This window comes from Lentzea sp. JNUCC 0626, from assembly GCF_043632865.1.
Classification (GTDB): Bacteria; Actinomycetota; Actinomycetes; order Mycobacteriales; family Pseudonocardiaceae; genus Lentzea.
Window position 1 is genome coordinate 6,531,518 of record NZ_CP171635.1, and the last position, 57,671, is coordinate 6,589,188.

A 57,671-nucleotide genomic window follows, 5' to 3' on the forward strand; every position below is an offset into this window, starting at 1 on the left:
AACTCGCGAACGAGAACTGGCTCGGGAGCCCGCAGAAAACGCTCGCGCTCGCCGACATCATGACGAAATCGATCGTCACGGACTCCGAAATCGGATCGATCGCGCAATTGGCCGATCTCGCGGGCAAGCTCACCGCGTTGAAACCGGACGCGATCACCTACGTGACGCTGCCGACCGAGACGTACCTGCCCGACCCGAACCGGGTCCAGCCGAAGCAGCCGGAGGCGGACGCCCTCTGGCAGGCAGCGTGAGCTAGCAGGCCGCGCCTTGCCAGTCCGGAACCAACCCCGCTGACCACGGCTGAGAAGACCCCCAGCGCTCCTCAGCCGTGGTCGCTCTGCCCCAGTCGCTCACTGCCATTCCCACGGTCTCCCGCCGGTTGCACGGACGTCCGGTCGAGGTTGTCAGACCACCTCGTTATGGTGGGTCTTCGACTGCCTGTCCGGTGCGTGCGCCGCAGCTCAGACGTGCGGTCGGAGTTTTCCGGTCCGGACGAGGAGGAGGCCGCTTGGGACCCCGTGGCGTCTTCGCGGAGCGGTTCGCGCTGCTCTACGCGGAGGCAGGCGACCCTCCGCTGAAACGAGTCACGGAGTCGGTCGCGCGTGCCCGCCGGACGGACGAACGGGGCAGGCCGCTGCGGGTGCCCGCGCAACGGGTGAGCGACTGGCGGCGCGGGCGCAACGTGCCCGCGCGGTTCAGCGGCCTGAACGCCGTCCTCGAGGTCCTGATCGGCGAGGCCCGCAAGCGCAGGCCGCAGCCGGCGATCGACGGCCTGTACGAACTCGACGCGTGGCGCGTGCTCTGGGAAGAGGCGCTGGCCAGCCCCGTCACCGACCCCGGGCCGCCGCCGCAGGAGGACGACGCGGTCTGCCCGTACATGGGCCTGAGCGCGTTCGGACCGGAGGACGCGAATTGGTTCTTCGGCCGCGAACGGGCGACGAACGCGCTTCTGGAAAAACTGAACGACAACGGCATCACAATGCTCGTCGGCGCGTCTGGCGCGGGTAAGTCGAGTTTGCTGAAAGCGGGCGTGCTGCCCGGGCTGGGCAAAGAGGCGATCGTCATTTCGCCGGGCACCGACCCGTTGAAGGAGTTCACGCTCCAGGTACCCGAACTGACGCTGGAGAACGCCGACACCTTCGCGCAGGAGGTGCAGCACGCGGTCGGCGACCGGGTGGTGATCGTCGACCAGTTCGAGGAGGCGTTCACCCTCGGCGGCGACGAGGACCGGCTGCGGATCTTCGTCCAGGCCCTGCACGCGGCCGCGGGCAAGACGGCGGTCGTGCTCGGCGTCCGGGCCGACTTCTACGCCCGCTGCCTCGACTTCCCCGAGCTCTCCGAGGCCCTGCAGACCAGGCAGATGGTGCTCGGCGCGATGTCCGCGGCCGAACTGCGCGAGGCCGTGACGAACCCGGCCAAGGCCGCGGGCCTGCACCTGGAGGCCGGTCTGGTCGAGGTGATGCTGCGCGACCTCGGCACGCACAACAGGCGTGGCAAGGACGCCTACGACGCGGGCGCGCTCCCCCTGCTCAGCCACGCGCTGCTGGCCACCTGGCAACGGCGGCAAGCGGGCAGGCTCACCACCGCGGGCTACCGGGCGGCGGGCGGCATCCAGGGCGCCGTCGCCGCCACCGCCGAGCGGGCCTGGTCCGACCTCGACGAACCGGCCCGCGCCGCCGCCCGCGCACTGCTCCTGCGCCTGGTCAGGGTGGGTGACGACACGCAGGACACCCGCCGCCGCGGCAGTCGGCACAGCCTGTTGGAAGCCAGCGCGAACCTGCCCGCCACGGAACGCGCGCTCGAGGTCCTCACGCACGCCCGGCTGATCACCGCGGACGCCGGCTCGGTGGAGATCACGCACGAGGCGTTGCTCCAGGCGTGGCCGCGGCTGCGCAGCTGGATCGACGAGGACCGGGCGGGGAACCTGACCAGGCAACGGCTGGAGGAGGACGCGGCGGCGTGGTCCGAGCACGGCCACGACTCGTCGTTGCTCTACCGCGGCGCACGGCTGGAGGGCGTGCGTCAGCAGCAGAACGTCACCACGATCGCCAAGGAGTTCGTGCGAACGTCCGAACGCCAGCACCGCAAGAGCGTGTGGGTGCGCCGCAGCGCCGTGTCGCTCGTGGTGGTGTTCGCGCTGATCGCCGCCACCGCCGCGGTGATCGCCGTCCGGCAACGCAACGACGCGGTGTTCCGGCAGGTCGTGGCCGAGGCCGACCGGCTCGCCGACACCGATCCGTCGGTCGCGGCCCAACTCCTGCTCGCCGCCCACCGGATGCGGCCGGGCGACCTGGACGTGGGCTCGAAGCTGCTCGCGAACCAGCAACTCCCACTGGCCGTGCCGCTGCACGGCCACACCGGCGCCGTCTACCTGACCACGTTCACCAGGGACGGCACGGTCCTCGCGACCGCGAGCTACGACCGCACCGCACGGCTGTGGGACGTGCGCGACCGCTCGCACCCGAAGCCGCTCGCCGTGATCCCCGGCCACGCCGGGTGGCTCAGCTCGGCCGTGTTCTCGCCGGACGACCGGCTGCTCGCCACCACCGGCGAGGACCGCACGATCAAGCTGTGGGACGTCGCGGACAAGGCGAACCCCCGGCTCCTCCAGACCGTCGACACCGGCAACGGCATCACCTACCTGCTGGAGTTCAGCCCGGACGGCCGCACGCTGGCCGCGGCGAACGACGACAAGACCGCGCGGCTGTGGGACGTCAGCGACCCGGCCGCGCTGAAGCCGCTCGGCGAGCCGTTGCCCGGCGCCACCGCGGCGGTGCGGACCCTGGCGTTCAGCCCGGACGGCCGAACGCTCGCGACCTCGGGCGACGACCGCACGATCCGGCTGTACGACGTGGCTTCCCGTTCGCTCGTCGGCACACCGATGACAGGCCACAGCGACGGACTGCACTCGGTCGCGTTCAGCCCGGACGGCACGCTGCTCGCCTCGGGCAGCGACGACTCGACGGTGCGGCTCTGGGACCCGGCCACGCAGGAACCGATCGGGGACGCGCTGGTCGGCCACACCGGTGGCGTGTGGTCGGTGAAGTTCAGCCCCAACGGCCAGGTGCTCGCGTCCGGGTCCGCGGACGGCACCGCGCGGCTGTGGAACCTGAGCGATCCCTCGGCACCCAGCGCCATCGGCAGGCCGCTGACGGCGCCGAGCGGCGGGGTGTTCGCGGTCGGCTTCACGCCGGACGGACGGGCGCTCGCCACCGGTTCCGGCGAGAACGCGGTGCGGCTGTGGTCGTTGCCGCAGAACGTGGTCCTGGTCCGCGCCACGAACCTGGTGCAGCCGGTGTTCAGCGCGGACGGCGGGCTGCTGGTGGCCGGCGATGGCATCCGGACCGCCCGGTTGTGGAGCACGAAGGACGCGATCACCTCGCTGGGCACGGCCGTGGTCGGGCCGGACCGCGGCACCATCCGCCCGAAGCTGCGGCCGGACGGCAAGGTGCTCGCGACCGCCAACGGCCTGACGGACCAGTCGGTGCGGTTGTGGGACACGCGCGACCCCGCTCGCCTCGTCCCGCTCGGCTCACCGCTCGTGCTCAACACCCGGTTCAGCTCGACGATCGGGTTCTCCCCCGACGGCCGGATCATGGTGACGGGCAACGACGACAAGTCGGTGCGGCTGTGGGACGTGGGCGATCCGGCGCACCCTAAGCCCCTCGGCGCACCGCTGACCGGCCACCGCGAGTACGTCAACGACGTGGCGTTCAGCCCTGACGGCAAGACGCTGGCGACGGCGAGCAGCGACCGCACGTTCCGCCTGTGGGACATCAGCGATCCCGCGCAGGCCGCGCCGATCGGAGAACCGGTCACCGGCAACGTGGAACCGGTGCAGCGCATCGTGTTCACGCCGGACGGCAAGACGGTGATCACCGGCGGCACCGACAAGACGATCCGGATCTTCGACGTGCGGGACCGGGCCCGGCCTCGGGCGTTGAGCGTACTCAGAGGGCACGGGCAGCAGGTCAGCTCGTTGTCGATCACGTCGGACGGGAGGACGCTCGCCAGTGCCAGTGCGGACAAGACGTTCCGGCTCTGGGACATCAGCGATCCGGCCAGGGCCAAAGCCTTGGGACAGCAGATGTCGCTGGCGTCCGGGGCCGAGCCGTCCGTCCACTTCCGACCGAACAGCCGGATGCTGCTGACCAACGGCGGGGACGGGGTGCTGCGGTTCTGGGACATCGACGCCGAGCACGAGGCGGCGCGGATCTGCGCGACGACCCGGGGTGCGTTGACCGAGGAGCTCTGGCAGTCGCGGCTGCCGCAGGTGGAGTTCCAGGACCCCTGCTGACCAACTGGTCTCACGCGCCGCACTGCATCGGTTACTGTCCGCTGCATGCGTCTTCTTGCTCGGGTCGGCAGCTTGCGCGCGGTCGTGGCGGTGACCGTGGGGTTCATCGCCCTCAACATGATTCTGGTGGTTCTCGGCAACGTCACGGACTACGGCACCAACGAGGCGTTCGTGAAACACGTGCTCGCCATGGACACCACGTTCGGCGAGAGCCTCAAGTGGCGGGCGATCACCAGCAGCGCCGTGGTCACGATCGTCTACGTCGCGATCATCCTGTGGGAGGCGATCGCCGCGGTGCTGCTCACCGCCGGCACGATCGCCTACGTCCGCGACAAGGAGGACAGCGCGCGGAAGTTCGCGTCCGCCGGGCTGATGATGATCGTGGCGTTGTTCCTCGGCGGGTTCATCACGATCGGCGGTGAGTGGTTCGCCATGTGGCAGTCGAAGGACTGGAACGGGATCACGGCCGCCCTGCGGATAGTGACCATCGCCGGGTTCGCGCTGGTGCTGGTGCACCTCAGGCCGAAGGCGGCCACTCCGTAGTCGGTTCCCCGCAGAAGGCGGCGCCCACACCCGCGTCGGCGCCCAGTTCGGTCCACCAGTCGCGTTGCTCGGCGTCCTCGATCGCGTCGACGACCACCAGGCCTCCCGCCTCGTGGACGAAACCGATCAGGTCGCTGAGCACGTGCGAGACCAGGTCGTCCGGCTTCCGGCAGCGGCCCTTCACGCGCACGGCTCGCACGCCCAGGGAGCGGACCAGTTCGATCTCGGCGGTGGAGCCCTTGAAGTCCCGGGCGCCGATGTGGATTCCCATGTCGGACAACAGGTCCAGGTTGTCGGCGGCCTCGCTGTCCTCGGAGGCGAGGACGTGCACCGGGAAGCCGAGGAGCAGGCGGCCTGCCTGCAGGCCCGTGTCGGCGAGGACCCTGCGGACGTCGCGGACCAGGTCCGGGCTGTTGGCCATGCTCTCGGTGAGGCAGACGGCGAGCATCTCGTCGTAGGCGCAGGCGGTTTCGGCCGCGGTGCGGAGCATCCACTCGCCGAGCGGGAGCATCAGGCCGGTGTGTTCGGCCATCGAGACGCACTTCTCGTGCGGGATCAGGCCCGCGTCGCGGTGGCGCCAGTTGAGCTCGGCCTCCACGCAGATGCGGGCGGTGCCGTCGAGGCGCATGACCGGGTTGAAGACGACCTCGATCTCGCCGCTCTCCCAGGCGCCGGGCATGACGGCCGCGAGGGCGAACTCCTCCTGCTCGCGCTTGTCCTGGGTGGCGTCGTGCAGGCCCCACTGGCGGCGGCCGCTGCGCTTGGCGCGGCGCAGGGTCATGTCGGACGCGCGCAGGACCTCGGCCGGGTGGTCGCCGGGGTGCAGGCGGGGCAGGACGCCGATGGTGGCGGAGACGGCCACGCCCTGGTCGCCGAAGTAGACCGGTTCGGCCAGTTCGTGTTCGATCGTCCGGATCGTCGTGTCCACGTCCGGGGTTTCCGGGCCGTTCTCGACCAGGACGGCGAACTCGTCGCCTTCGAGGCGGGCGACCATGGCCTTCTCGCTGGCGAAGACCGAGCTCAGACGTTCGGCGACGAGCTTGAGGACCTTGTCGCCGATCTCGCGGCCGAGACCGTCGGTGATCACCGCGAACGCGTCCAGGTCGAGGTGGTAGAGCGTCACGCCGTGCTCGATGTCGCTGTGCAGCAACGATTCCAGCCGCGTGGTGAGGTACTGGCGGTTCGGCAGGCCGGTCAGGGCGTCGTGCAGCGACTGGTACTGCAGGCGGCCGCCGAGCAACGTGAGCTGGCTGTCGTCGTCGATCATCACGACGTAGTGCAGCGGGTTGTCCTCAGCGTCCTTCTGCATGGTGGCCGCGAGCAGCACGCGGAAGTGCTCACCGTCGCGGTCGATGAGGCGCGGCCGTTCCTCGACCCGGCGCATCCGCCCGTAGCGCAGTCCGGCCAGGGCGTCGTTGATCAACGGCAGGTCGGCCGGGGCGATCAGGTCCGTCAGCGTCATGCCGTCGGCGTCCTCGCGGCGCAGGATCGTGCACAACGCCTCGTTGGCGCGCACGAGTTCGCCGTCGAGGCTCACCATCGCGATGCCCGTGGACGAGTGGGCGAAGATGTCCTCGAAGCGTTCCTCGCTGGCCTGGAGGTCGAGCTGGACGGCGCGGTTCGCCCGCAGCAACGCCTGGCTGACGCTTTCCTGCTGCTCCAGCACGAACGCCTGGATGGCCGCCGTGTACGCGGCGGAGATGGCGCCGATCACCCGCGCGGCCGACGACGCGTCCGCGCCCTCCTGCACGACGAACTCGGCGAGGATCTCGTTGGAGACGCTGAGGCTTTCGGCGCCGACGCAGTGGATCTCGACCAGCCGCCTGCCCACCAGCGACGCCACGCCGGGTTCCTCGGTGAGCGCCTCGGCGACGACGTTGAGCAGTTCGTGCAGTTCCTCGGTCAGCTTTGCGGCCGACAACGGGATGTACGCGGTGCGGCTGACCTTGTGCGCCCAGTCGCGCGCCAGCTCGTCACGGCCCCGCGGGCGTGACGGTCTCGCGTCGTCCTGGCTCGGCAAATCGATCCACCTGACCTGCTCGGCGAGCAACGGTCCGGAAGCCTACAGCCAGCAACCCGCACCGTCCCCTTGCACGGCCCCGTTCCCCCCAACGGGGGTATAGCCGCCTCATAGCGTTACCGCTTCCTTGCGCACGATCGAACTAATTTTCTCATGACCACGCCAAACCCTCACCTCTCCATCGAGGGACAGGCGGTCAGCGGAGGGTTGGCGACGGTGAACGGGCCTCAGGACCCGATGATGTGCCGCAGCTGGGCCAGCAGGTCCGAGCGCGAGGTGGAGCCGAGCCGCTGCCGCATCCGGGCCATGTGGTGCTCGACGGTCTTGGCCGAGATGAACAGCCGGTCGCCGACCTGCTTGTAGGTCATGCCCTCGACCACGAGCTGGGCGACCTCGCGTTCGCGGTCGCTCAACTTGCCGGCGTCCTCCACGATCGGAACGACGTCGGCCTCGGCGGCCCGGCGCGCGGACACCGGCCGTCCCTGCAACAACCGCGCGCAGTCGAGCAGCCGGACCATCGCCTGCCGGTCGGCCGTGCGGATCGCGGCCTGACCGGCCAGCCTCGACGCGTCCCACCACAGCCCCACGGCGTGCAGGCCGCGCGCTGCCTCCTCGACCCGATCGGCGTCGACCTCACCGGCGACGACGTCCAGCCAGCACTCGGCGGCGGCGGACAGGGTCGCGCAGTACCGGCTGCGGTCGCGCACGGCGCTCAACGCGGCGGCGTGCTCCTCGGCGGCAGCGGTGTTCTCGTCGATGATCGCCGCGTGCAGCAGGCTCCAGTGCAGCTGCGTCGCCCACAACGGCGGATTTCCCAGCGACCGCAGCAAAGCCGCGGCCTGTGCGAGGTGCGGCCTCAGCCGTTCCTGGTCGCGCAACCGGGCCGCAGCTGCGGCGAACTCCCCCAGTGGCAACAGGCTGAACAGGTCGACGGGGTGCCGCAGCACGGCCTCGCAGGCCTGTTCCCAGGTGCGCCGCAACGTGGCGAGGTCGCTGTTGCGGCGCGCCACGCCGACCTCCAGCGCCACCGCGAAGATCCAGTCCCGCGGCTCGAACGCCCCGCGCACCGACATCAGCGTCTCGCGCGCCACGGCCAGGTTCCCGCGCAGCATGTGCAGCCAGGCCTGCAACAACCGGTGCCGCACCGACATCAGCACGCCGCCGGTGCCGGTCTCGACGGCCCTGTCCAGCACGGACTCGGCCACGTTCGGCTCACCGCAGTGCACCGCGACCAACGCGGCCAGCGCGGCGGGGCTGTCCGGCAGCAGCACCGCTCCCCCGGCCGGTTCGAGCATCGACGAAGCACGCACCAAAGTGGACAGTGCGGTGGTCTCCGCACCGACGACGGACTGGCGAACGCCCTGCACCATCAACGAAGCCGAGCCGCCCAGCATCGTCGGCGGCTGCGGCGGGTTCTCCTCGAACAGGTGCCCGGTGCCGATCAACCCGATGCCGGCGAACGCCGACGCGTACGGCGTCGCGGCCCACCGGAACAGCTCGGTGCTGCGCGCCAGCTGACCGCGGTGGGCCAGCGCGACCGCCGCCACCTCGGCCGCGGTCCGCCGGTGCGGTGAGTCCGGGACGCTGATGACCTGGTCGGCGAGCCTCAACGCACCGTCGAGGTCCCCGGCCATCGCGGACGCCGTCGCCCACGAGGCCGCGGTCTCGGCGGACGGCGTGCCACCCCCGGTCGAGGCCTTGAACAACCGTGCGGCCAGCGCGGGATCGGACGACAACGCCTCCCGAGCGGCAGCGACGAAAACGGGCCCGCCGATCCCGGTGTCCAGCAACGGCCGCACCAGATCGAGCACCGGCCCGCCGCGTTCCAGCTGCAACCGGGCCAGCTTCTGGCGCACCGCGATCCGCCGCTCGGCCCTGGTCAACGCCCCGACCGCGCGGTTCGCGAGCGGCAGCAGCGTTCCGTCCTCGGCCAGCAACCCGGTCGCGCGGGCGGCCTCGATGATGTCGCTGACCTCGTCGAAGTCCTTGTCCAGCAACGCCGACAGCAGATCCAGCCGCTGGGCCGCACCGGCTTCGGCGGCCAGCAGGAACTTCTGCAGGTCCGGGTCCAGCCAGTCGAGGTCGGCCCGGAACGCACCGAGCACCTCGGCGGAAATCTCGGACACGGCCCCAAGGCGTTCCACGAACAGAGGAACGCCACCGGTCTGTGCGAACACGAAGTCCGCCACGGGCTTTGGCGCGTTCAGCACCTCACGGACCTGATCGCGCGTCAACGGCGCCAACGGCACGACGACAGCGCCACGGGCCAACTCGGCCAGCACTGCCTGACGTGGCCAAGGGCGGTAAGCAAGCACCAACAGCGGTTCGGCAGCCAGCGCGCGCAGAGCGGCATCATCCAGCAGGTGCGCGTCGTCAACGACGCGCACGGCAGGGTTGGTGATCTCCGAAAGCAGCGCTGTCTTGCCGTAACCACCAGGCGCCGCAACGACAACGCGCAGGCTCGTGCCCGCTTCCGCGTCGTTGATCCGGTCGAGCACGCCTCGCACGGAGGCGTCCAGCACCAACCTGGCTCGCGTGGTCACGCTCAACGGCCGTCCTCATCATCATCTCGGGATCGGGAGCTGGAGCTCGAACGGCGCCCGACGGGCTTCAGCACGCTCGTCACGCGCTTCACCCTCCTCGGCGGCAGCTCCAGCGGGGACACGTCCACCGGCGGGCGGGGCGGTGGAGCGGAGAACTCGTCGTCGTCGGGGCTCGGCACCTCGCCGACGGGGAAACGCAGCGAAGCTTCACGGGTGTGGACCAGGACCGACGTCTCGAGCGGTTCGGGTTCGACCTCGGGGCCCAGCAGGACGAGCCGCGCCGCGACGGCGAGACCCTTGGCGGCGGAGTGCTCGGGCGCGGCCTCGGCCAGCACGCGGCAGTCGACGGTGGACGACAGCACGTCGCCGATCACCGGCATCCGGCAACCGCCGCCGATCAGCAGCACGGCGTCGGGCTGCACCGCCCCGACCGCGCGGACGAACGTGCCGACCAGGTGCTCGACGGCGGGACGGAGTTCGTCGACGAACTCTTCGCGCCCGATCTCCACCCCGCTGACCACCACGGACTGCCCGGACGCCCGCTTCGCCGCCTCGCACTCGGCGGCCGACACGGGAACGTCCTTGCCCGCCCGACTGCGAACGAGGCCGAGCAGCAGGTCGTCGAAGTCGGCACCGGTGTGGTGGTCGACCCCGTCGACGTGGTTGACCAGCTCGAACGTCCGGTTCTGCGCACGCTTGACCACGGAGGCGGAGAACGCGTGGCTGCCCAGCGAGAACACCGCGAGCGACGCGTTCGGCGTCACGCGGGCCCTCACGGCGTGGTTCTCCGCGGCCGCCAACGGCTCGGACACGAGCGTCACGTCGTGCAGTCCGACGGCCCGAAGTGCGGCGTAGAGCTGGCCCCGGCGATAGGGGCCCCACCCGGCCGGGTGGCTCACCGCCAGGTGACGGGGCTGTTCACCCTCCCGGGCGACGACCTCGCCGACCACCCACATGATCAGCAACGCGGTGAGCTCCTCGGCCGGGCACAGCTCAGGGCCCAGCGAGAACGGCACCGCGTCGCCCACCCGGCGGGCGAAGCCGGAGGCACTCCAGCCGGGCACGCCGCGGTCGCCCACCGAGAACGTTCCCGCGTCCGTGAGCTGCAACAACGACGGAACCACCAGGACGATCTCGGCATCCCTGGCGCCGTCGAGGCGGCACACGGCAGCCGTCGTGCGGGTGGTCCCGACATCGACTCCGAGTACGTACGCCAAAGCTCTTCCTCACCTGTTCGCAGCAGCGACCAGTACCTACACGGGTGAACGAGACACGCTCAAGCGCGGCCCCTAATCCCCTAGGGGGTCAACGAGCGTCACCCGTCTGGGGAACGGGGATTGACTGGGAGTGATCCCCGATGCAGCCGCAAACCTGATTCCCATAACTTTCTGGCCGCACACCCCAATTGATACGACGTGCCTCAACAGGAGCTCCTTCGATGACCCAGCCCAGCAACCTCCACGACTTCGTGCTCAACCTCCTGAGCGACCCGTCCCTCAAGGCCGCGTTCGCGAACGACGCCCAGGGCACCCTGGAGCAGGCTGGCCTGGCTGACATCACCGCACTCGACGTGCAGGAAGTCATCCCGCTGGTGCTGGACCTCGTCCCCGCCGTCGACGGTCTGCCCACCGTCGAGAGCCTGGACCTGAACCTGCCGGCCGACGACCTGCTCGCCGAAGGCCCGCTCGGCGCCATCAGCCAGCTGCAGGCGGTCGCGTCGCAGCTGACCTCGTCGGGCGTGAGCCTCAGCGACCTGCACACCTCGTCGGCCGGCGTGCTCGCCGTGGACGCGGACGGCATGAACCTGCTCTTCGCCAACAACACCCTCGGCGAGCTCACCTCGGCCGGCCTGGGTCTGGGCGGCGACTTCTCCGCCGTCACCGACGTGACCTCGGTCCTCGACCAGACCGCGTCCCCGCTGACCGGCACCGTCCTCGACGTGGCCGACACCGCGACCGCGACCGCGGACGCGCCCCTCGACGGCGTGACCTCGACGGTTCCCGGCCTCGACGGCGTCCTCGGCCAGCTCGGCGGCGTGACGGGCCTCGCCCACGACGCGCTGGGCGTGCTGGGTGGCGCTGACGCCAACCTCGGCGCCGTCAACGTCTCGGGCCTCGGCGACCTCGCCACCGGCGACCTCGGCGTGCAGACGCACGACACCATCGCGCAGGTCACCGGCACCGCGACGGGCGTCGTCGACACCGCCACCGGCCTCACCGGCCACGCGACCGGCCTGGTCGGCGACACCGCCGGCGTCGGCAACGTGCTCGGCACCGTCACCGACGTGGTGCACAACGTCCCGGTCGTCGGCGACCTGGACCTGGGCCTGCTCGGCTGAGCCACCCTCCCCCACGCGGACCGGCCCTGTCTCTTCCAGACAGGGCCGGTTCGTCGTCTCAGCCGTTTCGGCGCCTGACAAAAGTCTGAAAACGGTTCACGTCTTGCTCGGTGAGCAACGTCACCGTCCTCCCGAACTGCCCCATCCGCCCGAACAAAACCGGTATTGCGTTCGAGGCTTTCACCCAAGGGGGTGAACACGGCACTATGAGTCAGGTGATGGCACCGCCCTGGCTCGACGTGCTCGACGAGACGATCGGGGCCTGCGTCACGCACCGGAGGCCCGATCTGGAGGCCCGGCTGCGCGAAAAGCGGGCACAGCAACTCGACCCCAAGTTGCGCGTTCTCGTCGTCGGCGAGTCCAAGCAAGGCAAGAGCCAGCTCGTCAACGCGTTGCTCAACGCCCCCGTCTGCGCGGTGGGCGACGACATCACGACGACTGTGCCGACCTTCGTCCAGCACGCCGACACCCCGTCGGCGGCGCTGGTCCGCAACGCGTCCGCAGGTGGCTCGATCTTCCACACCCCGACCGAGCGCATCGCCGTGCCGATCGACCAGGTGACGAAACAGGCGGCCGCGCAGCACGTCCTGCGGGCCGAGATCGGCATCCCGCGCGCGTTGCTCGACAGCGGCCTGGTCCTGATCGACACCCCCGGCGTCGGCGACACCCGGTCCGCGCACACCGCCAGCACGTTCGCGACGCTCATGCAGGCGGACGCCGTGCTGATGGTCTCCGACGCGACCGGCGAGCTGACGGCCGCGGAGATGACGCTGCTCAAGAAGGTCATGGAGGCCTGCCCGAACGTCACGGTGGTCGTCACCAAGATCGACCTCGTGCCGTCGTGGCGTGCCGTCGTGGAACGCAACCGGGCGCTGCTCGCGAGGGCCGGTGTCCGCGCGAAGCTCATCCCGGTGTCCTCGGCGCTGCGGCTGCGGGCGGCGAAGACCGGCGACCAGCGCCTCAACACCGAGTCCGGGTTCCCCGAGCTGGTGACGTGCGTGCAGAGCGACATCGTGGCGAGCGCCGACCTGCTGGCCCGGCGTGCCGTGGCCATGGTCGCGTCGTCCGCGCTCACGCAGCTGGTCACGCCGTTGCGCGAGGAACTCACGGCGCACGACTCGTCCCACACCGTCGCCACGATCTCGACGTTGCAGGAAGCCCAGCGACGCGTCGACGAGCTGCGCCGGCGTTCGGCGCGCTGGCAGAACGTGCTGAACGACGAGATGGCCGACCTGATCTCCGACGTCGAGTACGACCTGCGCGACCGGACCCGCAAGATCCTGCGCGAGGTCGACAAGACCTACGACGAGGCCGATCCCGCGATCGGCTGGGACAAGTTCGAGCAGTGGCTCGAGGACAACCTCAACGAGGCCGCCACCACGAACTTCTCCTGGTTGATGGAACGCGCGGAGTGGGTCGCGGCCAAGGTGGCGCGGAACTTCCCCGTCTACCGCGAGGACCTGATCCCCGGATCGGTGCTGCCGGACGACCTGCTGGAGCCGGCGAGCAAGCTGGAGAAGCCGAAGATCGAGCCGTTCTCGGTGCCGCAGAAGCTCTTCACGGGTCTGCGCGGCTCGTACGGCGGCGTGCTGATGTTCGGTCTGGTGACCTCGCTGGCCGGTATGCCGCTGATCAACGTGATCTCGCTGGGCGCCGGCGCGCTGTTCGGTGGGAAGTCCATTCTGGACGAATCCGACCAGCGGCTGAAGCGTCGCCAGGCCGCCGCGAAGGCCGCCGCGCAACGCCACGTGGACGACTTCTTCATGAAGTTCTCCAAGGACGTCCGCGACTCCGGCCGCCACATCCAGCGGTCGCTGCGCAACCACTTCAGCACCCTCGCCGAGGAGCTGCAGGAGACGTTGCTCGAGTCGGCCCGCAGCGCCAAGCGCGCGGTGCAGGACGACCAGACCGAACGCGAGCGCCGGCTGCGCGAGGGGCGCAAGGAGCTGGACCGGCTCGTGACGCTGTACAAGAGGGTTCAGGCACTCGGGGGTCCCGCTATGGAGCTCACCGCGTGACATTGGACCGCGTCGTCTGGTCGATGCTTCAGGAGGCGCTCGGCGTCTACCGCGACAGCCCGCGCGCCACGGCCTGGCTGCGTTCGCACGTCGAGCGCTACACCGAGCCCGTGCGGATCGCGGTGGCCGGGCGGTCGCGGATCGGCAAGTCCACCGTCGTCAACGCGTTGATCGGCGACGAGTTCACGCCGCAGAGCGCGTTCGTCTGGTACCGCGGCGGCACCGAACCGCGAGCGCACGTGTTCTCCGGTCCCGGCCGGCCGCACGAGGTCGCGATCGGCCGGCGCGGCAGCCGCAACCACGTGGAGACCGGCCAGTTCGACAGGTCCGACCGGGTCGTCGTCGACTGGCCCGCGCGGACGTTGCGGGACGTCGTGCTGATCGACACGCCCGCCGAGGCGACCCCGGAGCAGGTGCTCGGCGACGCGGACGCGTTGCTGTACCTGATGCGGCACGTGCAGGACGAGGACCTGAAGTTCCTCCAGTCCGCCAACGACCACCCGATCGCCCGGACCGCCGCCGTGCACACCGTCGCGGTGCTCGCGCGGGCCGACGAGATCGGCGCCGGACGGATCGACGCGCTGTCTTCGGCCAAGCAGATCGCCCGCCGCTACCGGCGTGACCCGGCCGTGCAACCGTTGTGCCAGAACGTGGTCTCGGTCGCCGGGCTGCTCGCGGTGGCGGCGAAGACGTTGCGAGAGGACGAGTTCGCGGCGTTGCGGACGTTGTCGTCGCTGGGCCGTGAGGAGCTCGAGGACCACCTGCTGTCGGCCGACCGGTTCGTCGGCGAGCAGTTCCCGGTGGTCATGGAACCCGCGGTGCGGCAGGCGTTGCTGGAGCGGTTCGGGATCTTCGGCGTCCGGCTGATCACCGCGCTGATCCGGCAGGGCTTCGACACGCAGGTGAAGCTGACCGGCCAGTTGGTGCAGCGCAGCGGACTCGGCGAGCTGCGGGACTCGATCGCGGTCCACTTCTCCGAACGGCGCGAGATCCTGAAGGCGCGGTCGGCGTTGCTGGCGCTCGACGTGCTGTTCCGGATGGAGCCCCGGCAGAACTCCCGCAAGCTGATGGCCGACCTCGAACGGGTCGTGGCCTCGGCACACGACTTCCGCGAACTCCGGCTGGTGGCGGCGTTGCAGTCGGGCCGGACGAAGCTGCCCGGCGAGTTGCAGACCGAGGCGTTGCGGCTGGTCGGGGCCGAGGGCGTCGCGCCGTCCGCCCGGCTCGGGTTCGAGTACGAGGCCGACGCCGGTGAGCTGCGCGAGGCGTTGCTGGACGCCCTGCTGCGCTGGCAGGCCCAGGCGTTGGACGTGCACGCGTCCTTCGAGCACCGGAAAGCCGCCCAGATCGTGGTTCGCACGTGTGAGGGCCTGCTGCCGCAGTTCTCCTGAGGCACGATGGCTCCCATGGAACTCGTGCGGTGGGAGAACTCGCACTTCGGCTACATGCTGCGATGGGCCTCCGATCCGCGGATGACCGTCTACGTCGGCAACGGGATGCCCTGGAGTGGCGAGTACGTGTCGTTGCGGCACGCGCAGGCGTTGGAGCACTGGGAGGAACACGGGTTCGGGCTGCACGTCGTCGTCGTGGACGACGAGGTGGTCGGGCTCGCGCAGATGCTCGACGGGGATCTCGGGGAGATCGAGATCGGGTACTGGATCGACCCCGCGTGGTGGGGGCGCGGGATCGCGTCCTCGGTCGCGGTGGAGCTGCGGGACAAGGCGCTGGCGATCGCCGACCGGGTGATCGCGGGGACCGATGAGCGGAACCTCGCCTCGCAGCGGGTGCTGGAGAAGGCCGGGTTGCGGTACTTCACCAGCAAGATCATCGATGGAAGGCTTCAGCACTGCTTCGCGTTGGAGCGGGGTATGAGCGACAAGGGTGTGCTTCGGTACAGCGCGTTCTCCTCCGACCCGGCCGGCGGGAATCCCGCCGGGGTGGTGCTGGACGCGTCCGAGCTGAGCGAGGCCGAGATGCTCGGCATCGCGGCGCGCGTCGGGTACTCGGAGACGGCGTTCGTGTTTCCGCGCGGGCCTCGGGAATTCGACGTCCGGTACTTCAGCCCGGTGGCCGAGGTGCCGTTCTGCGGGCACGCGACGATCGCGACCTCCGTGGCGTTGGCCGAACGTCTTGGGGATGGGCCGTTCACGTTCCACACCGCGGCTGGGGAGATCAGTGTTGCTACTTCTGATGGGACTGCGACGCTGACCAGCGTGCCGACCCGTTCTGAGCCGGCTGATCCCGCGTTGGTGGCTGGGGCGTTGGAGGCGTTGGGGTACAAGGAGATCGGCTCGTTGCCGGTACACGTCGCCTTTGGTGGGGCGCGGCATCTGGTGGTGCCGTTGCAGGACCGCGATCAGTTGCGTTCGTTGTCCTACGACTTCGACGCGTTGCGCGATCTGATGTTGGCGCACGACCTGACGACTGTGCATCTGTTCTGGCGTGCGCCTGACGGTGTGGTGCACGCGCGCGACCCGTTCCCCGTGGGTGGGGTGGTCGAGGATGCCGCGACCGGGGCTGCCGCTGCGGCGTTCGGCGGATACCTGCGGGATCTTGAAGGGCCGCAGAAGTTCGTGATCTCGCAGGGCGAGGACATGGGGCGGCCGTCGCGGCTCGAGGTCGACGCGACACGGAAGGATCGCCGGGTGTCGGTGACGGGCGCGGCCGTCGTGATCCCCTAGGTTTCCCCCTGGCTCTTCGGCTTCTTCAGGGTTCTTCGGGTCTCTATCGGTTTTCCTTGGGCTCGACGCCGCTGCCCCGCAGCGCAGGGTACGTGACAGCAGCGTCGAACCGAGGGGTGCGCACCCTCCCGCACCGGACCCGTTGAGCGCTGCCGCAAGCGCCGGGCCGGAAGATCGATCGAAGCCACTATGCCCCGATCGAAGGGTGGTGGCGCATTCAGAAGGGGGATAGAAGGTCTTTATGCCCGAGCTGGAGCTCCGCCACCTCCGCGCGGTACGGACCATCGCCGAGGAAGGCAGCGTCACCAAGGCCGCCACGCGCCTCGGCCTCACCCAACCGGCGCTGTCCGCGCAACTGCGGACGGTGGAGCGGCTGGTCGGAGGCCAGCTGTTCGACCGGACCCGCAGCGGGTGCGTGCCCACCGATCTGGGGCGGCGCGTGCTGGGGACCGCGCGGCTCGTGCTGGACGAGATGGCCCAGCTGATGGCCAACACGCGGTCTTCTGACCGGCGCGGGCCGTTGGTGGTCGGGTCGGTGCCGATCCTGTACTTCGCTTCGCTCGTGTCGGGGTTGCAGGCGTTGAACTCCGACGTGCGGGCCGAGGTTCGGCCTTCCTCCGCCGAGATCGTGGACATGCTGGAGGGTGGGCAGGTCCACGTCGCGTTGTTCGAGTTCTTCGACGGGATGCACGCTCGGGATCTGGCCGGGATCGAGCTGCGGAAGCTGGTGACCGAGCCGGCGTTCGTGGCGTTGCCGGAGACGGATCCGTTGGCTGTGTTCGACGAGGTGGATCTGGCTTCGTTGGCTGATCGGGACTGGGTTACGCCGCCGCCTCAGCACATCGGTTCGCGAACGCAGATGTTCCAGGTCTGTGCTGATGCCGGGTTCGTGCCTCGGTTGACGCATCACACCGGGGAGGCCGGGATGGCTCGGGGGCTGGTGGCTGGGGGGTGTGTTTCGTTTGCTGCCGCGCCTTCCCGGAGTGGGGAGGGGATTGTGATCCGGCGGTTGCGGGGGATGCCGTTGATGACGGACATCTTTGTGGCTATGCGGCGGGATTCGCCGGTGGCTGGGCGGGCGCATGAGGTTTTTGCTTGTGCGGCTGAGGCTTATCGGTCGGTGTTGGACCGGAATCCGGAGTACCGGAAGTGGTGGGACGCGCATCCGGAGGCGCATCCGGAGTTCAACTGAGCTGTTGGGGTCCGGTTGCGTGCGATCTGTTGCGTTCCAGCGGGGTGGGTTGCGTTCTGTTGGTTGGGCTGCGGTTGCGAGGGTGCTTGCGCGGGTCGTGACGTAGAGCGGGTTGCGATTGGGGCTTGACTTCGGGGCCCTTGCGAGGCGCTGGTCGGACCGGAAAGGCCGGGCTGAAAAGCGCCCGGCCGAGCCACAAGTGGTAGCACCTCGCACCCAAAGTCAAGCCCCAATCGCCATGAACGGGGTGCTACCGGTTCCCAACCTGGTAGCAGCCCGTTCGGGCTCGCTTCGCTTCGCCACGCCAGGACTCGTAGGTGGTTGGCGTGCGTTGGTGACCGCCGGTTGCGTGCGCGCGCCAGGCCAAGACGGTGGTTGGCGTGCGTTGGCGAGTGCGGTTGGGTGCGCGCGCGTGCGTCAGCCGACCTTGATCGGGGTGGTCGGGCGGCCCAGGAGCTTTTCGAGGTCCGGGCGCACCTCGGCGAAGGTGCCGATGCGGATGTTCTTGAAGAAGTCCACGAGGAAGGCCGGGACGCCTGCGGAAATCAAGTCGTCGTCGGTCACGTCCTGGAACTTGTCGCCTGCCAGTTCGGGGAACGACCAGCTCGTCGAGCCGGTGAGCTCGTAGGTCTGGTTCTCGTGGCCCGGGGTGGTGAGGGCTACGGCGGCGGCCTCGGCGAAGTCTTCCCTCGCGGCGCTGGCCACTCGGCCGTCCTTGGTGGAGATGGCGACGGTGTCCTGGGCCAGGGCGCCGAGGTAGTTCTCGTGGTACATGCCGTTGCGCAGGAACGTGTAAGGAATGCCGGTGGCCTTGATGGCCTCTTCGGTGGCCTTGTGGACCTCGGCGGCCAGGGACGGGGACGTGGTGGCGTCGGTGAGGCTTGTGTAGAAGATGTGGCCCACGTTGTGTTCGACGGCCTTGGCGATGGCGTTCTTGTGCTGCTGGATGCGGGTGGCGGTGTCGTGGTCGTCTGCCGAGACGAGCAGGAGCTTGTCGGCGCCGCGGAAGTTCAGGGTCTCGGGGACGTTGAAGTCGCCCTGGCGGACCTCGACGTTGTCGAGGGTGAAGTTGGACGGGGTGCGGACCGAGACGATCACCGGCTCGGTGGTGCGGTTGAGGGTGTGGCGGACTGCTGCGTTGCCGAGTTGGCCGGTGGCTCCGGTGATGAGGATCGTCATGTCCCCAGGTTGCGGAAAGTGCTAACTTTTGGAAAGTACCCACTTTGGAGTTGGGTACTTACGCGGAGGTGAGCATGCAGGTCATCATGTGTCCTGAGCGGGCCATCATGGAGCACGTCACAAGCCGATGGGGTGTGCTGGTGCTCCAGGCGCTGTCGGACGGCGAGGCTTGGCGGTTCAGCGCGCTCAAGCGGGAACTGGCGTTGGCCAGCGAGAAGATGTTGACGCAGACGTTGCGGACGTTGGAGCGGGACGGGTTCGTGCACCGGGAGGTGCTGCCGGTCATTCCGCCGCACGTCGAGTACACACTCACGCCGCTGGGCAAGGGGGCCGCTTCGCACCTCGTGGCGCTGGCCGAGTGGATCGCCGCGCACCAGGTCGAGGTCGCTGACGCGCAGCTGACCTATGACGAGTCCTGAGGCTGACCGGAGACTCACGGGTCAGAGATCGGGTCAGTCACCCGATTGCGCAGTGAAAGTTCTCACTTGAACCCTGGTTTCGCGGGATAGAGATCGGATGGGTCACGATTAGGGGGCGCGATCTGGGCCCTGGGACTGGCATTATGGACCAATGGCCCAACCGTTCACCGACGAAAGCCATCCGGCTGAGCCCTATCCGGGTACTCGTCCAGACCACTGTTTCGTCCACGTCGACGAAACCGGCTGGCCAGTGCGCCCGGACCTCACGATGGAGTCGGGGTGGCGTGTTGAGCCGGAGAACATCGATCTAGACCAATGGCTGGCTGACCATGGTGAGCCGCCGTTGGCCGGCCGAATGCCGGTGCTGGGGTATGGAAGTAATGCGAACCCGAGCAAGCTGACTTGGCTTCGTGAAGAGCTCGGACTTGAGGGCCCCGCTGTCGTGCTTCGCGCACGGTGCGAGGGCCTTTCTGCTGTCTGGGCCGCGGGACTGCGGATGCGCGACGGGCAGCGTCCGGCGACGTTGGCCGGTGCGCCCGGCGTGGTGGAGGAGCACTCCATCTGGTTCGCGACGCCCGAGCAGCTGCGGGTGCTCGACCGGTGCGAGGGGCGCGGGCTGCGGTATCGGCTCGTGCGTGTTCACACCGGCCGTGTGGTGCTCTACAACGGTGGCGTCATCGACAGCGTTCTGGCGTACACGGCGGGTTCCAAGAAGCGGATGCCGGTGCTCTTCAACGGCCGTATGGTCCGGTGCGCGGACGTGTCGCAACGTGGTGCGCGCGTGCTGGGCGAGAGGCCTGTCATGAACGACGGACTGGACGTGACCGAGATCCACGGGGACCCGTCGGCGGACGACTGGCCCGAGCTGCTCTTCGTGTACGGGACGCTGAAGCCCGGCGCAAGCGCTTGGCACCTGATGGAGCCGCACGTCGTCGAGACCGAGGAGACCCATCTGCCCGGCACGTTGTTCGACACCGGCCTGGGCTACCCGGCGCTGCGGCCCGGTTCGGGGCTCGGGGTGCCGGGGCACGTGCTGCGGCTGAAGTCGCCTGAGGACTCGCTGCCGATGCTCGACGAGTACGAGGGCGACGACTACCGCCGCGTGCGCGTCGTGCTGCCGGACGGGCGCATCGCCTGGACGTACATCTGGACCGCCGAGGTGCAGGGCATGTCGGAACTTCCGGACGGATGGGACGTCCACCAGATCCGGTGAATTTCCGGCACGTTGTGTGGACTAGTTGATATTTGGGCACATCCTTCGGTGGTAGGAGGTGCACCCATGAATCGACGGTTGATCGGCTGCGGACTCGGACTGCTGGTGCTCGCTTCCGTGACGGCCTGCGGCGAGAGAACCTCGGGCAGCGGCTCGGCACAGACGTTGCCGACCTCGACGCCACCGTCGTCGACCGCGTCGTCCACGACCACCGCACCCGCGGGCAACTCGGCGGTTCCCGCCGTGAAGCGATGCGACTCCACGGTCCTGAAGGGCGAAGTCGCGCCCACGGACGCCGGTGCCGGCAACCGGTACGGCAAGTTCGTCGTCACGAACTCCAGCACGATGCCGTGCACGCTCAGCGGCTACAGCGGTTTCCAGCTGGAGAACGCCTCCGGCGCGGTGCCGACGAAGCTGGAGCGCAAGGCCGACCCCGGGCCCGTCCAGATGACGCTCGCACCGGGCGGCAAGGCGTCGGCGAACCTCCATTGGGGCGTCGTGCCGTCGGGCGACGAACCCGTCGAGGGGCCGTGCCAGCCGGAGGCCTCGAAGGCCGCGGCGATTCCACCTGACGAGACGGCACCGCTCACCGTGCCGTGGACGCTTGGCCCCGTGTGTTCCGGTGGCCGGATCGAGATCAGCGCCTTCTACGCTTCGTAGATGGACGCACCTGGATGGCTCGCCGTGCTGCCGCACGGCGAGCGCATCGCCCTGTCGTTGCGCTCGGCCGGTGTGCCCACGACCGTCACCGAGAACATCGAGGCGGTGGTGAAAGCCGCCGACCGGCCCGTTGTCCTCATTGGACACTTCACCGGCGCCCCCGCCGCGGTTCGGTTCGCGCAGACGCACTCCGGGCTCGCCGCGCTCGTGTTGATCTCCCCCGTGCTCGGCATGTGGGACGGCGCGTCCGCCGATCTCGCGGACCTCATGGACGAGGTCAGCTTCGGTCCCTCGCTGGGCGACCTGCCGACGTTGTGGCTGCACGGGTCGGACGACGAGATCGTGCCGATCTCCGACACCCGCGCGGGCACCGATCGCGTCCGCGGACCGGCGTTCGAGGAGCACGTCGTCGACGGTCTGCTGAGCGACGGCGAGGCAGTCACCCAGGTGCTGGAGTTCGCCCGAAAGGTCATCTGACACCATTTCGGGTGCCATGGACCAAGACGACCTCGTGCTGCTGATCACCGTGGTGGTCGAGGCGGCGGACGAGCACCAGGCGCGCGCCGCGTGCGACGCGCTTCTCACCCGTGCGGGTGCCCAGATCGTGGACGCCCGCGACTGCTCCGACGAGGAACCGAACTGCTGGGCCGTCGTCATCACGCGGCCGAGCACCGAGAAGGCCACCCACAACGTCGCCGCGGCCCTCGCGCGGGCCGTTCGCACCTTCGTGCGCGGACTGGGTGACGACTTCCCGACGCCGCGGGTGGCGTGCGAGCCCCCGACGGCCTGGACCGTGCTGGACGAACCGGCCTTGATCAGCAAGCTCGTGCCGGGCGCGGAACGCGTCATGGTCGAGGTGTGGGCCGGAGATGACCCGTTCGGTGCAGGCACTCCGCGTGACAACTCGCCCAGCAGGCGGTCTTGATTCACCCGGCCGGTCGGCAGTTCTCCACGACAGGCTGTAGCAGGCATTGTGAGAGTCATGACACGCGTGAGCAAGGGGCCAGCAGCGCGCTCAACTGATCATTAAATCAAGGCCCGTTCGAGTGGATTCAGGCATCCACCCGGTTAGCCGATCTTCGCTCTCAACTGTGAAAATCTGGGCACAATCTCTACTAAGGGTGGTCGTCAGACCATCTTGTTCCGGAGGGTTCGGGAGCCGACATGGCCAGCATCGAAGAGGTCCGTGCCGCAATTGCCCAGGCGATCGACAAGGCGGCTCAAAGCCAGTCGGCCCTCCAACAGGCGGCTGAGCTCGCCGAGGACGCGCAGCAACTGCTGACAAGTGTCACGCAGGGCTCCGTGCAGGCGGACGTCGAGACGACGAACGCCCAGTTCGCCCAGGTCGTGTCCGGCGTGAGCGAACTGCAGAACTACCTCGGCGCCGGCATCTCCGGGGCCGAGGGCATCAACAGCAGGCTTTGATGGCGTCCATCGGCGAGGTTCGTGCCGCGCTCGAGCAGGCGGGCGAGATCCTGCGGGAGTCGTACCGCAACGTGCGCACCGCGCAGGAGGACCTCGACGAGGCGGTCACCATCCTCGCCGAGTCGAGTGAGAACCACCACGAATCACTGCTTCCACCCGAGTTCGTGCGCGCGAAGGAAAGATTTCCTGATCAGCTGGAGCTGATGGCGGGAACCCTGGAGCGCATCCAACGACTCACCGTGGAGCTGTGATGAGCAGGCGGGACGACCGGCGGGCGAAGATCGAGAACGCCTTCGCGGAGTTCCAGCGCGCCGTTTCGGCCGCGCTGGGCTCCGTGGCGCGCGAACACCGGGCGCTCGCCACCGAACACGCCAAGGACATGTTCGAGTTCACCGTACGTGGAATGGGCGTCGACAAGGCGTTGCAGGACGTCGCCCTGCGCGACGTCACCGCGTTCCTGACGGTGGACGAGAAGCGCGTGAAGAACCCGCGCCAGGCGCCGTTGTCGATGGCGCAGTTCCAGGAGCGGCTCGACCAGATCCGCTACGACTGGCAGCAGTCGTTCCACGAGTGGAGCTCCTCCGGCCCCGCCCTGTTGACCGAGTTGGTGAACTCGGTCGCGGCCGGGCCCGCGTCGCAGCCGCACGAGTCGTGGCTCGGCCACCCCGGCACGCACGACGGCAGCGAGGGCGTGCCGGAGCTGTGGCGGATCGGCACCGGCGTGGTGACGTCGGCACCCGAACCCGTCCCGTTCCCCGTGGCCGTGCCGCTGCTGGACCAGGCGCACCTGCACATCTCGTCCACTTCGGACAGTCGCCAGCAGGCGGACACCCTGGTGGAGTCGCTGCTGCTGCGCGTGCTCTCGCACTTCCAGCCCGGTCTCGTGCACGTGCACGTGTGGGACGTCGGCCAGCTGACCGGGTCGTTGCCGGGCCTCTACCCGCTGACCCGCGCGAACCTGCTGACGGTGCACGACCCGGCGCGGCTGCACGAGCTGCTGGACGAGCTGTCCGAGCACATCCGCCAGGTGCACACCAAGGTTCTCGTCGACGGCCACCTGACCGTTCGTGCGGTCAGCGGTGAGGGCCGGCGGACCGAGCCGTGGCGGATCGCCGTGCTGTTCGGCAACCGCAGGGCGTTGAAGGAAGACCAGCAACAGCAGCTGCAACGCGTGGCGCGCAACGGTTTGGCGTGCGGCGTGCAGCTGTTCATCGTCGACATCCCGATCACGATCAACTCGCCGGTCGAGACGGTGTCGTTGCGCGGCGACGGTTCCGCGACCTGCACGATGACCGGCAAGGCCGTGACGGTGACGCTGGATCCCGCGCTGCCGCGGACGTTGGTGCCGCGGGCCTGTGCGGCCATCGCGGAGAAGCGCGAGGAACGCCGGTCGCGCATGGGCTCGTTCGGCGATCTGCTGCCGGACCGGCCGTGGACGGAGAACTCGGCGGCCGGAGTCGTTGCACCCGTTGGTTTCGACGACGGCGAGCAGGTCTGCGTGCAGCTCGGCGACACGTCGCCGCACGCGTTGATCGGCGGGCCTTCCGGTTCTGGTAAGACGAACTTCCTCTACGCGATGCTCGGTTCGTTGTGTGCGCGCTATTCGCCCGATGAACTCGAGCTGTACCTGTTGGACTTCAAGGAAGGCGTGTCGTTCGCGCAGTTCGCGCCGGGCCGCAAGGACCCGTCGTGGCTGCCGCACGCACGCCTGGTCGGCGTGAACGTCAACACCGACCGCGAGTTCGGCGTGGCGCTGCTGAGGTTCCTGTCCGACGAGATGCGCCGCCGGGCGGACGCGGCCAAGCAGCACGAGGTCACCAAGCTGCAGGACCTGCGCTCCGAGGACCCGTCCGGCCGCTGGCCGCGGATCATCGCGGTGATCGACGAGTTCCAGTACCTGTTCGGCGAACGCGACCAGGTCACCGCCGCCGCCACGCAGCTGCTGGAGGACGTGGCGCGCCGCGGCCGTTCGCAGGGCATCCACCTCGTGTTGTCGTCGCAGGACGTCTCGGGCATCGAGGGCTTCTGGGGCAAGTCGGCGATCTTCGAGCAGTTCACGGTCCGCATCGCGCTGCCCAAGGCCCGCCGGGTGCTGGCGGAGCCGCAGAACGACGCCGCCGTCGAACTCCCCCGCTGGCACGCGGTGATCAACCACGAGTCGGGCGTCAAGCCCGGCAACGAGATCTGCCGCGTCCCGGACTCGACGTCCAAGGGCACCATGGACTTCCTGCAGAACGAGCTGTGGCGGCGCGAACCCGGCCAGGCGCCGGGCCTGTTCGACGGCAGCAAGATCCCGCTGCTCGACGCGACGCCGGACTTCCTCGATCTGCGGCCCGGCGACGCATCGCCTACCGTGCTTCTCGGACAGGTGATCGACGTCGCGGGCAGCGCGGCACGGGTGCGGTTCGCCCGCACGCCGGGCCGCAACATCGCGGTGATCGGCTCCGTGGTCCAGGACGCGGCCGCGGTGCTCGGCGGAGCGGCCGCGTCACTGGGCAGGCAGCACCACCCGCACGAGGCGGTGTTCACGCTGGCCTGCCTGGTCGAGGAAGCGATGCCCTCGGCGTTGCATCTGATGAAACGCCTGAACAACGACGGGCATGATGCGGAAGTGATTCAGATCGACCGCATCAAGGACGTGCTCACCGAGACCGCGGCCCGGCTGCAGGCGATCAACACGGGTCAGGCCGACGCGCCGTTGAAGCCGCACTACCTGGTGCTGTACGGCGTCGACGCCGCGCAGACGTTGCTGGAGCAGAAGGATCCGACGACGCGAACGTCCGGTGTGGACAGTCTGCGCACGGTGCTGAAGCACGGCCCGGAGAACCGCACGCACGTGCTGGGCTGGTGGCGCGGCGTGACGAGGCTGAAGGCGAGCCTCCCGCCCGGCGTGTACGACGACATCGGCGCCTGGGTGGCGTTCGACGTCCAGGGCAAGGAACTGCTGTCGCTCGGACCGGAGCAGGTGATGTCGTGGTCGCCGAGGCCACGCCGCGGCCTGTTCTTCGACAGGTTCGAGCACTCGCGACCGCAAGTGATCATCCCGTTCGACACAGGAGAAGCGTGATGAACCCGATGATGACCTCGATGTTCGAGTCGGTCCCATCGCAACGTCAGAGCGAGGAGGTGATCGAGGTGCCGACGATCTCCGCCGTTGAGCGCTACAAGGAGATCATCGCCATCGCCACCGACGCGGCGGCCCGCCAGCGCAAGCTGGACGAGGTGAGGTGCACCGAACTCGCCGAGCGGATCGCGGCGACCCAGCACGAGATCGCCGAGGTGCGCGATCGCGAGCGGGTCGTGCGGATGGGCGCCGCGCTGCACTGGGAGGCGGCCGTCGAGCAGCTCTGGAACGAACGCTGGCTCCAAATGGTCACGCCCCCGCAGCCGGACGAGTCGGTCCCACCCCGCCCGCAGGGCGAGTACAACCGCGCGATGGACCTCGCCTACCAGGAACTCGAGGAGTCGCTGCAGAAGCGAACCCTGCTGCGCCGCAAGCAGAAGGACTGAGTGCGCCGCTTACGCACCCCCGCCGACGTGCAGGACGCCAGCACGGACCCGTTGGTCCGCTGGGCAGCCCAGGCACTGTCGGCCGGCGGTGCCGCCTGGGAACACAACGGCGCGGTGGCCGTACACGCCCCATGCCTGACGCGACGCCGCCGCCTGGTCTTGTCGGGCCCGGCAGAGGGCGTCGCCTCTCTGTTAGCCGCACACGGCCGTGGCGTCGACCTGCGCCCGCTGATGGAACGCCAGCTGGCCTCCGTCGTGGAGCCGCTGATGCCAACCCCGTGGATCGAGGACAAGCCGTTCGGCTGGATGGACCGCACCGGCACCCTGGACCTGCCCTCCGACGCCTCCTGGCTCACCTCCCTGGACGCGGTCGAACCCCTCCTGCGCACCGCGAACCCGGACTCGTGGGCGTGGCCAGGCGAAAAGGGCGTGACCCGCTGGGCAGGCGTCCACGTCGACGACGAACTGGTGGCCACCGCAGCAGAAGCCTGGTCGTCCGCAGACGTCGGCTTCATGATGGGCGTAGCCGTCCACCCCTCCCACGCCAACCAGGGCCTGGGCCAGCGCATCTGCCAGTTCGTGACGTCGTCCCTGCTCACCTTGTACGGCTGCTGCGCGCTCTTCGTCGAGAACCACAACGCCGCTGCCATCGCCGTTTACCGCAAACTGGGCTTCGAGTACCGAGACGTCACCACTCTTCTTCCTGCGGTCTGAGTCACAGTGCGGAACAGTCAGACCCACCAGCCGGTTGAAACGGATAACTGATCCGCAACCCACGAGGGAGATGGTCCGATCATGACCAGCACCGCACTCGAAGTCCGCCTGGCCTCCCGCCCGTCCGGCTGGCCGACCGACGAGAACTTCGAGATCGCCGAGGTCGAAGTCCCCACCCCGGGCGACGGCCAGATCCTCGTGCGCAACGTGGTCATGAGCGTCGACCCGTACATGCGAGGCCGCATGAACGACGTCAAGTCCTACGTCCCGCCGTTCCAGGTGGGCGCCCCCCTCGACGGCGGCGCGGTGGGCGAGGTGGTCACCTCCAACTCCCCTGACTTCGCTGTCGGCGACCACGTCCTGCACGGCCTCGGCTGGCGCGACTACGCCGTCGTGAACGCCGCCCACGCCGTGAAGGTCGACGGCAACCTCGCCCCGCTCTCCACGTACCTCGGCGTCCTGGGCATGCCGGGCCTGACCGCCTACGCGGGCCTCCTCGCCACGGCGGAGTTCAAGCCGGGCGACACCGTCTTCGTCTCCGGCGCAGCAGGCGCCGTGGGCCAGATCGTGGGCCAGATCGCCCGCCTCAAGGGCGCAGCCCGCGTGATCGGCTCCGCGGGCTCAGCCGACAAGGTCAAGTACCTGACCGAGGAACTGGGCTTCGATGCCGCCTTCAACTACAAGGACGGCCCGGTCCTCAAGCAGCTGGCCGAAGCGGCCCCCGACGGCATCGACGTCTACTTCGACAACGTGGGCGGCGAACACCTCGAAGCAGCCATCGAGGTCATGAAGCTGAACGGCCGGATCACCATGTGCGGCGCCATCTCGCAGTACAACGACTCCGTGAAGCCGACGGGCCCGGGCAACATGATCCAGATCCTGGCGAAGCGCCTCACGCTGCGCGGCATGCTGGTGGGAGACCACAAGGCGTTGCAGCCGCAGTTCATCAAGGAAGTAGCAGCCTGGATCGCCTCGGGCGAACTCAAGTACTCCGAGACGGTGATCGAGGGCGGCGCCCGCCAGGCACCGGCGGCGTTCCTGGGAATGCTGAGGGGCGAGAACACCGGCAAGATGCTGGTGAAGTTCTGAGCGAACGCTCCCGGCGGTGGGGTCCCGTCACGTGACGGGACCCCACCGAACCAGGCGGCCTCAGACAAGCTTCCCAGGGTTCAAAATCCCGGTCGGATCAAGTTGAGCCTTGACAGCCCGCAACACAGAAACCCCGACCGACCCGATCTCCTTCTCCAACCAAGGCAAATGATCCCGCCCAACAGCATGGTGATGGGTGATCGTGCCGAACCGGGTGAGTGCATCGGAGGCAGCGATCTTGGCTTTCGCCCACTGCCCAACAGGATCCGCAGCATCCCGAGGCACCAGAACGGTGAAGTAGAGCGAAGCCCCGGTCTCATAGGCGTGCGACACGTGGCACATCACCACGGGATTCCCGAGCTCTCCGACCACCGCCTCGCGCACCGCGTCACGCAGCTCGGATACCGAAGACCAGTGGGTCGCGGTCTCCAACGTCTCCACGCACACCCCGGCGTCCAGCAGGGCGTCCCGCTGCCGAGGCCCGTTGAACCGCCCATGCAGCCAAGACTCCCCCATAGCCCGCCCAAGCCGCACGACCTTGTGCCGCCGCAACACCTTCAGCGTGGTGAGCCGATCCCGGGTCTCCCACCCCAGGATCACCAGACAGGGCTGGGAGACCCGGCGAACCCGCAGGTACTTCTTCACGATGTCGGCCTTGCCCCCGGCCAGTTCCAGAGCGACCTCGGTCTCGTCCACATCGGACAGACGGGTGATGTCGGCCAACGCTCCGGCCTGAGCCAGATCGCGCACCAGCGCGACCCCGGCCTCCCACCCGTCCACCACAAAGCCTTCGTACCGAGGCGAAACAGGCACAGGCCGAACCCGCACGGACACCTCGGTGATCACCCCGAACAGCCCCTCGGACCCCAACACCAGCTGCTTCAGGTCCGGCCCGGCAGCCGAAGCAGGAGCAGCACCGGCGACCCAGTCCCCGACGGGCGTGGCCACCCGAACCGACTCGACCATGTCCTCGAACCGCCCGTACCCGGATGAGGCCTGGCCGGCGGACCGGGTGGCGGCGAACCCGCCAATGGTCGCCCGCTCGAACGACTGCGGCACGTGTCCAAGCGTGAACCCGTGCTCCCCCAACAACTTCTCGGCCTCGGGCCCGGTGACCCCGGCTTCCAGGACCGCCACCCGCGAAACCGGGTCCACGGACACGAGCCGCGACAACCCGGCCAGGTCCAGCGCCACCACAGCGGCCTTGTCCCCGCGCAACGCCTCAACCCCGCCGACCACCGACGTTCCGCCGCCGAACGGCACCACGGCCACGTCGTACTCGACGCAGACCCGCAGCACCTCCGCGACCTCGTCGTGCGACCCAGGCGACACGACGGCGTCCGGCACCGCGGGCACGCCGTGGCCGCGACGCCCGATCAGGTCGAGGTACGACAGCCCGCCGGCGCGTCCCAGGCGATCCTCGGCGTCGACAGACACCGTGCACACCGCCTCCAACGCCGTGAAGGCGTCGGCTGACAGGGCCGAGTCGGGCACGGCCGGAGGCACCTCCGCAAACGGCTCCCCCAGGCCAACGCGCTGGCTCAGCCAGGCCAGTGCGTGAGCGGGCAGCGGCACGGTTTCGGAGGTCCATCGGGCGCGAGTCACTGCTACAGTGTTACATATGACGTCTCAACGTCACACCCACGACGCCCTGCTCGACGCCACCCGTGAGTGTGTTCTGGAGGTGGGGGTGCGCCGGACGACCCTCACCGACGTGGCCAAGCGCGCCAGCGTGAGCCGGATGACCCTCTACCGCCGCTACCCGGACGTGGACCACCTGGTCAGGGCCCTGATGACCAGGGAGTTCGCCGCGATCCTGGAGCAGGTCGAACAGACCGGCACCCCGGGCAACGCCCGCAGGCAACTGGTGCACCGCGCGGTGGACGCCATCCGGTTGCTGGAGGCCAACCCGCTGATGCAACGGGTCCTCCAACTCGACGCCGACCTGATGCTGCCGTACCTGACCGACCGGCTGGGCAGCACGCAACGGCTGGTCGAGCAGTTCCTCGTCGCCCAGATCGAGGCGGGCCACCTCGACGGCTCCATCCGGTTCGGGGACGCCAAGACGCAGGCCAGGGTCGTGCTGCTCAGCACGCAGTCGATGGTGCTCAGCACCAGGCCCGCCACCTCCGGGCTCGACTTCGGCGCCCTGCTGGACGAACTCGCGAAGCAACTGGACGGAGCTCTGAAGCCGTGAACACGTCCCTGAACGCCACCAGGCGCGCGCAGGACCTCGAGGCAGCACAACGGGAAGTCGCCGACGTCCTCGTCATCGGCGGCGGCGTCACGGGCGCGGGGGTCGCGTTGGACGCGGCGTCCAGAGGCCTCAAGACCGTGCTGCTGGAGGCGCACGACCTGGCGTTCGGGACCTCGCGGTGGTCCAGCAAGCTCGTGCACGGCGGCCTGCGGTATCTCGCCAAGGGCGACGTGCGGCTCGCGCACGAGAGCGCGGTCGAGCGCGGCGTCCTGATGACCAGGACCGCGCCGCACCTGACCCGCACGTTGCCGATGCTGTTCCCCCTGCACGGCACCGCGGGGCACTTCGTCATGTCGGGCTTCCGCGCCGGCAACGCCCTGCGCGTCGCCGCCCGCACCCCCGCCGACGTCCTGCCCCCGCCGCGCAGGATCTCCCGGCACGAGGCCCACGCGCTCGTCCCCGGCCTCGACCCGCAGAAGCTCACCGGCGGCCTGCTCAGCTACGACGGCCAACTGATCGACGACGCCAAACTCGTCGTGGCACTGGCCAGAACGGCCGCAGGCCACGGTGCGAAGATCATCACGAGAGCCAAAGTCCTTACTCTGCACGGCGACGGCGCCGAGGCAGAAGACACGCTCACCGGCACAACGATCACCATCAAGGCCAGGGCGGTGATCAACGCGACGGGTGTCTGGGCGGGCACGCTGGCCCCGGTCACCCTGCGCCCGTCCCGAGGCTCACACCTGGTGCTCGACGCGCACAAAACAGGAATCACCGGCACCGCGCTCACCATCCCGGTCCCCGGCGAACGCAACCGCTACGCCTTCCTGCTCCCCCAACGCAACGGCCGCGCCTACCTGGGCCTGACCGACGAACCGGTGGACGAAATCCCGGACGTGCCGCAGGTACCGCAGTCCGATGTGGACTTCCTCCTCGACACGGCTTCCCGCTTCCTGCAACGAGAACTCACCCAGAAGGACGTGATCGGCAGCTACGCCGGCCTGCGCCCGCTGCTGGAAGCCGAAGGCACGACAGCAGACCTCTCCCGCCACCACGCCACGCTCAAAGCACCGAACGGCGTGATCACGATCGTCGGCGGCAAGCTCACCACGTACCGCAAGATGGCGGAGGACGCGGTCAACGCCACGCAGATCACGCAGATCCCCTGCCGCACCAAGGACATCCGCCTGGTGGACGACAGCCCGCACCCGACCACGCCGATCGCACCGGGCATCACCGAGGCCGACGTCCTGCACGCGATCCGCCACGAGGGCGCGCTCACCACCGACGACGTCCTCGACCGCCGCACCCGCACCGGCCTGGTGCCGCAGGACCGCGCCAAGGCCGAACCGGAGATCGCGAACCTCCTGGCCAACGCCTAGAACGCGCAAAAGCGGGGCGCCCCACCGAAGGGACGCCCCGCCGAAAATCAGCGCAAGAACTGTCAGTGCACGAACAGGCAGTGCGAGAACAACAGGATCACTCGCCGATGACCGGCTTCGCGGCCTTGGGCGGCTCGACCAGGGACTCGCCCTCGATCCGCACCTTCCGCTTGTGCTCGTTGCTGCCGCCCTGCTGGCCACCCGCACCGGCCATCGGGGCACCACCCATCATGCCGCCGCCCATGCCGCCACCGGGGCCACCCTTGCCCGCGGCACCAGCCGCGGCAGCAGGAGCGGCACCGGCCGCACCGCTACCGGACGCCATGACACCGGCCGCGCCACCGAACTGCGTGGCCGAGGTACCACCGGCACCGCCGCCACCGGCCGGGCCGCCACCGAAGCCGGCGGGCATGCCGCCACCTCCGCCGCCGCCCATGCCCTTGCCGGCACCACCGCCACCGCCGCCGCCACCCGCCGACGCCGTCGCGGCGTGGTCGGTGGTCGTCGGCCGGTACCAGTCGGAGTTCGGCGTGGTCGGGGCACCGATCGACGGCACCTTGGTGCCGGTGTTGCCACCGGCGGTCGTCGTCGTGTCGGGCTCCCAGTGACCGGGCACCCAACGGCCGGGGCCGGACGTGCCCGCACCCGAGCCGGCACCGCCGCCCGGCGGGACGTAGCCGGGGCCGGACACGCCGCCCGAGCCCGAACCACCCGCGTTGCCGCCGGTGTAGCCGCCCTGGCCACCCGGAGGAGGCGTGTAGGCCGGCGGGCGCCCGCCCGTTCCGGCACCCGCGCCGGTGCCCGGGTACGGGCCCTGGTAGCCGTCGGTGTTGCCGCCTTGGTAGCCAGGACGGACGTTGGCGACACCGTCACCGGCGGTCAGCGGGCCGCCGTTGTAGCCGCCGCCCGCTCCGCTCGTGAAGGTGCCGCCCGCACCGGTCGAGGCACGGTCCTGGTCGCCGCCGCGGATGCCGTCGAAGCCACCCGAGGTGTTGCGGACCGAACCACCGCCGCCACCGCCCTTGCCCTGGTTCGCCATCGACGAGATCGCGTCGATGATCGACTCGGCGGCCTTGGCGATCTGCGAGACGGACTGGATCAGCTTCAGCAGCTTCTGCACGGAGCCGACGAGCTTCTGCAGGAAGTCGGAGAGCTTCTTCGCGTAGTTGACCGCGGTCGTGACGATGTCCGCGATCGCGCCCGCGATGGCCGCGCCGAACGTCAGGAACGACGCCGCGAGCCACTGGATGATCTTCATGACCATGTCGGACACGGCCTGGCTGATCAGGTCCATGATCATCTTGCGGACGGTGCCGACGAGCTCACCGGCGCCCTTGACCGCGCCCGAGATGCCGTCGACGGACTTCGCGAGGGTCTCGAGGCCGGTCGCGTGCCGCTTGGCGGCGGCGCGGTAGCCGTCGGCCGCCTTGCCCTGCCACTCGCGGGTCTGCGAGACGCAGATCTTCTCGTACTCGGTCGCGATGTCCTTGACCTGCTTGCCCGCGTTCTTGAACGACTCGGACATCTTGGCGATGGACTCGGGGCTGCCGAGCAGGATGTCGAACGGTTCGCGCAGGAAGTCGACGTGCTGGATGGCCCAGCTGAAGCCCGCGGAGAGGAAGCCGCTGAGGGGGTTCGAGCCGTTGCCGACCATGCTCATGGCGGCGTTCGCGATGCCCAGGCCGCCGCTGACCCAGTCGCCGCTCTCGATGGACTTGTAAGCGTTCGAGACGTTGTTGAACAGCTGCGCGGTGTCACCGCTGGACTGCGTCGCAGGGGCGTTCATCCCCGGCCTCCCTTGAAGCCGAACATGTTGTCGAGGTCGACCTGCTCGTACTGCTCAACGGTCTTCTTGAGCCCGCTGCCCATGTCCATCAGCGAGTTCGCGGCCTTGCCGAGCATGTCCTGCGACAGGCCCGCCTCCTGGAGGACCTTCGACGCCAGGAACCCGAGGAAGATGCCGAACGCCTCAGTGGTGAGGGCACCCGGATCACACGTCTCGGTGGCCTTGCGCATCCGTTCCATGAGCCGGTCCACGTTCGCGGCGTGGGTTCTCAGCTCGTCCAGGTCGATGTTGAAGTGCTGCTGCATGCCTAACCCCCTCCTGCACTCAGGCCATGACGTCGGGCGGGTTGGTGAAGTACTCGTCGTCGGGCCGCACGTCCTTGCGCTCCAACTCCGACTTCGGTTCGTCCTCGTCGGTTCCGTCGCCCTTGTATCCGTTCGGCATCTGCGCCTTCACGAACTCGAGGGCCGGGCTGTCCCCGACGAAGTCCGTCATGATCTGCACCACTCGCCCGGAGGCGTCCCGCTGGGCCTTCGTCGAGGCCGTGAGCACTGCGGAGGCGATCTCGCTGGGGTCCATGCCGCGTGCTTCCGGCTTGATCTGGAGATCGGTCAGCACGCCTGTCGCGTTAACTGTCACCGTGATCAGGCCGTCTGGCGAGCTGGCGCTGCCTCCCACACCACCGAGCTGGTCGCGGGCCTGTTCGGCGTGCTGCTTGGCCTGCTCGATCTTGGCCCCGTACTGCTTGAGCCACTGATCCGGGTCAATGGGCTGCATGGTCACCCCCGTTGAGTGAATTGGTCGTTCGTTCGATTCGCCGTAGACGCCCGTATCGTTTCACTCGTTCCCTGCTCACCGATACTTTCAGTCCGATTACCGCCATCCGGACTAACGAAGGGGTTCACCGTGCCTGAGGGAGTGCTGGAGATCGACCGGATCTCCAAGCGCTACGGGGAGGTCGTCGCCCTGCGGGACATGTCTTTCGACGTGCGCGCCGGCGAGCTCTTCGGATTCGTCGGCAGCAACGGCGCCGGGAAGACCACGGCCATGCGCATCGCGCTGGGCGTGCTCGCGGCCGACTCCGGCGAGGTGCGGTGGAACGGCAGAGCCGTCGACCTCGACACCCGGCGCCGCATCGGCTACATGCCGGAGGAGCGCGGGCTGTACCCCCGGATGAGGGTGCTCGACCAGCTGGTCTACCTGGCCGAGCTGCACGGCATGGGCACCAACGAGGCCCACACGAACGCGGAGAACTGGATCGCGCGCCTCGGCCTGCGTGACCGCCGCTCCGACGAGGTGCAGCGGCTCAGCCTCGGCAACCAGCAGCGCGTCCAGCTGGCCGCCGCGCTGGTGCACGAGCCGGACGTGCTGGTGCTCGACGAGCCGTTCTCCGGCCTCGACCCGGTCGCGGTGGACGTGATGAGCCAGGTGCTGCGCGAGAAGGCGTCCGCGGGCGTGCCGGTGGTGTTCTCCAGCCACCAGCTCGACCTGGTGGAACGGCTGTGCGACCGGGTCGGCATCGTGAGTGCCGGTTCGATGGTCGCGAGCGGAACGGTGGATGAACTCCGGTCGGGTGGCACACCTCGCCTCGTGGTGGAGTCGCCAACGACCGACTGGGCTGCCACGCTGGAGGGTGTGCGGGTGATCGAGAGGAACGGGACGCGGTGCGTCCTCGACCTCGTCGACGGCGTGGACGACCAGGTCGTGCTGCACGCGGCGCTCGCCGCCGGTCCCGTGCACGAGTTCTCCCGGCAGCGCCCGTCGCTGACCGAGCTGTTCCGCAACGTCGTGACCACCGAGGGCAGGACTGAATGACGTCGGCCCGTGCGGTCTCACTGGTGGCGAAGCGCGAGTTCGTGACCAAGGTGCGCACCAGATCGTTCCTCATCGGCACCGCGGTGATCATCGCCGTGCTCGCGGGGTACGTGGTGCTCCAGTCCGTCCTGTTCGATGACCAGCAGCGCAGTGTCGTCGGTCTTTCCGGGCAGGCGACGCAGCTCGCCGATCCGTTGAAGGACAAGGCGAAGGCGTTCGGCATCGACCTGGAGACGCGTGACGTCACGGCCGGCGGCGACCCCGAGGCGCAGGTCCGCGACGGCTCGCTGGACGCGCTGGTGACCGGTGCGCCACCGGTGCTCCGGATGATCGTCAAGGACTCCGGCGACCAGGTGCTGACGACGGCACTGAACGACGTGGTGCGCCAGCAGGTGCTGATCGCGCAGCTCGCGGAGACGGGCACCACGACGCCGCAGGAGATCGCGCAGAACCTCGCGAAGGTGACCGTGGACGTCACCGCGCTGGAACCCGTGGACCCGCAACGAGGTCAGCGCCTCGCGATCGGGTTGATCGTGGCCGCGCTGCTGTACTACTCGTTGCTGGTCTACGGGACGATGGTCGCGCAGGGCGTGGTCGAGGAGAAGTCCAGCCGGGTCGTGGAGCTCCTGCTCGCGACGCTGCGGCCGTGGCAGTTGTTGCTGGGCAAGGTGATCGGCCTCGGCGCGGTCGGCCTGTTGCAGCTGCTGGTGATCTCGACGGTCGGCCTCGGGCTGTCGTCGGCGTTCGACGTGATCGACGTGAGCGCGTTCGGCGGCGCGGTCCTGCTGACCGGCGTGCTCTGGTACCTGCTCGGCTTCTTCCTGTACGCCACGGTGTTCGCGGCCGCCGCGTCCCTGGTGTCGCGGCAGGAGGAGCTCCAGTCGGTGCTGACGCCGATCAGCATGACGATCATCGTGGCGTTCGTGGCCGGCATCAACCTGATGATCGGCAACCCGTCCGGCTCCACGGTCACCGTCCTGTCGCTGCTGCCGCCGTTCGCCCCGATCCTGATGCCGGGCCGGATGGCTTTGGGCGTCGCGCCGACGTGGCAGGTGCTGCTCGCCGTGGCGCTGGCGTTGCTGGCCATCGCGGCGATCACGTGGCTGGGCGGCAAGGTCTACGCGAACGCCGTGCTGCGGACCGGCGCTCGCGTCAAGCTCCGCGAGGCGCTCAGGACTTGATCGCCTGGTAGCGGTCGAGCGCGATCTGGCGTTCGACCGCGTGGTCCACGATCGGCGTGATCGTGTGGGAGTCCGGTGCGTACCTCTTGACGTACACACCGTCCGGGTCGAACTTCTTGGCCTGCGTGGTCGGGTTGAAGACGCGGAAGAACGGCGCCGCGTCCGTGCCGCAGCCCGCGACCCACTGCCAGTTGTGCTGGTTCGAGGCGATGTCGCCGTCGATCAGGTGGTGCATGAAGTGCCGCGCGCCCCACCACCACGGCAGGTGCAGGTCCTTGACCAGGAAGCTGGCCACGATCATACGCACCCGGTTGTGCATGAAGCCCTCTTGCTTGAGCTGCCTCATGCCGGCGTCGACGATCGGGAACCCCGTGCGGCCTTCCTTCCAGGCCTCGAAGAGCTCCTTGTCGTCGTCGAGTTCCATGCGGTCGAACTTGCGGTCGTAGTTCTCGCGCGCGGTCTCGGGCTTGTGCCACAGCACGTCGGCGTAGAACTCCCGCCAGGCGAGCTCACTGCGATACGTTCCGTCACAGTCCTGGAGCAGCGTGCGGGGGTGCAGGACGCCCCACCGCAGGAACGCGGACATGCGACTGGTCGCGTCCATGTCCGGGCGGTCGCGGGTGGTGTCGTAGTCCTGCAGGCGTTCGTCGCGGAACTCCTCCCAGAGGGCTTGCGCGTCCGGGAGCTTTTCCTTTGCCTGGGGGATTTTCGTGCTGTGGTCCGGTTTGATCCAGTCCAGAGTGGACGCGTCGGTGTCCGCGGGCTTGCGCCAGCCGTGCTCCAGCCAGGCGTTGCGGAACGGCGTGAAAACCTTGAACGGCGTGCCGTCCTGCTTGCGGACCCGGCCGGGCGCGACGGCGTAGGGCGAGCCGGAGCGGACGAGTTCGACGTCCCCCAACGCTTCCTCGACGGCCTCATCGCGTTTGCGACCGTACGGCGCGTAATCCGCGGAGATGTGGACGCTTTCCGCGCCGATCTCCTTGGCGATGCGCGGCACCGTCTTCACCGGATCGCCGTGGACGACCATCAGCCTGCCGCCGAGTTCGTCGTTCAGGGCGTGCAAACAGCTGTGCAGGAAATCGATTCGCGGCTGTCCTGACGGTTTCAGCAACCGGTCGTCGAGAACGAACAACGCGAGTGATCGAGGAGATCTTTCAGCTGCGGCGAGAATGGCGGGATGATCGGATGTCCGCAAATCCCGGCGGAACCAGACGAGTGACGGGGAAGAACTCACCCTTCGACGCTAAAGCGAGCGGGACGGCTCTGCATGATGGGCGACCTCGGCGGCAGCCGCTTCAGCTTCTCCGGCACACCATCCCCCGTTCACGCGAAAGGCGCGCCACCCGGTGGGGTGACGCGCCCTCAGCTTGCCAGAAGAACTAGCCCGTGATCAGCGGTTTTCCATCGCGATGAAGTCGCGCTCGGTCGGGCCGGTGTAGATCTGCCGCGGGCGGCCGATCTTGGTGGCCGGGTCGTTGATCATCTCGCGCCAGTGCGCGATCCAGCCGGGGAGACGGCCGAGCGCGAACAGGACGGTGAAGAACTTCGTCGGGAAGCCCATCGCCCGGTAGATCAGACCCGTGTAGAAGTCCACGTTCGGGTAGAGCTTGCGGGAGATGAAGTAGTCGTCGCTCAGGGCGGCCTCTTCCAGCTGCTTCGCGATGTCGAGCAGCTGGTCGTCGGCGCCGAGCTTGCCGAGGATCTCGTCGGCGGTCTTCTTGATGATCGCGGCGCGCGGGTCGTAGTTCTTGTAGACCCGGTGGCCGAAGCCCATCAGGCGGACGCCGTCCTCCTTGTTCTTCACCTTGTTGACGAACGACTGCACGTCGCCGCCGTCGTTCTTGATCTTCTCCAGCATCTCCAGCACCGCGCTGTTCGCGCCGCCGTGCAGCGGGCCGAACAGGGCGTTGATGCCCGCGGAGATCGAGGCGAAGAGGTTCGCCTCGGAAGAGCCGACCAGGCGCACGGTCGACGTGGAGCAGTTCTGCTCGTGGTCGGCGTGCAGGATGAAGAGCAGGTCGAGCGCGCGGACCAGGTCCGGGTCGAGGTCGTAGGCCTCGGCCGGGAAGCCGAACGTCATGCGCAGGAAGTTCTCCACCAGGCCAAGCGAGTTGTCCGGGTAGAGGAACGGCTGGCCGACCGACTTCTTGTACGCGTAGGCCGCGATGGTCGGCAGCTTGGCGAGAAGGCGGATCGTGGAGATCTCCACCTGGTTCGCGTCGAACGGCGACAGCGAGTCCTGGTAGAAGGTCGACAGCGCGGAGACCGCGGACGACAGCACCGGCATCGGGTGCGCGTCGCGCGGGAAGCCGTCGAAGAAGCGCTTGAGGTCCTCGTGCAGCAGCGTGTGCCTGCTGATCTTCTTGTTGAAGTCCTCGAGCTGCGCGGCGGTCGGCAGCTCGCCGTAGATCAGGAGGTAGCTGACCTCGGCGAAGTTGGAGCGCGCGGCCAACTGCTCGATCGGGTACCCGCGGTAACGCAGAATTCCGGCGTCACCGTCGATGTAGGTGATCTCGGAGGAGCAGGAGGCCGTGTTGACGAAACCGGTGTCCAGGGTTACCAGACCGGTGGTCGACAGCAGCTTGCCGAGATCGATGCCGGACGCGCCTTCGGACGCCCGCACCACCTTCATCTCGAGCTCTGCGTCCCCGTGGCGCAGCGCGACGGTCTGTGGGTCGGTCGGCGCAGTCGTCGCGTCGGGCATTCAAGTCCCTCTCAACGCTCGGACGGGGTGGCGGCAGGCCACGCTGGGCCTGCCGTCGTCTCGGACCACCCCGTTGGGATCTGAGTCTTCAAGTCCACCCACGCTAGTCGGCGGAAGGCCCGCCTCGCAGCAGCGGTGTGAACCGATTCTGTGAGATGGGACCGGCATCACATCCGTAATGCCAGTTTCTAGCGCGGCTACCCCACGGTAGTCCGATCCTCCGTTTTATCCACCCAACGCGGCGGTGAGTTCGCTCGCAAAGGGCGGTTCGGCACCCGCGCGGGAACATGTGATCGCGGCGGCCGCACCGGCGTACGTCAATGCGGTGGTCCATTCCTCGTCACTGAGGCCGCGGATCTTCTCGGCTGACAAGGAGTCGTGGTCGTGCAACCACGCGAGCAGGGCACCTTGCACCGTGTCGCCCGCCCCGATCGTGTCGACCACGTCCACCTTCACGGGTGGCACGTCGACCTGTCCGGTGGCCGTGATCACTGACAGACCGTCGCCACCTTTCGTCAGGACGACGGCGGCCGGTCCCTGTGAAATCCACGTCCTTGCGATCTCGATCACGTCGTCTTCTTCGGCGAGCCACTGGGCGTCCTCGACCGAGAGCTTGAGCAGGCCGACGTCGGGCAGCCACGACCGGAACCGCGCGCGGTAGGCGCCCGGATCGTCGATGAGGCCCGCCCGGATGTTGGGGTCGAGCGCCGTGAGCAAGCGCTTGCTCTCGCGCCGCAGCACCGTCTCGTAGACCGAGGCGCCGGGTTCGAGGACGAGGCTGAGCGTGCCGAACGACACGGCCTTCGCCTGTTCGGGCAACGGTCCGGGGTCCTCGACGAGCCTGTCCGCCGTGCCGTCGACGTAGAACGCGTAGCGCGCGCTGCCGTCGTCCGCGAGGCCTACGACGGCGAGCGTGGTGTTCTCCGGTCCACGTTGGACCAGTTCCGTCGTCACGTTCGAGCCGTGCAGCCGCTTGACCAGCTGCTCTCCGAAGTGGTCGGTCGACACCCGCGACAGGAACGCCGTCGGCACGTCCAGCCGTCCCAGCGCCACGGCGACGTTGTAGGGACCGCCACCCAGCTTCGGGGCCAAGGGGGCGAGCTCGTCTTCCCCCACGGGCACCATGTCGACCAGAGCCTCACCAGCAACCACGATCACGCGCTCTACTCCTTCTGGGAGACCCCGTTCCTCTGGAGCCCATCCAACAACAGTTCGCCCAGAGCAGTGAACGCCTCGGCGTCCGAAACGCCTGCCCGCTTCGTGAGGACCCCGGTCTGGATGCCCTCGATGAGCAGCCCGGCCATCTCGGCGAACAGCGTGGCGTGCACCTCGCGGAACACGTGCCGTTCGACACCGTCCTGAATGAACGCCTTGATGCGCTCGGCCGCAGCGCGCGCGTTGCGTTCGTAGGTGGCCCTCGTCGGAGGGAAGTCGGACACGTCCGCGATGAACGCCGCCGACGCCTTGTTCAGCTCCTCCGCGGCCCCCGCGAGGTAGCTGCCGATGCGTTTGCGCACGTCGTTGAGGCCCGCGATGCGCTTCTCGATGCGTTCGGCGGCGCCCTTGAAGTACCGGCCGACGACCCGGACCGCGAGCTGTTCCTTGCTGCCGGCGAGCGCGTACAGCGTGGATTTCGAGCAGTGCAGCCTGCCCGCGATGTCGTCCAGCGTGAGATGCCCGAAGCCCTCGGTGAGGAACAACGCCTCCAACCGGGTGAGCAGCTCAGCCTGCCGCTGCGTGAGAGCCCGCGTCATATGAGGACCTTGCCACATTCACTGGCTGCTGTACTGCACAACGCACTAGAGTACAGCTACCAGTACACCACCGGAGGTCGACGATGCCCGCCGAGCGGCTGCTCCCCACCCAAGAGGCCGAGGACCTGATCGCGCTGGTCAGGGAGATCGCGCGGGACGAACTGAAGCCCCACGCGGCGGACGCCGAGGAGAACGAGAAGTTCCCCCGCGACGCGTTCCGCCTGTTGGGCAGGTCGGGCCTGCTGGGCCTGCCGTACGCCGAGGAGTTCGGCGGCGGCGAGCAGCCCTACGAGGTGTACCTCCAGGCGTTGGAAGAGGTCGCGTCCGCGTGGATGACGGTCGCCGTGGGCCTCTCCGTGCACGTCATGTCCTGCTACGGCCTGGCCACCTTCGGCACCCGTGAACAGCAGGAACGCTGGCTCCCGGAGATGCTCGAAGGCGACCTGCTCGGCGGCTACGCCCTGTCCGAGGTGCAGGCGGGCTCCGACCCGGCCGCCATGGCGACCCGCGCCGTCCGCAAGGGCTCCGAATACGTCGTGAACGGCACCAAGGCGTGGATCACGCACGCCGGCGCCGCCGACTTCTACACGCTGATGGCCCGCACGTCCCCTGACGCCGGTCGCGGCATCTCGTGCTTCCTCGCGCCGGGCGAGACTTCCGGTCTCGTGGCCGCCACGCCCGAACGCAAGATGGGCCTCACCGGCTCGATCACCGCGCAGCTGGCTTTCGACGACGTGCGGTTCGGGGCGGACCGGTTGATCGGCAACGAGGGCGACGGGCTGAAGATCGCACTGTCCGCTTTGGACTCCGGGCGGTTGGGGATTGCCGCCTGTGCCGTGGGTCTGGCTCAGGCCGCTCTCGACGAGGCCGTGGCGTACGCCAAGACGCGCACGCAGTTCGGCCGTCCGATCATCGAGTTCCAGGGCCTCGAGTTCCTGCTCGCCGACATGGCCGCGGCCGTGGAATCCGCTCGGGCGACCTATGTGTCCGCGGCTCGTCGCCGGGACCGCGGGTTGCCGTTCCGACAGCAGGCGTCGATCGCCAAGCTCATCGCCACGGACGCGGCGATGAAGGTGACGACCGACGCCGTGCAGGTGCTCGGCGGCGCCGGGTACACGCGTGACTTCCCGGTCGAGCGGTACATGCGCGAGGCCAAGGTGTTGCAGATCTTCGAGGGCACCAACCAGATCCAGCGCCTCGTGATCGGCCGCGGCCTGCGTTAGCCCGCGTTCGCCTCGCGGTAGAAGGGGTCGGCGACGGCCCCTTCACCCTTTTCCTCGTTCCACGTGTAGACCTCGCGGCCCTGCACGAAAACGTGCAGCGCGCGGCTCATCACGTCGAGCGGGTCGCCCGACCAGATCACCACGTCGCCGTCCAGGCCCGGCTTCAGCGAGCCGACCCGATCGTCGAGTCCCATGATCCTGGCGGGGTTGGTGGTGATGGACTTCAGTGCGGTGTCGGGGTCGAGGCCTTCCTTGACCGCCAGGGTGGCCTGGTGGACCAGGAAGTGGATCGGGACGACCGGGTGGTCGGTCATGATCGCGAGCTCCACGCCCGCCCTGGCGAGGATGCCGGGGTTGCGCAGACCGCGGTGGCGAAGCTCCACTTTGGACCGACTGGTGAACAGCGGGCCGATGATCACCGGGATCTGCTTCTCCGCGATGACGTCCGCGATCAGGTGGCCTTCGGTGCCATGGTTGATGATCAGCTTGTAGCCGAACTCCTCCGAGAGGCGGATGGCCGTGGCGATGTCATCGGCGCGGTGGGCGTGCTGGCACCACGGCAGTTCGCCGGTGAGGACCTTGCCGAGGACCTCCAGCGTCGGGTTGCGGTCGAACGCCTTGCCGTCCTTCTCCGCCTCGGCCTTCTTGGCGAGGTAGTCCTGAGCCTTGGTGAGCTCGTCGCGGATGACCGCTGCCACGCCCTGGCGGGTGGCGGGAAGCTTGCCCTTCTCGCCGTAGACGCGCTTGGGGTTCTCGCCCAGCGCGCTCTTCACGCTGACCGGTTCCCGCACGAGCATCTCGTCCACGGTGCGGCCCCAGCACTTGAGCGCCACCGTCTGGCCGCCGATGGGGTTGCCCGAGCCCGGCTTGATCACCGCGGTGGTGACGCCGCCGCTGAGGGCGTCCGCGAAGCCCAGGTCAGCCGGGTTGATGGCGTCCAGGGCGCGCATTCTGGCGCCTACCGGGTCGGTCATCTCGTTGGTGTCCTGGCCGGCCCAGCCTTCGGCTTCCTCATGCACGCCCATGTGGGCGTGGGCCTCCACGAAGCCCGGGAGGACCCAGGATCCGTCGGCGTCGACCGTTTTGGTGCCGTGCGGGATGTCGACGTCCTTGCCGACTGCGGCGATCTTGCCGTCCTGGATGAGGACGGTGCCGCCTTCGATGGGGGCTCCGTCGACTGGGACCACGTAGCCGCCGGTGATCGCTAGGTTCATGGTTAGCGACGCTAACGGTTTTGGGGGCGGTCGGCCACCCGGTACGTCACCTTTGGTGGTGGTTGCGGTTTGGTGCAGACCGGGACGGGACGGGTCGAGTCATCGCCGCTTCGCGACGATAGAGATTGGGGCTTGACTTCGGGACCCTTGCGAGGCGCTTCACGGACCGGAAAGGCCGGGCTGAAAAGCGCCCGGCCGAGCCACAAGTCGTAGCACCTCGCACCCAAAGTCAAGCCTCAATCTCCTTGCAGCGTGGCTGAGTTGGGCAGGCACGTCACCACACCGGCTAGCCGATGCAGCCAAGACTGACGGCTCGCCTGCGGCATTGCCGTTGGGTCTTGGGTGGGCTCGGCTGCGCCGTCGCGATCCGCGCGCTCGCTCAGCCTGGCCTGCGGCTTCGTTCTCCTCAAGCCATTGGTTGCCTGACTCTTGGCTGCCTTGCGCTCAGCTCAGCGGGCGGATGCCCCACCGTGCGCCCCACGACTCCCCCGGCGAGATCCAGATCAGGTCCACGCCCGAGTTGAGCGCGTCCGGCGGGCACGTCATCGGCTCCACGGCCACCGCGCGGCCCCGGTTCGGGTAGGAGTCCGGCGTGTAGACCTGCACCCAGCGGAACGCCGGGTCCGCCCACACCTCCACGCCGCCGTCCTCGGCCATGAGCGTGTGGTGGATCAGGCCGTCGGCCGAGGGCTCGCAGCCGCCGAACGGCGTGTCCAGCTTCACGCCCTCCAGCGGGCGGCCCTCGCGGAAGTCGAACTGCGTGCCCTCCACCGGGGTGGCCGGGCCGGACGGGACCATGCGGTCGGTGTCCAGCGGGAGGACCGTGGTGGCGGCCAGGGTGAGGGTGCACGAGTCGGTGGTGGCGTTGCCTGCTCGCGGGTACGGGTGGGTGCCCACGCCGAAGGGGGTGCGGACGTCGCCCACGTTCGTCACGCCGTGGGTGACGGTCAGGCCGTTGTCGTCGAGGGCGTAGGAGACGGTGACGTCCAGGGCCGCCGGCCAGCCCGGCTGGGGCTCGATCATGGCCCTCAGAGACACGAGGGAGCCGGTGTGTTCGAGGACCGACCACGGGCGGCGGCGGACCAGGCCGTGGATGGCGTTGCCCCGGGCCGGTTCGGTGATCTCCAGCTCCTGCCGGACGCCGTCCAGCGTCCAGGTGGCGCCTGCGGTTCGGTTCGGCCAGGGGACGAGGACGGCGCCTGCGCTCATCGGGGGTTTTTCGTCGGCGCCGAATGTCTCCACATATGGGACGTTGTCGACCTCGAAGGAGCGCAGGCCCGCCCCTACAGTCGTGATCACTGCGGTGGCACCCTCGTACGAGATCCCCAACATGAGGCTGAAGCCTACGGGGCTGGCGAAAGGATTTGCCCATGAAGGTTCATCACCTCAACTGCGCCACGTTCCGGCCTCCGCTGGTGGCCGGTGGGCTGGTGGCGCACTGCCTGCTGATCGAGTCCGACCAGGGGTTGGTGCTGGTCGACACGGGCTTCGGGATGAACGAGGTGACGAACCCCAAGGGGACGATCGACCCGATGAGCCGCACGTTGTTGCGGCCGGTGCTCGACATCACCGAGACGGCGATCAGCCAGGTCGAGAAGCGCGGGTACACGGCGGACGACGTTCGGCACGTGCTGCTGACGCACCTCGATCTTGATCACGCCGGTGGGTTGCGGGACTTTCCCAAGGCGGTCGTGCACGTGCTGGACGCGGAGTTGGACGCCGCCACCCAGGCCAAGGGGACCAAGGAGAAGGCCCGGTACCCGAAGGCCCAGCGGGACGGGGTGAACTTCCGGACGCACAAGGCCGAGGGTGAGGGCTGGAACGGGTTCGAGGCCGTCAAGGACGTCGACGGGCTGCCGGACGACATCCTCATGGTGCCGTTGATCGGTCACACGCGCGGGCACACGGGCATTGCGGTGCGGTCGGGTGACGGGTGGATGTTGCACGCCGGGGACGCCTACTTCTACCGCGGCGAGATCGAGACGCCGCCCAGCAACATCTTCGCGTTGAAGCTCACCGCGCGGCAGACCGAGACGATCCGCGAGCAGCGGCTGTCCAATGTGGAACGCCTTAAGGAGCTCAAGAAGTCCGGTGAGGTGGAGGTCTTCTGCGCCCACGACCCGGTCGAGTTGGCGCGGCTCGCGTGACGTTCATCCACCAGGTCCGCCTCGACCAGGCGAGCGACACGCACCGGTACCCGTTCACGTTGCCGGTGGTGCGGCACCTGATCAAGCACCCGCTGCACTTCCGCAGCCCCGTCACGTTCCTCACCGGGGACAACGGGGCCGGCAAGTCGACGCTGGTCGAGGCGATCGCGGTGGCCGCCGGGTTCAACGCCGAGGGCGGCACGCAGGCGTTCCGGTTCGCCACCAAGGCCACGGAGTCGTCGCTCGGTGATCAGCTGATCCTGAGCTGGGGCACCAGGAAACCGCGCACCGGGTTCTTCCTCCGGGCCGAGTCGTTCTACAACGTCGCCACCGAGATCGACCGCATCGGCGAGGGGATCCACGCGTCGTACGGCGGGAAGTCGTTGCACGAGCGGTCGCACGGCGAGAGCTTCATCGACCTGATGAACCACCGGTTCGGCGGCCGCGGCCTCTACGTCCTCGACGAGCCGGAGGCGGCGCTGTCGGTCAAAGGCTGTCTGACGGTGCTGAAGCGCATGCACGATCTCGTTTCAGAGGGCTCGCAGTTCATCATCGCCACGCACTCGCCGATCCTGCTCGCGGCGCCCGGCGCGACGATCCTGGAGATCACCGACACGATCGACGAGATCTCCTACGACACAGCGGAACCGGTCAGGCTCACCCGCAACTTCCTGGGCGATCCCGACCGGTTCCTGAAGCACCTGCTCGACTAGAGCGGCCTCACTTGCCGAGGTTCTCCGGGTGCGTCTCGACCTTGCCGTGCAGCACGCGGTTGATGCCCCAGAGCACCAGACCGGCGAGCAGCAGGTAGCCCGCGATCTTGTAGTCGTCGAACGGACGGCCCGACGTCCACGGGATCGCGAGGTACGCGCACGTGATCGCGCCGAGCACCGGTGCCCAGGTGGGCGCCCGGAAGTGCTTGTGCTCGGACGGTTCGCGCCGCAGCACGAGGCACGCGACGTTGACGATGGCGAAGACGATCAGCAGCAGCAACGACGTCGTGCCACCGAGCTTGCCGATGTCCGCTGTGGACACCAGGATCACCGCGACGCCGGTCGTGAAGACGATCGAGATCCACGGCGTGCGGCGGAACGGGTGCACGGCGCCGAAGAACTTCGGGATGATCTTCTCGTTCGCCATGCCGTAGAGCAGGCGGGACGCCATCAGCATGTTGATCAGCGCCGAGTTGATGACCGCGAGCAGGCCGATCAACGCGAAGATCCACAGCGGGAAGCCGGGCGCGCCGACGGTGACGACCTTCAGCAACGCGCCGCTGCTCGCCTTCGCGAGTTCGTCGGACGGGATCAGCAGCGACGACGTGATCGCGACCAGCACGTAGATCGTGGCCGCGATGGCCATGCCCCACAGCATCGCGCGCGGGAAGATCTTGACCGGGTTGCGGCACTCCTCCGCCATGTTGACCGAGTCCTCGAACCCGACCATCGCGAAGAACGCGAGCGCCGTCGCCGAGGTGACCGCGAGCAGCACGTTGCTGCCGGACGGCACGTGGATCTCGGTCAGCCTGCCGGGCTCGCCGTCACCGTTGATCACGGCCCAGGCGCCGATCGCGATGATGATGAGCAGGCCGGACAGCTCGATGCAGGTCAGGACCACGTTGGCCTTGACGGACTCCGAGACGCCGCGGAAGTTGACCAGCGCGAGGCCCGCGATGAAGACGATCGCGATGCCGGTGATGACGAGCGACTCGGGGCTGAGCGCCACGTCGAAGAACTCCACCAGCAGCTGCCGCAGGTACGTGCGGCCGAACGCCAGCGCCGCCGACGACGCCGAGGTGATGCCCGAACACATGACGGCGAACGCGACCATGAACGTCAAGAAGTGGATCTTGAACGCTCTGTTCGTGTACAGCGCCGCGCCTGCTGCTTTGGGGTACTTCCCGACGAGTTCCAGGTAGCTGAACGCGGTCAGGAACGCCACCACGAACGCGAGCAGGAAGGGCAGCCAGAGAGCGCCGCCGATCTTGCCTGCCACGTTGCCGGTGAGGGCGTAGATACCGGTGCCGAGGATGTCGCCGACGACGAAGAACAGCAGCAGCTTCGGGCCGATTGCCCGATGTAGCTCTGGTTGCTCCGTTTGTGGAGTCGCTTCAGCCATGCCCGAAGATTCTGCTCCTCTTGATCGGCCACCTGCGGGAACGGACGCTGACCTCACCCAATTGGTGTAACAATCGCCCGATGAAACTCGCGGCCACCGCGATCATCGCCGCGCTGGCGCTGACCGCCTGCTCCTCGTCCGAACCCGCGAGCGACACCGACGGCCCCCAGCACCGCGACGTCCCCGGTCTCGTGGCGGCGGTGCGGAAGTCCGTGCAGGACAAGGGCTCCTACCGGTTCACGATCGACCCGCCGCTGGCCGGCACCTCGGGCCGGTCGCCGGCGTCGGGGAGCGTGCGGGTGGGCGGCGAGGTCCCGGCGATGGACGCGACCACCAAACGTCCCGTGCAGACCGACGGCGACGCCGTGGAGCTCAGGCTGGTCTCGACCACGAAGGACACCGCGTTCGTGCGGCTGCCCGCCGACGTCTTCGGGCTGCCGGCCGACAGGCCGTGGGTGAAGCTCGACCGCGAGGTCGACGACGAGTTCACGACGACCGTGCTGGGCTTCCACGACATCGTCTACCAGCAGGCCGTCTTCACGACCTACCACCTGCCGGTGATCGAGGCGGGCGGCGAGATCAAGCTGACCACGCAGGCCGGTGGCAGCACCCGGTACTCGATCGCGGTCGACTACCAGAAGGCCTACGACACCCTCAAGGACGAAGCGTTGCGCGCCGAGATCAAACTCGCGCTCGACCAGAAGGTCCCCGGCACGACCGCCGAGGTCGAACTGGACGGCGGCGGCCTGCCCACCCGCATCGGCTTCTACACGGAGTTCCAGGGCCAGCGGATCGTCGACCTGACCCGCTTCTCAGACTGGGGCTCCCCCGTCACGATCACCGAGCCGAACCCGGCCGAGATCAGCCCGCGGGGTCCGTGACTTCCCTGTGGAGCGTGAGCAACCGTGTAGGTGGGTGAGTGTCCGTGTGGCCGAGCAGGGCCGGGATGGGTTGTCGGTATCGCCCGCTACGGTGGCGGGGAGATGGTCACGGTTATCCAGGCGTATCGGTTCGCGCTCGATCCGACTGCGGGGCAACATGCCGCGCTGCGGTCGCATTGTGGTGCGCAGCGATACGCGTTCAACTGGGGCCTGGCGCGGATCAAAGCGAATTTGGATCAGCGTGCCGCCGAGAAGACCTACGACATCCCCGGCGATCAGCTCACCCCGTCGGTGTCGTGGTCGGCCTACCGTCTGCGCAAGGACTGGAACCAGGCCAAGGACACGGTCGCGTCGTGGTGGGCCGAGAACTCGAAGGAGGCCTACTCCTCCGGCCTGGCCAACCTCGGGACCGCGCTCGGGAACTGGGCCGCCTCCGCGAAAGGCACGCGACAAGGTTCCCGGCTCGGGTTCCCTAGGTTCAAGGGCCGCCGGTCTAGGGCCTCGTGCCGGTTCACCACCGGCGCGTTCGGCCTGGCCGACGACCGGCGGCACGTGACGTTGCCCCGCATCGGCATGGTGCGAACGCACGAGTCGACTCGCAAACTCGCTCGGCATGTCCAACGCGGCACCGCCCGCGTCCGCTCCGCCACCGTCTCCTTCCGGACTGGGCGCTGGTTCGTGGCGTTCTCGGTGGAGATCAGCCGAGCCGATCCACCACCCGCGCAGCCCGGGAGCGTGGTGGGGGTCGACTTGGGGGTGACGTCGCTGGCGGTGCTGTCGACCGGCGAGGTCGTCGCGAACTCGCGTCGCCTGGAGACCGCCTTGCGGGAGTTGCGTCGGCTGCAACGGCAGGTCGCGCGCCGCACCGGCCCGGACCGGCGCGCCCGCCGGGAACCCTCCGCCCGGTGGCGCAAAACCCAGGCGCGCGTCACGCGGTTGCACGCCGCAGTCGCCAATGCCCGCCGCGACGGGCTGCACAAGCTGTCCACGTGGCTCGTCCGCGCCCACGGCACGGTCGTGGTCGAGGACCTGAACGTGGCGGGCATGCTGCGCAACCGCCGGCTGGCCCGGCATATCGCCGGTGTCGGCATGGCCGAGCTGCGCCGTCAAGTCGAGTACAAGGCCGAATGGGCGGGCGTGCGGGTGCATGTCGCTGACCGGTGGTATCCCTCGTCCAAGACGTGTTCGGGTTGTGGCGTGGTGAAAGCCAAGCTGCGCCTGTCCGAACGCACCTACACCTGCGATGCGTGTGGTCTGATCTGCGACCGGGATCTCAACGCCGCGCGTAATCTCGCCGCGCTCGTACACGGCGAGATGTCCTCCCCGAGTTGCGGGGCGACACGAAACGAGCCCGCTGGAAACCCACCTAAGACCCGCACCACGCGGGCAACGGGTACCGCCACGGGAAGACCCGCACCACCAGGTACGGGCCAACGCCGACGCCGCAAGGCGTCGGCTACCTGAACAGCGAACTCACATTCACGCACTGTTCGGGTAACGGTTGACCTTGTAGCGCCAGATCGCCGGCATCGCCGCCACCATCACGACACTGGCCACGACCACCAGCAACCCGCCGACCGACACCGCCGCGGCCGTGCCGAACGCCGCGCCACCCGTGCCGTGCAGCAGGTCGGCGACCCGCGGCCCACCTGCGACGACGACGATGAACACGCCCTGCATCCGGCCGCGCATCTCGTCGGTCGCGGCGGACTGCAGGATCGCGCCGCGGAACGCCATCGACACCATGTCGGCGGCACCGGCGAGCGCCAGGAACGCGGCCGCGACCCACAGCGACCCGGCGAGCCCGAAGCCCGCGATCGCGACGCCCCAGCCGACGACGGCCAGGGTGAGCGCGACGCCGTGGCGGTTGACGTTCGAGATCCACCCGGACGTCAGCCCGCAGATCACCGCGCCGACCGGAATCGCCGCGAAGATCACGCCGAGCGCGAACCCACCGCCGGGCGGGTCGCCGAACGTGTGCTGGGCCATCTCCGGGAAGAGCGCCCGCGGCATGCCGAACACCATCGCGATGATGTCCAGCAACATCGACGCCATCAGCACTTTCTGCGCCCACAGGTATACGAACCCGTCGAGCACGTCCCGCAGCCCGGCCCGCCGGATCACACCGTCCAGCGGGGGCATCGCGGGCAGCTTCCACACCGCGTAGACCGTGACGGTGAGAGCGATCGCGTCCACCAGGTAGAGCGTCGAGAGCCCGACGATCGGCATGAACGCGCCCGCGAGCAACGGCCCGAGCACCGCACCGAACTGCATGACCGTCGATCCGAGCGCACCGGCGGACGGCAGCAGCTCAGCAGGCACCAGCCGGGCGATGGACGCCGAACGAGCCGGTGCGTTGGCCGCGAAGAACACCTGCTGGAACCCGAGCAACGCGATCACGAGCCACACCGACCCGACGTTCAGCGCCGCCTGCGCCCACAGCAGCACCGACGAGACGGCGATGCCGACGTTGGTGACGAGCAGCAGCTTGCGCCGGTCGACGGTGTCCGCGATGGCACCGCCCCACAGCCCGAAGACCAGCAACGGCACGAGCGCCACACCGGCGGCGATGCCGACCCACGCGGACGAGCCGGTGAGGTCGTAGACCTGCTTGGGCACGGCAACGGCGGTGAGCTGGGAGCCCACCGCCGTCACGATCGTGGAGAGCCACAGCCGGCGATACGCGACGATCTTCAACGGTCGAGTGTCGATCACGAACGTCGAACGCGCGCTTCTCTCCGCGGTGGCCACTTCGTTAGCCTATGGCAACTAACAAGCCCATTAAGTGAGGTGTCGCCAAAACCACTCGTCAGAGGCGCACCGGGTACACCGGCTCGGGCACCTTGGGCGTGATCCGGCCCTCGACGAAGATCCCGTGCCAGATCATGAAGCAGAGCACCGACCACAACTGCCTGCTGCGGTCGAACTGCTCCGACTTGTGCTCGGCCAGCAGGTCCAGCACCGCGTTCTTGTCGAGCAGGTGCCCGGTCTGCGAGTCGTTGATGATCCCGCGCGTCCAGTCGTACATCTCGGCGCGCAGCCAGTGCCGGATCGGCACCGGGAACCCGAGCTTGGGCCGGTTCAGCACGTGCGCCGGAATGATCTTCGCCAACGCCTTGCGCAGCGCGTACTTGGTCGTGCCCTCGGTGAGCTTCTGGTCGAGCGGCACCTCGGACGCGACCCGGAACACCTCGGGGTCGAGGAACGGCACGCGCAACTCGATCGAGTTGGCCATCGTCACCTTGTCGGCCTTGACCAGGATGTCACCACGCAGCCACGTGTAGAGATCGATGTGCTGCATGCGCGCCACCGGGTCCCAGTCCTCGGACTCGCGGTACCAGGGCGCCGTGACGTCCTTGAACCCAATCCCTTCCACGTACCCGGGGAACACCGCGCGCACCTGGTCGTCGCTGAAGTTGCGAGCGTTCCCGTAGTACCGGTCCTCGAGCCTGAGCGCGCCGCGCCGCAACAGGTCCTTGCCGCGCACACCCTCCGGAATGGACTTGGACACCGCGCCCATCAACTTGCGCACGCCGCCGGGCACCTTCTCGAACGGCGCCAACGACAACGGCTCGTGGTAGATCACATACCCACCGAACAGCTCGTCAGCACCCTCGCCGGACAGCACAGCCTTGACGTACTTACGAGCTTCCTTCGCGATGAAGTACAACGGCACCAACGCCGGGTCCGCCACCGGGTCGTCGAGGTACCACAGGATGAGCGGCAACTCGTTCATCATCTCGTCCGCCGACACCGTCCGGACCACGTGCCGCACCCCGATGGCCGCCGCCGTCTCCGCGGCGACGTCGACCTCGGAGTACCCGTCCCGATCGAACCCGCTGGTGAAGGCGATCAGGTTGGGGTTGTGCTGCTTGGCCAGCGTCGCCGTGGCCGTCGAGTCGATACCGCCCGACAGGAACGCCCCGACCGTCACTTCAGGATCCGAGATCATGTGCTTGGCGACCGAATCCCGCATCACGTCGGCAATGCGCTCGTGCAGCGCCTCGGCCTCGTGCGCCCCGTTGACCGGCCGAGGGTTGAACACGGGCTTGAAGTACCGGTTGAACAGGACCTGCCCACCCGGCGACACCTTGAACGACGTCCCGGACTCCACCCGCCGAATCGCCTTGTGCAACGACTCGGGCTCAGGCACGTACTGCAACACCAGGTAGTGCTGCAACGCCGTCTGGTCCAACTCCTGGCTGATCCCGAGCACCCCGGTCAGCTGCAGCAAACTCTTCTTCTCCGACGAGAACCCAACCCCACCGGGCCCGGCAGCCCAGTACAAAGGCTTGATCCCAAACGGATCCCGCGCGCCGAAGACAACCCGCTCCTGCGCGTCCCAGATCATGAAGGCGAACATGCCGCGCAACATCTTGACCCAGTCAGCACCGAGGTAGTGGTACCCGGCGACGATGGACTCGCCATCACCCTTGGTCTTGAACTGGGCCCCGAACTTCCGCATGAGCTCGGCCCGGAGCTCCTTGTAGTTGTAGATCTCGCCGTTGAAGTTCAACGTGTACCGAGTGGGGTTCTCCGGCGGCCCCCACACCAACGGCTGGTGCGAGTGCTCAAGATCGATGAACCCGAGCCGGTTGAACCCGTAGATGACCTCAGCGTCAGCCCAGGTGTCCTGCTCATCGGGCCCACGGTGCCGCTGGCAGCGCAGCGCCGCAGCGACGGAGTCACGCGCGGAGGCCGCACCGGCTTCCGTAGAACAGATGAGTCCGAGCACTCCGCACACGTGAAATCGCACCTCGTAGCTAGCTGTTGCTGAAATCCCAGTATGCCGAAGCGGGGATCCGGACATTCTCGCCACCCGAAGGACGCCCAACCCCCAGGTCAGGTTCCGCACGGACCGCGCCAGGGTGGGGGCGGCAGCGGGGCAAGGGCGGCAGCGAGAGGTGGAGGCAGGGGTGGCAGAGGTGGTGCCAACCGCAGTCGTCAACGCAGGCCGACCGCCTACGCAAGCCAGGCGCGCGGTGCCAACCTGCGGCCACCAACACAAAGCCAGCCACCTACGAGTCCTGGCGTGGCGAAGCCGAAGGCGAGCCCGAACGGGGCTGCTGCCAGGTTGGCCAGCCGGTTCCGCCGCTCATGGCGATTGGGGCTTGACTTTGGGTGCGAGGTGCTACCACTCGTGGCTCGGCCGGGCGCTTTTCAGCCCGGCCTTTCCGGTCCGACCAGCGCCTCGCAAGGGCCCCGAAGTCAAGCCCCAATCGCAACCCACTTCTTCGTCACGACCCGCGCGCCCACCCTCGCAAGGCGACGGAACCCCAGGGACGCGACCAATCCAGCTGGAACGGGAACCCGCACACAAAACGGGGCGCCTCCCCGCCCACAGGAAGACGCCCCACACAAAAGCCCAAAGCCGAAGTCCAGCTACGGAGCTACTCGCTCCAAAGCCCACCCATCCCGCCCAAGCCGGAACCGCATCCGGTCGTGCATCCGATCCCGCCGCCCCTGCCAGAACTCGACCTCCTCAGGCCGAATCCGCCACCCACCCCAATGCGGCGGCACAGGAATCTTCTCGGTCTCGGCGAACTGCCGCTCGATCTTGTGCAACGCAGAATCCAAAGTGGACCGACCGGTCACCACCCGGGACTGCGGCGAGGCCCAAGCCCCGATCTGCGACCCCCGGGGCCGGGAGTTCCAGTACTCGGCGGTCTCCACGGGCCCGACCTTCTCGACCGTCCCGCGAACGTGCGCCTGACGCTGCATCGCAAACCAGGGGAACGTGGCCGAGGCGTACCGAGTCGCCATCAGATCGTGCGACTTGTTCGACGTGTAGTTGGTGAAGAACACCAACCCACGCGCATCGAGACCCTTGGCCAGCACGGTCCGCGACGACGGACGGCCCTTCACGTCCGTGGTGGCGAGCACCATCGCGTTGGGCTCCGGCAGTCCGGCCCCGGAAGCCTGGTCCAGCCACAGCTGGAGCTGCTCGTGCCAGGTGGCGGCAAGCTCGGTCTCGCTGAGCGAGCCCTGCTCGTATGACACGCGCATCGCCGGTAGTGCGATGTTCGTGGTCTCCGTCATCGGCGAACCTCCAAGCGGCGGCAGAACTCGTGGTCCCTGGACCCGCGACCATACGCACGGCGAACCGATACCGAAACCGCCTGCGCGGTGATGACCACCACCTGAACGGTGACTGTCCGTGCAAAGAACAGTTCTGGATCGAGTCCGTGATCGAGTCAGATGGCGTCGAGCACACGTGTGACAGTGACCACGTCGTCACCCAGTGCGGTAGCAAGGGTTCCGCCCGCTGCCAACGGAACGACGCTCCACCACTCACCGCCGTCAGCCGGCCGCGCAACCGAATCCAGCACCAGCGAACTTCCCACCACACGGCGCCCTGCCAATCCGCTGACAGATCCGTCGACCGACGGGTCGCCCACGACCAGCTGTTGGTGCAACAACGGCTTGCCGCAACGGGTTGCGCGCACCGACGACGACAGCGAACCAGCCGCCTCCCCGGCACGCCCGAGCACCAGAACCTCGCGCATTCGCAACTCAGCGTGACTGTCCAAAGAAGCCTCCACCACTGCGGTGTGGTTCGCCCGGCGAGTGACCACCGTCGGTTCGGGCAGGTAGGAAACGCTGCCCTCCACCAAGAACCGCACAAGAGACGAAGAAGGCTCACCGGACGAACCGGGCAGCACCAACGTCGCCGCAACGCCTCGAAGCTCAAGCGATGCTCCAGGACCGACTTCGACGGTCAGGGACAACGAATCGCCACCCAGCGGTGCGGTGACCGAGGAAACCAGGTGCACCAACGCAACCGGGCCCACTCGCCGGGCCGGCACCAATGTCAACGGTGTCATGGACCGAAGGACCCGCACGACGCTGTTGCCGTGCGAGTCCAACTCCACCACCAGCCGCGCTGAGGCTTTCACCGAGATTCCTTCACAGCCCCGCCAGCACCCACTTCGCGACCTCGGGCGCGTCCGGCGTCTCCACCAACGACTGCGCGATCACCGGCAGCTCCCCGCGCATCCGGTGCGCGTCGGAGATCATCACGTCCATGTCCGCGCCCACATGAGGCGCGAGGTCGACCTTGTTGATCACCAACAGGTCCGCGGTCGTCACCCCGGGCCCGCCCTTGCGCGGCACCTTGTCGCCGCCGGCCACGTCCACCACGAAGATCTGCCGGTCGACCAGCCCGCGCGAGAACACCGCCGTCAGGTTGTCCCCGCCGCTCTCGATGATCACCAGATCAAGCCCCTCGAACCGGTGCTCCAACCGCTCCACCGCGTCCAGGTTCGCGGTGATGTCGTCGCGGATCGCCGTGTGCGGGCAGCACCCGGTCTGCACCGCCTCGATCCGCGCCGGGTCCAGCACCCCGGCCCGCCGCAGGAAGTCCGCGTCCTCGGTCGTGTAGATGTCGTTCGTCACGACCGCCAACGACAACTGCGACCCCAAAGCGCGGCACAACGCGGCGGTCAAAGCGGTCTTGCCGCTGCCGACCGGGCCGCCGATGCCGATGCGCGGCGCGACCCCGTGGTGGTGCCCGTGCGGATCGGGTCCGTGGTTAGCTCCCAAAGAGACGCACCCCTTCACGTCGAACATGTGCCTCGGCCAACAGGTCCAAGGCAGGCGAACCCAGAGCGGGCAAAGCAGTGCAAGCCCGCGAAGCAACGTCCTCGACCGGCAACGAGGCCACGATCGCGTTGACACCGAACGGATCCAGCCCCAGCAACCGCACCGCCGCCGACGCAGGCCCGCTCACCGCCAGATAAGCGCAGGTCAGAGCAGCCTCAAAAGCGTCACCGACCAGCACCCCGATCACCAACGGCTGGTGCGGATCCCGAGGCAACGCGTCCAGCCGCGCCGAAGGCCACGCCCGCCGCGCCGCCCGCAACATCCCCCGCCCCTGCGCCCGCGAGGCCTCCCGCTGAGCCGGTGACGGCGTCCGGGCGTCCAACTCGGCGTCCAGAACCCCGAGATCCTCCCCACGAGCAGCCGCCGCAGCGAACCCGGCCGCCAGCAGCCCGGCCGTCACCAACCGGCCGTGCAGGAACGACCGCAGCGAGGGCTCGTCGACGACCAGCCGACGCGCGGCCGCCTCCTCCAGCCCGCCGGAGTGCACGTGCCCGCCGCCGGGGAACCGGGAGTCGGAAAGGATCAGCGCGGTCAGCATCAGAACAGGAAGTACCGTTGTGCCATCGGCAGTTCCGCCACCGGTGACGGTTCCACGAGGTCGCCGTCGACGTGCACGGCGAAGCTGTCCGGGTCGACCTGGACGTCCGGCATCGCGGAGTTCAGCACCATGTCCGCCTTCGACACGGCCCGCGTCGACGCCACCGGCAGCACCCGGCGCGCGTACCGCGACCCGATCCCGGCCTCGACCGCCTCAGGCGACACGAAGAACACCGACGACGCGGCACCCGCCGTGGCCCCGAACATCGGGCGTGCCCACACCGGTTGCGGCGTCGGGATCGACGCGTTCGCGTCGCCCATCTGACCCCACGCGATGAACCCGCCCTTCAGCACCACCGAAGGACGGACCCCGAAGAACTTGGGCTCCCACAACACCAGATCGGCGAGCTTGCCGACCTCGACGGACCCGACCTCGGCCGCGATCCCGTGCGCCACAGCGGGATTGATCGTGTACTTCGCGACGTACCGCTGCGCGCGCAGGTTCGCGTCCAAGGTCCGGCGCGACGACATCACGTGCGCCGTCTGCCAGGTCCGGATAATCACCTCGCCGACCCGTCCCATCGCCTGCGAGTCCGACGAGATCATCGAGATGGCGCCCATGTCGTGCAACAGGTCCTCGGCCGCGATCGTCGTCGGGCGGATCCGCGACTCCGCGAAGGCGAGGTCTTCCGGCACCGACGGGTTGAGGTGGTGGCACACCATCAACATGTCGAGGTGCTCTTCCAGCGTGTTCACCGTGTGCGGACGCGTCGGGTTCGTCGACGACGGCAGCACGTTCGGCAGCGACACCACGCGGATGATGTCCGGCGCGTGCCCGCCACCGGCGCCCTCGGAGTGGTAGGCGTTGATCGACCGGCCGCCGATGGCGTCCACAGTGGACTCCAGGAAACCGGCCTCGTTCAACGTGTCGGTGTGGATCGCGACCTGCACGCCGGACTCGTCGGCCACCCGCAGACAGGCGTCGATCGCGGCGGGCGTGGTGCCCCAGTCCTCGTGCAGCTTGAACCCGCCCGCGCCGCCGACGAGCTGCTCGCGCAGGCCCTCCAGCGAAACGGTGTTTCCCTTGCCCAGCAACAGAACGTTGACCGGCATGTGGTCCATCGACGTCAGCATCCGGTCGAGGTTCCAGGCGCCGGGCGTGACCGTCGTGGCCTTGGTGCCCTCGGCCGGGCCGGTGCCGCCGCCGATCAACGTCGTCAGCCCGGACGCCAGCGCCTCGTCGACGATCTGCGGGCAGATGAAGTGCACGTGGCAGTCGATGCCGCCGGCCG

General features: G+C 68.6%; 50 protein-coding genes (2 of these 50 running past the window's edge). 28 read left to right on the plus strand and 22 right to left on the minus strand.

From position 1 onward, the window contains the following. The 3 genes from JNUCC0626_RS29695 to JNUCC0626_RS29705 all read left to right on the plus strand — a co-directional run. Positions 1-251, plus strand: the final stretch of a protein-coding gene (locus JNUCC0626_RS29695) for an LCP family protein (RefSeq protein ID WP_394614036.1). 649 nt of this gene lie to the left of the window's left edge; 251 of the gene's 900 nt are visible here — the last part of the coding sequence; its start codon lies beyond the left edge, outside the window; the stop codon is at positions 249-251. 257 nt (positions 252-508) lie between these two features. After that, positions 509-4,297, plus strand: coding sequence for a hypothetical protein (locus JNUCC0626_RS29700; protein WP_394614037.1), 3,789 nt, complete (start codon positions 509-511; stop codon positions 4,295-4,297). 45 nt (positions 4,298-4,342) lie between these two features. Then, on the plus strand, positions 4,343-4,840 hold the full coding sequence (locus tag JNUCC0626_RS29705) for a DUF2165 domain-containing protein (protein ID WP_394614038.1): 498 nt from the start codon (positions 4,343-4,345) through the stop codon (positions 4,838-4,840). On the opposite strand, the gene JNUCC0626_RS29710 is transcribed toward JNUCC0626_RS29705, so the two are convergent. The 3 genes from JNUCC0626_RS29710 to JNUCC0626_RS29720 form a co-directional block, all read right to left on the minus strand. Next, entirely contained in the window at positions 4,815-6,860 is a 2,046-nt protein-coding gene (locus JNUCC0626_RS29710) for a diguanylate cyclase domain-containing protein (RefSeq protein WP_394614039.1), read from the minus strand. The genes JNUCC0626_RS29705 and JNUCC0626_RS29710 overlap by 26 nt on opposite strands. A gap of 227 nt (positions 6,861-7,087) precedes the next feature. After that, on the minus strand, positions 7,088-9,403 hold the full coding sequence (locus JNUCC0626_RS29715) for a helix-turn-helix transcriptional regulator (RefSeq protein WP_394614040.1): 2,316 nt from the start codon (positions 9,401-9,403) through the stop codon (positions 7,088-7,090). 2 nt (positions 9,404-9,405) lie between these two features. Continuing rightward, a complete protein-coding gene (locus tag JNUCC0626_RS29720; RefSeq protein WP_394614041.1) occupies positions 9,406-10,620 on the minus strand; it encodes an Hsp70 family protein in 1,215 nt (404 codons plus the stop codon). Positions 10,621-10,841: 221 nt separating this feature from the next. Here JNUCC0626_RS29720 and JNUCC0626_RS29725 point away from each other — a divergent pair, with 221 nt between their 5' ends. The 5 genes from JNUCC0626_RS29725 to JNUCC0626_RS29745 all read left to right on the plus strand — a co-directional run bounded on the left by JNUCC0626_RS29725 (position 10,842) and on the right by JNUCC0626_RS29745 (position 17,632). Beyond that, a complete protein-coding gene (locus JNUCC0626_RS29725; RefSeq protein ID WP_394614042.1) occupies positions 10,842-11,741 on the plus strand; it encodes an IniB N-terminal domain-containing protein in 900 nt (299 codons plus the stop codon). A gap of 206 nt (positions 11,742-11,947) precedes the next feature. After that, the gene (locus tag JNUCC0626_RS29730) at positions 11,948-13,759 is read left to right on the plus strand and encodes a dynamin family protein (protein ID WP_394614043.1); all 1,812 of its coding nucleotides are present in this window, start codon (positions 11,948-11,950) and stop codon (positions 13,757-13,759) included. After that, the gene (locus JNUCC0626_RS29735) at positions 13,756-15,150 is read left to right on the plus strand and encodes a hypothetical protein (RefSeq protein WP_394614044.1); all 1,395 of its coding nucleotides are present in this window, start codon (positions 13,756-13,758) and stop codon (positions 15,148-15,150) included. Before JNUCC0626_RS29730 ends, JNUCC0626_RS29735 begins: the two co-directional genes overlap by 4 nt. A gap of 15 nt (positions 15,151-15,165) precedes the next feature. Continuing rightward, on the plus strand, positions 15,166-16,440 hold the full coding sequence (locus tag JNUCC0626_RS29740; protein ID WP_394614046.1) for a PhzF family phenazine biosynthesis isomerase: 1,275 nt from the start codon (positions 15,166-15,168) through the stop codon (positions 16,438-16,440). 241 nt (positions 16,441-16,681) lie between these two features. Continuing rightward, on the plus strand, positions 16,682-17,632 hold the full coding sequence (locus JNUCC0626_RS29745) for a LysR substrate-binding domain-containing protein (RefSeq protein WP_394614047.1): 951 nt from the start codon (positions 16,682-16,684) through the stop codon (positions 17,630-17,632). Between the two features lie 417 nt (positions 17,633-18,049). Here the strand turns inward: JNUCC0626_RS29745 and JNUCC0626_RS29750 are convergent, their stop codons facing one another. Continuing rightward, on the minus strand, positions 18,050-18,811 hold the full coding sequence (locus tag JNUCC0626_RS29750) for an SDR family oxidoreductase (protein ID WP_394614048.1): 762 nt from the start codon (positions 18,809-18,811) through the stop codon (positions 18,050-18,052). Positions 18,812-18,885: 74 nt separating this feature from the next. On the opposite strand from JNUCC0626_RS29750, the gene JNUCC0626_RS29755 reads away from it, so the two are divergent. The 11 genes from JNUCC0626_RS29755 to JNUCC0626_RS29805 all read left to right on the plus strand — a co-directional run bounded on the left by JNUCC0626_RS29755 (position 18,886) and on the right by JNUCC0626_RS29805 (position 27,841). Continuing rightward, entirely contained in the window at positions 18,886-19,230 is a 345-nt protein-coding gene (locus JNUCC0626_RS29755; protein ID WP_394614049.1) for a winged helix-turn-helix transcriptional regulator, read from the plus strand. Positions 19,231-19,726: 496 nt separating this feature from the next. Further along, positions 19,727-20,443, plus strand: coding sequence for a gamma-glutamylcyclotransferase family protein (locus JNUCC0626_RS29760; protein WP_394614050.1), 717 nt, complete (start codon positions 19,727-19,729; stop codon positions 20,441-20,443). Between the two features lie 66 nt (positions 20,444-20,509). Further along, entirely contained in the window at positions 20,510-21,103 is a 594-nt protein-coding gene (locus tag JNUCC0626_RS29765; RefSeq protein ID WP_394614051.1) for a DUF4232 domain-containing protein, read from the plus strand. Then, a complete protein-coding gene (locus tag JNUCC0626_RS29770; RefSeq protein WP_394614052.1) occupies positions 21,104-21,580 on the plus strand; it encodes an alpha/beta hydrolase in 477 nt (158 codons plus the stop codon). Positions 21,581-21,596: 16 nt separating this feature from the next. Beyond that, entirely contained in the window at positions 21,597-22,028 is a 432-nt protein-coding gene (locus tag JNUCC0626_RS29775; protein ID WP_394614053.1) for a hypothetical protein, read from the plus strand. Between the two features lie 239 nt (positions 22,029-22,267). Beyond that, entirely contained in the window at positions 22,268-22,528 is a 261-nt protein-coding gene (locus JNUCC0626_RS29780) for a hypothetical protein (protein WP_030481403.1), read from the plus strand. Beyond that, entirely contained in the window at positions 22,528-22,779 is a 252-nt protein-coding gene (locus tag JNUCC0626_RS29785; protein ID WP_394614054.1) for a hypothetical protein, read from the plus strand. The genes JNUCC0626_RS29780 and JNUCC0626_RS29785 overlap by 1 nt, the downstream gene beginning before the upstream one ends. Further along, positions 22,779-25,595: an FtsK/SpoIIIE domain-containing protein gene (locus tag JNUCC0626_RS29790; RefSeq protein WP_394614055.1), complete on the plus strand. Its 2,817-nt coding sequence runs from the start codon at positions 22,779-22,781 to the stop codon at positions 25,593-25,595. Before JNUCC0626_RS29785 ends, JNUCC0626_RS29790 begins: the two co-directional genes overlap by 1 nt. After that, positions 25,595-26,038 carry a hypothetical protein gene (locus JNUCC0626_RS29795; protein ID WP_285642610.1) on the plus strand — a complete coding sequence of 148 codons (444 nt, stop codon included), beginning with the start codon at positions 25,595-25,597 and terminating at the stop codon, positions 26,036-26,038. Before JNUCC0626_RS29790 ends, JNUCC0626_RS29795 begins: the two co-directional genes overlap by 1 nt. Next, positions 26,039-26,752, plus strand: a complete 714-nt coding sequence (locus JNUCC0626_RS29800; RefSeq protein ID WP_394614056.1) for a GNAT family N-acetyltransferase — start codon at positions 26,039-26,041, stop codon at positions 26,750-26,752. Positions 26,753-26,833: 81 nt separating this feature from the next. Further along, complete coding sequence (locus JNUCC0626_RS29805; protein ID WP_394614057.1) at positions 26,834-27,841, plus strand: NADP-dependent oxidoreductase; 1,008 nt, start codon at positions 26,834-26,836, stop codon at positions 27,839-27,841. A 60-nt stretch (positions 27,842-27,901) separates the two neighbouring features. On the opposite strand, the gene JNUCC0626_RS29810 is transcribed toward JNUCC0626_RS29805, so the two are convergent. Beyond that, complete coding sequence (locus JNUCC0626_RS29810; protein WP_394614058.1) at positions 27,902-29,446, minus strand: FAD-binding oxidoreductase; 1,545 nt, start codon at positions 29,444-29,446, stop codon at positions 27,902-27,904. Between the two features lie 16 nt (positions 29,447-29,462). Here JNUCC0626_RS29810 and JNUCC0626_RS29815 point away from each other — a divergent pair, with 16 nt between their 5' ends. Next, positions 29,463-30,038, plus strand: a complete 576-nt coding sequence (locus JNUCC0626_RS29815) for a TetR/AcrR family transcriptional regulator (protein ID WP_394614059.1) — start codon at positions 29,463-29,465, stop codon at positions 30,036-30,038. Continuing rightward, complete coding sequence (locus tag JNUCC0626_RS29820; protein ID WP_394614060.1) at positions 30,035-31,420, plus strand: glycerol-3-phosphate dehydrogenase/oxidase; 1,386 nt, start codon at positions 30,035-30,037, stop codon at positions 31,418-31,420. The genes JNUCC0626_RS29815 and JNUCC0626_RS29820 overlap by 4 nt, the downstream gene beginning before the upstream one ends. 97 nt (positions 31,421-31,517) lie before the next feature. Here the strand turns inward: JNUCC0626_RS29820 and JNUCC0626_RS29825 are convergent, their stop codons facing one another. The 3 genes from JNUCC0626_RS29825 to JNUCC0626_RS29835 are packed head-to-tail and all read right to left on the minus strand — an operon-like array spanning position 31,518 to position 33,983. After that, positions 31,518-33,206, minus strand: coding sequence for a WXG100 family type VII secretion target (locus JNUCC0626_RS29825; protein WP_394614061.1), 1,689 nt, complete (start codon positions 33,204-33,206; stop codon positions 31,518-31,520). Continuing rightward, a complete protein-coding gene (locus tag JNUCC0626_RS29830) occupies positions 33,203-33,511 on the minus strand; it encodes a hypothetical protein (RefSeq protein ID WP_394614062.1) in 309 nt (102 codons plus the stop codon). The genes JNUCC0626_RS29825 and JNUCC0626_RS29830 overlap by 4 nt, the downstream gene beginning before the upstream one ends. A gap of 19 nt (positions 33,512-33,530) precedes the next feature. Further along, positions 33,531-33,983 (minus strand): YbaB/EbfC family nucleoid-associated protein, encoded by a 453-nt coding sequence (locus tag JNUCC0626_RS29835; RefSeq protein ID WP_394614063.1) that lies wholly within the window; start codon positions 33,981-33,983, stop codon positions 33,531-33,533. Positions 33,984-34,112: 129 nt separating this feature from the next. On the opposite strand from JNUCC0626_RS29835, the gene JNUCC0626_RS29840 reads away from it, so the two are divergent. Beyond that, positions 34,113-35,021 carry an ABC transporter ATP-binding protein gene (locus JNUCC0626_RS29840; protein ID WP_394614064.1) on the plus strand — a complete coding sequence of 303 codons (909 nt, stop codon included), beginning with the start codon at positions 34,113-34,115 and terminating at the stop codon, positions 35,019-35,021. Next, positions 35,018-36,202: an ABC transporter permease gene (locus JNUCC0626_RS29845; RefSeq protein WP_394614065.1), complete on the plus strand. Its 1,185-nt coding sequence runs from the start codon at positions 35,018-35,020 to the stop codon at positions 36,200-36,202. Before JNUCC0626_RS29840 ends, JNUCC0626_RS29845 begins: the two co-directional genes overlap by 4 nt. On the opposite strand, the gene JNUCC0626_RS29850 is transcribed toward JNUCC0626_RS29845, so the two are convergent. From JNUCC0626_RS29850 to JNUCC0626_RS29865, 4 genes are all read right to left on the minus strand, one after another. Then, positions 36,192-37,397, minus strand: coding sequence for a cryptochrome/photolyase family protein (locus tag JNUCC0626_RS29850; RefSeq protein WP_394622127.1), 1,206 nt, complete (start codon positions 37,395-37,397; stop codon positions 36,192-36,194). The two genes, JNUCC0626_RS29845 and JNUCC0626_RS29850, sit on opposite strands and share 11 nt — an antisense overlap. Positions 37,398-37,592: 195 nt before the next feature. After that, positions 37,593-38,906, minus strand: coding sequence for a citrate synthase (locus JNUCC0626_RS29855; RefSeq protein ID WP_394614066.1), 1,314 nt, complete (start codon positions 38,904-38,906; stop codon positions 37,593-37,595). A gap of 225 nt (positions 38,907-39,131) precedes the next feature. Beyond that, positions 39,132-40,064 (minus strand): carbohydrate kinase family protein, encoded by a 933-nt coding sequence (locus tag JNUCC0626_RS29860; protein ID WP_394614067.1) that lies wholly within the window; start codon positions 40,062-40,064, stop codon positions 39,132-39,134. 5 nt (positions 40,065-40,069) lie between these two features. After that, positions 40,070-40,660, minus strand: coding sequence for a TetR/AcrR family transcriptional regulator (locus tag JNUCC0626_RS29865; protein WP_394614068.1), 591 nt, complete (start codon positions 40,658-40,660; stop codon positions 40,070-40,072). 83 nt (positions 40,661-40,743) lie between these two features. On the opposite strand from JNUCC0626_RS29865, the gene JNUCC0626_RS29870 reads away from it, so the two are divergent. Continuing rightward, positions 40,744-41,883, plus strand: a complete 1,140-nt coding sequence (locus tag JNUCC0626_RS29870) for an acyl-CoA dehydrogenase family protein (RefSeq protein ID WP_394614069.1) — start codon at positions 40,744-40,746, stop codon at positions 41,881-41,883. Here JNUCC0626_RS29870 and JNUCC0626_RS29875 read toward each other — a convergent pair. Both JNUCC0626_RS29875 and JNUCC0626_RS29880 read right to left on the minus strand, forming a co-directional pair. Continuing rightward, positions 41,880-43,097 (minus strand): amidohydrolase, encoded by a 1,218-nt coding sequence (locus tag JNUCC0626_RS29875; RefSeq protein WP_394614070.1) that lies wholly within the window; start codon positions 43,095-43,097, stop codon positions 41,880-41,882. The two genes, JNUCC0626_RS29870 and JNUCC0626_RS29875, sit on opposite strands and share 4 nt — an antisense overlap. A 444-nt stretch (positions 43,098-43,541) precedes the next feature. Next, positions 43,542-44,429, minus strand: a complete 888-nt coding sequence (locus tag JNUCC0626_RS29880; RefSeq protein WP_394614071.1) for an aldose 1-epimerase family protein — start codon at positions 44,427-44,429, stop codon at positions 43,542-43,544. A 38-nt stretch (positions 44,430-44,467) separates the two neighbouring features. Here JNUCC0626_RS29880 and JNUCC0626_RS29885 point away from each other — a divergent pair, with 38 nt between their 5' ends. Continuing rightward, positions 44,468-45,244: an MBL fold metallo-hydrolase gene (locus JNUCC0626_RS29885; protein ID WP_394614072.1), complete on the plus strand. Its 777-nt coding sequence runs from the start codon at positions 44,468-44,470 to the stop codon at positions 45,242-45,244. Continuing rightward, positions 45,241-45,957 (plus strand): AAA family ATPase, encoded by a 717-nt coding sequence (locus tag JNUCC0626_RS29890; protein WP_394614073.1) that lies wholly within the window; start codon positions 45,241-45,243, stop codon positions 45,955-45,957. Before JNUCC0626_RS29885 ends, JNUCC0626_RS29890 begins: the two co-directional genes overlap by 4 nt. 7 nt (positions 45,958-45,964) lie before the next feature. On the opposite strand, the gene JNUCC0626_RS29895 is transcribed toward JNUCC0626_RS29890, so the two are convergent. Continuing rightward, entirely contained in the window at positions 45,965-47,359 is a 1,395-nt protein-coding gene (locus JNUCC0626_RS29895; protein ID WP_394614074.1) for an APC family permease, read from the minus strand. An 80-nt stretch (positions 47,360-47,439) separates the two neighbouring features. On the opposite strand from JNUCC0626_RS29895, the gene JNUCC0626_RS29900 reads away from it, so the two are divergent. Both JNUCC0626_RS29900 and tnpB read left to right on the plus strand, forming a co-directional pair. Next, complete coding sequence (locus JNUCC0626_RS29900) at positions 47,440-48,240, plus strand: hypothetical protein (protein ID WP_394614076.1); 801 nt, start codon at positions 47,440-47,442, stop codon at positions 48,238-48,240. Positions 48,241-48,342: 102 nt separating this feature from the next. Beyond that, positions 48,343-49,704, plus strand: coding sequence for an IS607 family element RNA-guided endonuclease TnpB (gene tnpB / locus JNUCC0626_RS29905; protein ID WP_394614077.1), 1,362 nt, complete (start codon positions 48,343-48,345; stop codon positions 49,702-49,704). A gap of 15 nt (positions 49,705-49,719) precedes the next feature. Here the strand turns inward: tnpB and JNUCC0626_RS29910 are convergent, their stop codons facing one another. The 7 genes from JNUCC0626_RS29910 to JNUCC0626_RS29940 all read right to left on the minus strand — a co-directional run. Beyond that, positions 49,720-50,991, minus strand: coding sequence for an MFS transporter (locus JNUCC0626_RS29910; RefSeq protein WP_394614078.1), 1,272 nt, complete (start codon positions 50,989-50,991; stop codon positions 49,720-49,722). 58 nt (positions 50,992-51,049) lie between these two features. Beyond that, the gene (gene asnB / locus JNUCC0626_RS29915; RefSeq protein WP_394614079.1) at positions 51,050-52,984 is read right to left on the minus strand and encodes an asparagine synthase (glutamine-hydrolyzing); all 1,935 of its coding nucleotides are present in this window, start codon (positions 52,982-52,984) and stop codon (positions 51,050-51,052) included. 638 nt (positions 52,985-53,622) lie between these two features. Continuing rightward, positions 53,623-54,279: a pyridoxamine 5'-phosphate oxidase gene (pdxH, locus tag JNUCC0626_RS29920; protein ID WP_394614080.1), complete on the minus strand. Its 657-nt coding sequence runs from the start codon at positions 54,277-54,279 to the stop codon at positions 53,623-53,625. 155 nt (positions 54,280-54,434) lie between these two features. After that, complete coding sequence (locus JNUCC0626_RS29925; protein ID WP_394614081.1) at positions 54,435-55,136, minus strand: urease accessory protein UreD; 702 nt, start codon at positions 55,134-55,136, stop codon at positions 54,435-54,437. 10 nt (positions 55,137-55,146) lie between these two features. Further along, entirely contained in the window at positions 55,147-55,809 is a 663-nt protein-coding gene (gene ureG / locus JNUCC0626_RS29930) for an urease accessory protein UreG (RefSeq protein ID WP_394614082.1), read from the minus strand. Beyond that, a complete protein-coding gene (locus tag JNUCC0626_RS29935) occupies positions 55,772-56,383 on the minus strand; it encodes an urease accessory protein UreF (RefSeq protein ID WP_394622128.1) in 612 nt (203 codons plus the stop codon). The genes ureG and JNUCC0626_RS29935 overlap by 38 nt, the downstream gene beginning before the upstream one ends. Next, positions 56,380-57,671, minus strand: partial view of an urease subunit alpha gene (locus tag JNUCC0626_RS29940; protein ID WP_394622129.1) — the 3' portion only. Its footprint extends 388 nt past the window's final position; only the last 1,292 of its 1,680 coding nucleotides appear in the window; its start codon lies beyond the right edge, outside the window; the stop codon is at positions 56,380-56,382. The genes JNUCC0626_RS29935 and JNUCC0626_RS29940 overlap by 4 nt, the downstream gene beginning before the upstream one ends.

Excerpts from the sequence above, each read along its gene's own strand:
- JNUCC0626_RS29755 (WP_394614049.1), top strand. The coding sequence starts at position 18,886 with ATGCAGGTCATCATGTGTCCTGAGCGGGCCATCATGGAGCACGTCACA.
- JNUCC0626_RS29815 (WP_394614059.1), top strand. The coding sequence starts at position 29,463 with ATGACGTCTCAACGTCACACCCACGACGCCCTGCTCGACGCCACCCGT.
- JNUCC0626_RS29730 (WP_394614043.1), top strand. The coding sequence starts at position 11,948 with ATGAGTCAGGTGATGGCACCGCCCTGGCTCGACGTGCTCGACGAGACG.
- tnpB (WP_394614077.1), top strand. The coding sequence starts at position 48,343 with ATGGTCACGGTTATCCAGGCGTATCGGTTCGCGCTCGATCCGACTGCG.
- JNUCC0626_RS29765 (WP_394614051.1), top strand. The coding sequence starts at position 20,510 with ATGAATCGACGGTTGATCGGCTGCGGACTCGGACTGCTGGTGCTCGCT.
- JNUCC0626_RS29835 (WP_394614063.1), bottom strand. The coding sequence starts at position 33,983 with ATGCAGCCCATTGACCCGGATCAGTGGCTCAAGCAGTACGGGGCCAAG.
- JNUCC0626_RS29870 (WP_394614069.1), top strand. The coding sequence starts at position 40,744 with ATGCCCGCCGAGCGGCTGCTCCCCACCCAAGAGGCCGAGGACCTGATC.
- JNUCC0626_RS29795 (WP_285642610.1), top strand. The coding sequence starts at position 25,595 with ATGAACCCGATGATGACCTCGATGTTCGAGTCGGTCCCATCGCAACGT.
- JNUCC0626_RS29895 (WP_394614074.1), bottom strand. The coding sequence starts at position 47,359 with ATGGCTGAAGCGACTCCACAAACGGAGCAACCAGAGCTACATCGGGCA.
- JNUCC0626_RS29825 (WP_394614061.1), bottom strand. The coding sequence starts at position 33,206 with ATGAACGCCCCTGCGACGCAGTCCAGCGGTGACACCGCGCAGCTGTTC.
- JNUCC0626_RS29745 (WP_394614047.1), top strand. The coding sequence starts at position 16,682 with ATGCCCGAGCTGGAGCTCCGCCACCTCCGCGCGGTACGGACCATCGCC.
- JNUCC0626_RS29805 (WP_394614057.1), top strand. The coding sequence starts at position 26,834 with ATGACCAGCACCGCACTCGAAGTCCGCCTGGCCTCCCGCCCGTCCGGC.
- JNUCC0626_RS29865 (WP_394614068.1), bottom strand. The coding sequence starts at position 40,660 with ATGACGCGGGCTCTCACGCAGCGGCAGGCTGAGCTGCTCACCCGGTTG.
- pdxH (WP_394614080.1), bottom strand. The coding sequence starts at position 54,279 with ATGACGGAGACCACGAACATCGCACTACCGGCGATGCGCGTGTCATAC.
- JNUCC0626_RS29855 (WP_394614066.1), bottom strand. The coding sequence starts at position 38,906 with ATGCCCGACGCGACGACTGCGCCGACCGACCCACAGACCGTCGCGCTG.
- JNUCC0626_RS29875 (WP_394614070.1), bottom strand. The coding sequence starts at position 43,097 with ATGAACCTAGCGATCACCGGCGGCTACGTGGTCCCAGTCGACGGAGCC.
- JNUCC0626_RS29845 (WP_394614065.1), top strand. The coding sequence starts at position 35,018 with ATGACGTCGGCCCGTGCGGTCTCACTGGTGGCGAAGCGCGAGTTCGTG.
- JNUCC0626_RS29785 (WP_394614054.1), top strand. The coding sequence starts at position 22,528 with ATGGCGTCCATCGGCGAGGTTCGTGCCGCGCTCGAGCAGGCGGGCGAG.
- JNUCC0626_RS29880 (WP_394614071.1), bottom strand. The coding sequence starts at position 44,429 with ATGTTGGGGATCTCGTACGAGGGTGCCACCGCAGTGATCACGACTGTA.
- JNUCC0626_RS29775 (WP_394614053.1), top strand. The coding sequence starts at position 21,597 with ATGGACCAAGACGACCTCGTGCTGCTGATCACCGTGGTGGTCGAGGCG.
- JNUCC0626_RS29770 (WP_394614052.1), top strand. The coding sequence starts at position 21,104 with ATGGACGCACCTGGATGGCTCGCCGTGCTGCCGCACGGCGAGCGCATC.
- JNUCC0626_RS29780 (WP_030481403.1), top strand. The coding sequence starts at position 22,268 with ATGGCCAGCATCGAAGAGGTCCGTGCCGCAATTGCCCAGGCGATCGAC.
- JNUCC0626_RS29900 (WP_394614076.1), top strand. The coding sequence starts at position 47,440 with ATGAAACTCGCGGCCACCGCGATCATCGCCGCGCTGGCGCTGACCGCC.
- JNUCC0626_RS29750 (WP_394614048.1), bottom strand. The coding sequence starts at position 18,811 with ATGACGATCCTCATCACCGGAGCCACCGGCCAACTCGGCAACGCAGCA.
- JNUCC0626_RS29790 (WP_394614055.1), top strand. The coding sequence starts at position 22,779 with ATGAGCAGGCGGGACGACCGGCGGGCGAAGATCGAGAACGCCTTCGCG.
- JNUCC0626_RS29760 (WP_394614050.1), top strand. The coding sequence starts at position 19,727 with ATGCGCGACGGGCAGCGTCCGGCGACGTTGGCCGGTGCGCCCGGCGTG.
- JNUCC0626_RS29740 (WP_394614046.1), top strand. The coding sequence starts at position 15,166 with ATGGAACTCGTGCGGTGGGAGAACTCGCACTTCGGCTACATGCTGCGA.
- ureG (WP_394614082.1), bottom strand. The coding sequence starts at position 55,809 with ATGTTCGACGTGAAGGGGTGCGTCTCTTTGGGAGCTAACCACGGACCC.
- JNUCC0626_RS29705 (WP_394614038.1), top strand. The coding sequence starts at position 4,343 with ATGCGTCTTCTTGCTCGGGTCGGCAGCTTGCGCGCGGTCGTGGCGGTG.
- JNUCC0626_RS29885 (WP_394614072.1), top strand. The coding sequence starts at position 44,468 with ATGAAGGTTCATCACCTCAACTGCGCCACGTTCCGGCCTCCGCTGGTG.
- JNUCC0626_RS29725 (WP_394614042.1), top strand. The coding sequence starts at position 10,842 with ATGACCCAGCCCAGCAACCTCCACGACTTCGTGCTCAACCTCCTGAGC.
- JNUCC0626_RS29830 (WP_394614062.1), bottom strand. The coding sequence starts at position 33,511 with ATGCAGCAGCACTTCAACATCGACCTGGACGAGCTGAGAACCCACGCC.